Raw genomic sequence first — 56,950 nt, 5'->3', positions numbered from 1 at the left:
TGTGGGGCGGGCCCCGGGGTCCCCTTGGGGTGGGGGGATCGGGGAGAATGGGCGCGGATCAGCGGGTCGGAGCAGGGAGCGCGCAGTGACGGTGGCCGGCGGGAGCGGGCAGCGGAGGCGGCGTCGGGCGGGGAGTGCGCTGGGCGACGCGCTGGTGTTGCCGGTGGTGCTGGCGGGTGCGCTGGGGGCGGTCGGGCTGGCGTCGGCGGGCAGTGGCGGCTGGTGGGGCCGACGGGGTGCCGGGGACGGGGTGCGGGCGGAGGCGCGGGAGGCGCGGGCCGCGGCGCAGGAGGCGTTCTACGAGCTGGACGAGACCCAGCGGGAGCTGCAGTTGGCGGTGGAGACCGTGCGGGCGGCGGAGGACGCCGCGGCGGCGCAGCGGGTGCTGGCCGAGTTGCCGGCGATCTCCGGCCGGGTGGAGCAGGTCACGGTGAACTACCTGGCCGCCCTCGACGCCCATAACCTGGAGAACGAGGCGCTGGACGCCGGTGCGGCGGCCCAGGCCCGACGGCTGCTGACGGACGTGCAGGGCCAGCTCCGTTCGGCCCGCGCCGAGCTGACCGACTTCCTGCGCCGCCTCCAGCCTGCCCTGCAGCACGCCGAGCAGCAGCTGATGCGGGTCGCCCCGGCCGTGGAGCAGGCCAAGCGCGCGCTGCTGCGGGCGGCGACCACGCTGGACGAGGTGCGCGGCGCGGGCCTGCGGGCCGATGAACTGGCGGCCCGGCTGGCCGAGTTGGCGCCCGAGCTGGGGCGGCTGAACGAGGGCCCGGCGCGGCACGGGGTGGCGGCCACGCTGCAGCGTGCCGAAGACGTGCGGCGGCGTGCGGAGGCGATCACCGCCGATGCCGCGCAGCTGCCCGAGCGGGCGCGTGAGCTGGACCGGCGGGTGTCGAGCCTGCGGACCCGGATCCAGGCGCTGGAGACCAAGGCCGGGACGGTGGATCCGGCGCTGAGCGAGCTGCGCCGCCGCTTCAGCACCGCCTGCTGGCAGGACCTCCAGCGGGTGCCCGAGCAGGTCGCCGAGGCCGGTCGGGCCGCCGAGGCCAAGCTCGCGGAGGCGTCCCGGGCCCGGGACGAGCAGCGCTGGGCGGATGCGACGGCGGCGATCGGCACGGTCCGCGCGCTGCTGGACACCGCGGACGGCTCGGTGGTGGCGGTGAACGAGCGGCTGCGGCAGCTGAACGAGGTGCAGCACGATCCGAACCGGGAGGTCGAGCGCGCCCGCTTCGCGGTACGGGACGCCCAGCACCTGGCGATGGCGGGCCGCAGCGCGCCGGATCCGCGGCACGCCGCCCCGCTGGACGAGGCGGTGGCCCGGCTGGACCGCGCGGTGGCCACGCTGGAGGCGGCGGGCCGGCACCCCGACTACTGGTTCTTCCTGACCGAGCTGGCGGCGGTGCGGGACGCGGCGGCTCGGGTGATCGGCATGATCCGCGGGGACCTCGGCCACCGCTGACGACGAGGAAGGAGCGGATGAGGGAAGAGCACCGCCGAGGCTACGGACCGAGCACCGCTGGCACTACGGACCGAGCTCCCCTGACGGTGCGGGCGAAGCATCGGTACGCTGCGGGTATGCCACGCTACGACTTCCGCTGCCGCTCCTGCGGTGCCACCTTCGAGCTCCGCCGCCCGATGGCGCAGGCCAACGACCCCGCCGTCTGCCCGCAGGGCCACCCGGACACGGTGAAGCTGCTGTCCACCGTCGCCGTGACCGGCGCGGCCGGCGGCGCCCCGCAGCAGGCCCCGGGCGGGGGCGGGGGCTGCTGCGGCGGCGGGTGCTGCGGCTAGGACCGGTCCGGCGTCCCGCCGGTAGCGGTCGCCAGGAACCGACGGACGATCTCCTCCCCCGCCGCCACCCCCGTCTCGGCGAGGGCGGTGACGCCGGGGGCGGACCATCCGCTGTCGGCGAGTTCGCCGTGCCCGGGGCGCCATCCGGCATCGGCGGCGACCAGCAGGTCGGCATCGAGCAGGGAGTCCCCGGCCGCCAGGACGGTGCCCGCGCCGCTGCGCCGGACGGCCTCGGCGAGCGCGGCGCTCTTGGTGAGCGGCTGCGGTACGGCGTACACCTTGCGGCCCTGCAGCGAGACCCGCCAGCCGCGTTCGGCGCACCAGCCGGTCAGTTCGGCGAGCCAGCCGTCCGGCAGCCGGTCGCGTTCGACGACCAGGTAGGCGAACTGCTCGTCGGCCGTCCGCCGCTTGCGGGTCCACTCCGGGTCGGCGCGGAGCGCGAGCTGCTGGACCACTTCGGCGAGCGGTGCCGAGCCGGCCGCGATCCGGGTGGAGATCTCCCGGCGCCAGTCGTGGTCCGGTTCGCCGTCCACCAGCAGCTGTCCGCCGTTCGCGCAGATCGCGTAAGTCGGCTGCGGGCCGGGCAGGTTGACCCGCCGGTACTGCTCGACGGTCCGGGTGGTGGCGGGCACGAAGGCGGCTTCCCGGCCCAGGTCGGCCAGCAGCGCGGCGGCCCGCTCGGTCAGGAAGGACAGCGGGCGCCCGTCCAGCACCTCGACGCAGAGCAGCCGCGGCGCGCGGTGGTCCGGGGCGTCCAGTGCCAGGGCCCGCTCCGAGTAGATGAGTGTCCGGTCCAGATCGCTCGCCACCAGCACACCGGCCGGACCAGCCGCAGCGACCGTACCGGCTGAACCGGCCGGACCAGCCGCAGCGACCGTACCGGCCCCACCGGCTATCCCAGGCACCCCAACCATCCCTCCCCCACCCGCCATCAGGACTCCCGCCCCGTCACGGCCCGCCCGCTCGCCCCCGTCGCTCCCCGACTGTAGCGGGGGTGGATGAGGCCCACGCAGCTGTACGGCAGCCCGTCCACCTCCTCGACCGGAACGCCGCGCTGCGCGGCGAGCAGCCGCACGTGGTCGAGGTCGGCTCCGGCGCCGCGCCGGGCCAGCACCCGCCAGGGCACCCGGCGCAGCAGCACCCGGGTCGTCTCGCCGACGCCGGGCTTCACCAGGTTGACGTCGTCGATCCCGTACTCGGCGCTGATCCGCTCGACGGCGGCCCAGCCGGCCCAGTCGGGGGTGCGGTCCGGGTCGGCGGCCAGCCGTTCGGCCTCCGCGACGGCGCCGGCGCGGACGTCCTCGAAGCAGTCGGCGACCGTGGCCAGGAAGGCCTCTGACACGTCGCCGCCGGCGAGTTCGGCGTAGTGCTTGGCCCCGTGGAAGTCCCCGGGGCCGATCAGCCCGGCCCGCAGCACGGTGCGCGAAACCAGCCCGGACACCGTGGAGTTGAGGCAGGCGGAGGGGATCAGGAAGTCGTCCCGGGTGCCGTAGGTGCGCACGCAGCGGCCGGGGTCGGCGAGCACCGCGAGGTCCGGGGTGAAGGCGGTGCCGGCCAGCGCGTCGGCGAGTTCGCGGGTGATCGCGCCCTTGCCGGTCCAGCCGTCCACGAACACCACGTCCGCCGCCCGGTGGTGGGCCGCCAGATAGCGCAGGGCGACCTGGTCGACGCCCCGGCCGCGGACGATCGACACCGCGTAGTGCGGCACGTCCAGGCCGTGGGCGAAGGCCAGCCAGCGGCGGACCAGGATGCCGACCGGCGTCCCGGCCCGGGCCAGCGAGGCGAGCACCAGGCCGCGCCCGCGCTCGCGCAGCAGGGTCTCGGCGACGGTGCCGACGGCGAGCGCGATCCGGCGGGCCGAGCCGCGCAGCGCCTGGTGGAACAGCTCCTGGTACTCGGGGCTGGGCCGGTACTCGACCGGCAGCGACTCGGCGTAGTGCGCGCCGCCCTGCTGGACGGCCTCCTCGCGCTCCTCGGTGGGGGCTTCGAGCGGCACGTCGGAGAGGTCCTTGAGCAACCAGGCCACGTCCTCCGGCCGGTACGAGGAGAACTCCGGCCCGTACAGCGGGGTGGGCAGCGCCGGCCGGTGCGAGGGCAGTACGGCGAGGACCACCCGGTCGGTGACCTGCCGCAGCTGGCGCAGCAGCGCGTACTCCCCCTGGTGCAGGGCCGGGGTGTCGGCTACGTCGTCCACCACCAGCACCACCGCGTTGAAGCGGCGGGCGCCGTCGGTACCGGGGGCGACGTTGTAGACGTAGCGCTCGCGCGAGGCGCCATCCTGCGGGTCGTCGTGGGCCGGGAAGGCCAGCCTGGTCCGGATGGCGTAGCCGGGGTCGTCCACGGCGAGGACGGGCGAGCGGGTGGTGGTGGAGTAGCGGACGCGGTCGCCGCCGAGCCGCTGGGCGAGCGCCTCGGCCAGCCGCAGCGGGGCGTACATCAGCTCCTCGCAGCCGAGCACCAGCACCCGCTCGGCCACCCCGGACGCCGGCTCCGACTCCGACTCCGCGCCACCCACCGCCGCCGCCAACTGGCCCGCCAGCGCGGGCAGTACGGCGTGGAGCCGCTCCCGGTCGGGCGCGGTGAAGCCGTGCCGCCCGCCGTCCGGCAGCCCGGCGGGCCAGTCCAGCTCGACCCGGACCAGCGGCGCGGGCTCGACGGCCGGGGGCGGCGCGACCGGGGGCACCGAGGCGATCAGCCGCTCGGCCCGGGCCACGACGTCCTCGGGCAGGTCGAGGCCGCCGCTCGCAGTGGCCACCACGTCCAGCCGGACGCCGAGTTCGGCGGCGGCCCCGGCGAGCCGACGCCGGTCTTCGGCGGAGCGCAGGTCGACCAGGGCGACCACCACGTAGTGGTCACGCGGGTGCCGGCCGTGCAGTTCGCGGATGGTGTTGAGCACGGTACGGCCGGTCGAGAGTTCGTCGTCCACCAGCACCAGCGGCCCGTCACCGGCGAGCAGTCCGGGGTCGGCGGGGAGCAGCAGGTGCCCGGTGGCGTGGGAGTGCTCCTCCTCGAAGCCGCCGAGTGGGGTCACTCCGGGGACGGCGCGGCGGGTGGAGTGCAGGTAGGGCGCGTCGAGGCCGTCGGCGACGCTGTGGCCGAGGCCGGTGGCGGTCTCCGCGTAGCCGAGCACGACGGCTCGGGCGGCCGCCTCGGCACCGATCAACTCCCGCACCCGGCTGCCGAGTTCGAGCCCGGCGCCGTGCACGACGGCGGGCCGCTGCGGAACGTGCTTGCCGAGCACGCTGGAGACCAGCAGGTGGGCCCGCTTGGGGTTGCCGGACCGCAGGGCCAGGCCGACGAGTTCGGGCAGGCGCTCCGATCCGGTCAGCACGATGCCGGCCCGCTCGGCGACCCAGCGTCCGGTCCACACATCCGCCGGCACGCCTTCCGGCGCGCCACCCCGCGCCCCTAGCTCAGCCCCGCCTCGCTCAGCCCCGCCTCGCTCCGCCCCGTTCCGCCACTGTTCCGCTCTCGTCACTGCTGGTCCCGCCTTCGGTGGTGCTGGTCGGTCGGATCACACACGTCGGATCACACATTCCGGTCACGGCCCGGCCGGGCGTCAGCCGCACAGGCAGGCGGACAGCAGCTCCGCGAAGCTCACGTCCTCCCGGGCGACGCCGAACACCTCCGCCCGCAGTAGCACCCGCTCCGCCCAGGCTCGGTGCGGCCTGGCCTCGTTCATCTTGTTCGTGTACGCCGATCGGAGTACCCCGCCGCCGTCCTGCTCCTGCCGGAGGATGTCGCGGGCGTCGCAGTACTCCTCGTGAGTGACCACGGAGAGGGCGTGCACGGCGGGGACGTGACTGGGGTGGATGCAGGTCTTGCCCAACAGTCCGTTGGCACGGTCGAGTTCGACCTCGCGGATCAGCCCGTCCAGGTCGTGCTCGATGATCCGGCGGCGGACCTCCTCGCCGGTGGCCCGGGCGGTGCCGGCGGTCGCCGCGAACGGGGTGCGGCGCAACTGCGGCTTGAACATCCGCTCCTGCACCGGGAAGTACTCCCAGACCGGCCCGGTCACGGTGTACCCGGTGCCGTCGGCCCGGCCGAGCACGTTGACCACGTCCCCGATCACGGCCGCGACCAGCGCCACGTCGTACGCCGTGAGGTCGGGCGAGCGGCGCAGCCCGTAGGCGGAGCACAGGTCGGTGACGCCGAGCCGGACGGCGAGCACCCGTTCGCGGTGTCCGGCGAGCAGTTCGGCGATGCCGAAGAGCTGTTCGCGCCTGGTCTCCAGATGGGCGAGTTCGGGCGATTCCAGGACGGGCATGGCGAACAGCCGCCGCCCGGTGGCGGCCTCGGCGGCGGCCAGGGCGGCCAGGTAGGCGGGGCCGCTGCGCGCGGTGAACTTGGGCAGCACGAAGCCGCTCAGCAGCCCGACGGCCGGGCCGAGCCGTTCGGCCAGGTCGAGGATCTGCTCGGCAGTACGAACCCTGATGAAGAGGAGTGGATGATCCTGTGTGCAGTCGGTGAAATCATTGACCAGGCCCGTCAACTGTTCGATCAGGTTCCGCTCGCCCGCGCCCACCTCGTGGTCGGCGATGGCATCCTCCAGGCAGAGCACCATCGACACCACGCCGCGCGCCGCCTGCTTTCGGATGTCGGCGGCCAGTGCGGGCCTGGTGGCAGGGCTGTAGAGGGTGCCGCCGAGGGCGGTGGCGAGCACCGCCGGCTCGCTCCGCGCGGTGAACGTGCGCGGCTGCTCCAGGAACAGCCGGGCGCGGACGTCGTCGGCGAGGTGGCCGAAATGGCGCACGGTGCTCTCCTCGGGGATGGACGGCAGGACGGGCGGCGGGGTGGACGGCCTCCGGCCAGCGGTTTCACCTGGACGCACCGCCGGCGGACTCCCCTCCGTCGGCCCCCGGGGGCCCGTTCGAATGCCCATCGTACGGACGGATTCCGGCCGTTCCCGGCGCCGGGGCACTGAACTCGCGGAACATCCCGCCGTAGCCCGGCAACCCTCCCGCCGAAGTCCGGCCGACCTCCGGCCGAAGCCCTGCCGAAGCCCTGCCCGCCCGGACCTATCATCCGACAATCAGGGGAACGGCGCCCGCAAACCCCGATCCGACGCAAGTCTTGGCAAAGTCCGCCCCCACGCCGACGGTCCCGGTCACGTTGTCCGAAGGGGTGGCGAACAGGCAGGATGGTCGGCTATGACGCACGTGATGGCCAAGGGCGCCAACATCGCACTGCCGGCGGCGGCGGTCCGCGCCGTGCTGCGCTGGAGCGCCACGCCCGGTGCGCCGGACGTGGACGCGTCCGCGCTGCTGCTCGGCGCCACCGGCAGGGTCCGTTCGGACGCCGACTTCGTCTTCTACAACCAGCCGCGCCACCCCTCCGGGCTGGTGCGCCACCTGCCCAAGCAGCACACCTCCGGCGGCGCCGAGATCATCGACACCATCGAGGTCGAGCTCGCCAAGCTGCCCGCCGAGGTGGACCGGGTGGTGCTGGCCGGCTCCTCCGAGGGCGGCTCGTTCCGCGCCGTGCCCGGCCTGCGGCTGCTGCTGTTCGACGCCGCGAGCGGTGAAGGCGCCGTGCCGCTCGCCGAGTTCGCGATCGAGGACGCCGAGAACGTCTCCGCCCTCGTCGCGGGCGAGCTGTACCGGCGCAACGGCTCCTGGAAGTTCCGGGCGATCGGCCAGGGCTACACCTCGGGTCTGATCGGTCTGGCCACCGACTTCGGCATCACCGTGGACGACGAGGCCCAGGAGCAGGTGGCCCAGGACAGGGCTGCCCAGAGCCCGCCGCCCGCGCCCGCGTCCACCGCGACTCCCACCGGTGCGGTCGACCCGCGTGCCACCCCACTGCCCGACCCGCGCTCCGCGGCCACGCCCGAGCCCGGCACCTTCACCCTGACCCCGGCCGTTCCGCCGACCCAGCCCCCGAACCGGTCCCCGGCGCAGCCCACCCCCGCCCCGGCTCCGGCCACAGCGGCCGCGACCGGCCCGGCGACCCCGCCGCCGCCGTCCCGGCCCCCGGCACCGCCCGCGACCCCGCCGACCATGACGCCACCGCCGGCGGCCCCGCCCACCGTGCCCCCGAACGTCCCGCCTGCCCCGCCCGCGCCACCCCACCACCCGGGCGCCCAGCAGCCCGGCGGCTACGGCTACCCCCAGTCGCAGCCCCAGCCGCAGCCCGGCACGGGGTACGGCTACCCCCAGCAGCAGCCCGCGACCGGCTACGGCTACCCCCAGCCCAACCAGCCGTACCCGCAGCAGCAGCCGCCCGGCCGACCGGACACGGGGTACGGCTACCCCCAGCACCCCCAGGCCATCCCGACGCAGCAGCACGCCGGCAACTACGGCTACCCGCAACAGCAGCCCGGCACCGGCCAGCAGCCCCCCGTCCCGCCGCAGCCCCCGGCGCCGGCCGGCGAGGAGTTCGCACTGCCCCCACAGGGCCCTCAGTTCCAGCCCCACTGAGCCACCCCGGCGGGGCCGCCGCAACGACCGCCCGCGGCCCCGCCGGAGGAGCACCTCGCCCCACCGGCCGACCCCCGCGGCCCCGCCGACGCGACACCTCGCCGCCACCGGCCGACCCCCGCGGCCCCTGCCGGGGGCTCAGTCCCCGCCGCCCCCCGGCCGCTGCCCCTTGTACCCCCGTTGCCACTGCATCCCGAACCCGTACAGCCGGTCGATGTCCGCCTGGAACCCGTTGACGTAGCGCACCTCGCGGCGCACCGTCAGCTGGTTGTCCCCGGAGTTCTCGATCAGCACCACCGCGCAGGAGCGCGCCGCCCGGGCCCGTTCGTCCAGCTTGATCTCGATCCGCGGCCCGGTCTGCGGCACGATCGTTATCACCGCGTGGGTCTGCTCGAAGGCCGGGGTGCCGTCGTAGATGTAGACGAAGATCAGCAGCCGCTTGAACTTGTCCTTCTTCTCCAGGTTGACGTACATCGTCTCGCCGGACGGCGCCCCGTACTGGTCGTCGCCGCTGAGTTTGATGTACGGCGGTTCCCGCAGGTCGCCGAAGAGTTCACCGAGCGGTTGCACCACGCCCCTGGTGCCGTCGGAGAGTTCGTACATGCAGGCCAGGTCGAGGTCGACGTTCACCTGCTCGTTGCCCCCGGGCGAGTCCGGCTCCAGCGGGGAGAGGATCCGCGGGCTGAAGAGGCGCTTGACGGTGTCCCGGGTGCTCGGCCGGGAGGCGCCGGAGCGCATGGTCCAGTGCAGGTTGACGTAGAGGTAGCCGGTGGTGGCGGCGGAGCCGGTGATCGCGTGCTGCGGCGCCGACTTGGTGAGCGTGACCTTGTGCTGTGCGCCCGGGTTGTCGAAGGTGTAGCTCCTGTCCCCGCGCAGGTACTCCCAGATCGAGACCATCGAGTCCTCTCCCCCTGCCTCCGCCCGGCGATCCGACGATCGGGTCCGGCCATCTGACGATCCGCCGGTCCATGATCGGGCATCGACCCGGCCGACGGATACCCGGACTTCCCTTTCCCTATCCCGCTTTCCCTACCCCGCCCGGCCGTTCACGCCCACACCGGACGCGAACCGGCGGGTCGATTGGCCCGTGGAAGCCGCCCTCCCGTAACATGCCGCCCCTTCGGACGCGATATCGTCTAGCCGCACAGGTGTCCCGTCCGCCCCTGCGCGGGCGCGGTGGGCACGCCGTGCGGCGACGAACGAACCGTCAGACGGTGCCCGCGCCGCGGGACCTGACCGCCTGTGTCGCACCGTGAAACCCGTCCCCTGCGGAAACCCGAGGCCCGACCCGCAATGAACCTGACCTCCATACAGCTGGTCTGGACCGTCATCGGCGGCGCAGCCCTGCTGTTCGTCGCCATCCTGATGGCGACGCTGCGATTCAAGAGCTCGAAGAAGGACGAGTCCGGCGACTCCTGGGAGCGCAGCGAGGAGCGCCGCCGTCGCAAGGAGATGATCTACGGCATCTCCTCGTACACCCTGCTGTTCTGCTGCGCCGGCGTGGCCGCCGCACTGTCGTTCCACGGCCTGGTGGGCTTCGGCATCGAGAACCTGGGCCTGTCCAACGGCTGGGAGTACCTCGTCCCGTTCGGCCTGGACGGCGCCGCGATGTTCTGCTCGGTGCTCGCCGTCCGCGAGGCCAGCCACGGTGACGCCGCGCTCGGGTCCCGCCTGCTGGTCTGGGTGTTCGCGATCGCCTCGGCCTGGTTCAACTGGGTGCACGCCCCGCGCGGCCTGGGCCACGCCGGCGCCCCGCAGTTCTTCTCCGGCATGTCGATCTCGGCGGCGATCCTGTTCGACCGGGCGCTGAAGCAGACCCGCAAGGCCGCGCTGCGCGAGCAGGGCCTGGTGCCGCGTCCGCTGCCGCAGATCCGGATCGTCCGCTGGCTGCGCGCCCCGCGCGAGACCTACGCGGCCTGGTCGCTGATGCTGCTGGAGAACGTCCGCAGCCTGGACGAGGCGGTCGAGGAGGTGCGCGAGGAGCGCCAGGCCAAGCTGGACGCCAAGGTGCGCGCCCGTTCCGCCGACCGCCGCGAGCGGGCCGAGCTGAAGGCCATCTCCCGCCAGGGCGGCATGCTCGCCCGGGCCCGCGGCGGGCGTCAGGTGCCCGCGCTCACGGCGGCCGGCGACGGCCCGAGCGCTACGGAGCCTGCCCTAGCCCCCGAGAGCGACCACGCCACCTCGGCCGCGCACGACCCGTACACCTCGACCGGCTCGACCAGCACGCTGGAGCCGACCGCCCTGGACTCCGGCCGCCGGGCGCGTGCCGCCGTCGGCTCGTCCTACTCCTCCTCGTCCTACTCCTCCTCGTCCTCCTCGCTGAGCGGCTCCACGAGCAGCTCGCTGAGCGGTTCGACGAGCAGCTCGACCTCGTCCTACCGCAGCTCCACCATCGACCTGACGGCCGACGACGACACCCTGTCGATGCCGAAGCTGGACTCGCTGGAGCGCAAGCTGCGCGCGATCGAGCAGCAGCTGGGCTGACCCCGGCAGCACTCGGCCGACAACGGACCGACACCGCAGGAGCACAACGCGACGGCCGCCCCCGGATCCCCGGAGGCGGCCGTCGCGTGTTCGCCCGCCGGTCGGCGGGACCGGGCTACTGCCCGCTGCCCACCAGTTGCTTGTCGTCCTCCGCCGCCTCGCGCCGGTTGCGCAGCATCGAGGAGCCGAGGGCCAGCCCGATGAAGGCGACACCGATCAGGCCGGTGACGATCTCCGGGATGTGGTACTTGATCCCGACCAGCAGGATCACCGACAGCGCGCCGATCGCGTAGTGCGCGCCGTGCTCCAGGTAGACGTAGTCGTCCAGGGTGCCCTTGCGGACCAGGAAGACGGTCAGCGAGCGGATGTACATCGCGCCGATGCCGAGGCCCAGGGTGATCTGGAAGATGTCGTTGGAGATGGCGAAGGCGCCGACCACGCCGTCGAAGGAGAACGACGCGTCGAGCACCTCCAGGTAGAGGAACAGGAAGAACGCGGCCTTGCCGGCGACCTGGACGATCGACTTGCCGGACTTCTCGGCCTCCTCCTCGCGCTCGGCCTCCTCGTCCAGGCCCGATTCGAAGATCGAGGAGAGGCCGCTGACGGCGAGGTAGGTGATCAGGCCGAGCACGCCGGCCAGCAGAACGGTTTCAGCGTGCTCCGCGGCGAAGAAGCGCGAGGCGAGCACCAGCGCGACCAGGGCGACGACGCTGGAGAGGGCGTCCAGCCTGCCCACCTTCTCCAGCGGGCGCTCCAGCCAGCTCAGCCAGTTGTGCTCCTTCTCCTCGAACACGAAGTCCAGGAAGATCATGAGCAGGAAGACGCCGCCGAAGGCCGCGATGGCCGGGTTGGCGGCCTCCAGGTACTGGCCGTAGGTGAGGCCGTCGTGGGTCTTGTCGGTGTGGAGCGCGAGGTCGATCACCGTCGCCGGGTTGAGCTTCGCGGTGAGACCGACGACCAGCAGGGGGAAGACCAGACGCATCCCGAAGACGGCGATCAGCACACCGACCGTCAGGAAGATCTTCTGCCAGTACGGGTTCATCCGCTTCAGCACCGTGGCGTTGACCACCGCGTTGTCGAAGGAGAGGGAGATCTCCAGGATGGAGAGGATCAGCACGATGCCGAAGCCTTGGGCTCCCCAGAGCAGTCCGGCCGCGATCAGGCCCAGTGCGGTGATCGCGAACGACCAGCCGAATGTGCGGAGGAACACGGGAGTTGGCTACCTTTCGGGTTCTGGCCGTGCCGGGGCGGCCTGGTCCCGAGCTGCCTGACCGGGCCGGGCCCGATCAGGTCACCCCCGCACTGCCCTCTGTTCTCATGATCGTTCGATCATTCGATCGTTGATCGTGATCGTCGAATGGGTGTGATACGTCCGATTTACGCCCTCACTGTACGTTGACGCCGAAGTCGAGCGCGATTCCGCGCAGGCCGGAGGCGTAGCCCTGGCCCACCGCGCGGAACTTCCACTCGCCCGCGTACCGGTACAGCTCGCCGAAGATCATCGCAGTCTCACTGGACGCGTCCTCGGACAGGTCGTAACGCGCGATCTCCTGGCCGTCGACGGAGTTGACGACCCGGATGTAGGCGTTGCGCACCTGTCCGAAGTTCTGCAGCCGGGCCTCGGCCTCGTAGATCGAGACCGCGAAGACCACCTTGTCCACCTGGGCCGGGACCAGTTCCAGGTTGACCAGGATCAGCTCGTCGTCACCCGTGTCGTCGCCGCCCACGAGGTTGTCGCCCTGGTGCTCCACCGAGCCCTCGGGGCTCTTGAGGTTGTTGTAGAAGACGAAGTACTCGTCGCCGAGCACCCGTCCGCCACCGCAGAGCAGGGCGCTCGCGTCGAGGTCGAACGGTGCGCCCGTGGTCGAACGGGCGGACCAGCCGAGGCCGATCTGGACCTGCGTCAGGTTCGGCGCGGCCTTGGTGAGCGAGACGTTCCCGCCCTTGGCGAGCGTGACCACCATGGTGTTCTTCCTCCCTTGCTTCTCCCGGGGCGCCATACAGGTGTAGTCCCCCGCGGCCCCGGCCGGCCCGCTTCGGCCGGCTGAACTTCCTGAACTCACATCCTCGCAGCGCAGCGGGCCCCGACGAAGCCGGGGCGGCCCCGGACCCGCGAAGGGGTCCGGGGCCGCCCCGGGAACCGGGCGCAAGTCCCTTGCGCCGCAGGAGGGATCAGACGTTGACGCCGAAGTCCTGGGCGATGCCGCGCAGGCCGGAGGCGTAGCCCTGGCCGATGGCGCGGAACTTCCACTCGGCGCCACTGCGGTACAGCTCGCCGAAGACCATCGCGGTCTCGGTGGAGGCGTCCTCGGAGAGGTCGTAGCGGGCCAGCTCGACGTTGTTCTCCTGGTTCACCACCCGGATGAACGCGTTGCGCACCTGGCCGAAGTTCTGGCCGCGGTTCTCGGCGTCGTAGATCGACACCGGGAAGACGATCTTCTGCACGTCCGCCGGGACGCCGACCAGGTTGACCTTGATCGCCTCGTCGTCGCCCTCGCCCTCGCCGGTCCGGTTGTCGCCGGTGTGCTCGACCGAGCCGTCCGGGCTCTTGAGGTTGTTGAAGAAGACGAAGTTCCCGTCCGAACCGACCTTGCCCTGCTCGTTGCAGAGCAGCGCGCTGGCGTCCAGGTCGAAGTCCGTCCCGGTGGTGGTCCGGACGTCCCAGCCCAGGCCGACCAGGACGGCCTGGAGCCCGGGCGCCTCCTTGGTGAGCGAGACGTTGCCGCCCTTGCTGAGGCTGACTCCCACGTGTCCTCCAAGAATCGGGAGGCACGCCTGGTGCCCCCGGTGGTGCGGTTCGGGGCGTCGCCCGCCGAAACCGGACGTACGCCCCACTCCGCCAACGGCCCGAGCGTAGTACCGGGTTCCCGCACGCACGCCCGAACGGGCGGTGCCGGTGCGTCGCGGTGCGCCCCGCGGGACGGCGCCGGCCCGGCGGGGTTCGCGACGGCTCCGCAGGAGCGCCCCGGGGGCCTCAGAGGCCGGCCAGGACCTTCAGGTACTCCCGCTCGTCCCGGGCGTCCGGGAGGCCGTTGACGACGCTCCAGCGCACCGTGCCGGCCCGGTCGATCACGAACGTGCCGCGCAGCGGGCAGCCCTTCTCCTCGTCCAGGACGCCGTACGCGCGGGCGACCTCGCCGTGCGGCCAGAAGTCGGCCAGCAGCGGGAACTCAAGGCCCTCCCGGTCGGCGAGGACCCGCTGGGAGAACTGCGAGTCGCAGGAGACCCCGAGCACCTGGACGTCGCCGTTCTGCAGCCCGGCCAGTTCGCGCTGGATCGCGCCCAGCTCGCCGGTGCACACGCCGGTGAAGGCGAACGGGTAGAAGACCAGGACGACGTGCTTGCGGCCACGGAACTCGGCCAGCCGGACCGTCTCCCCGTGCTGGGTGCGGAGCTCGAAGTCCGGAGCCGGGGTGCCGACCTCGATGGCCATGTGCGGGACCTTCCTGACGCGGGCGGGCCGGGCGGCGCGCGGCCCGGCAGGCGACATCCTCGCATCCGTTGACCGGCGTTGAGCCGAACGGATGACCCGGCCCGTCGGGCGGGCCACGTCTTCCGCTCTGAGCGAACGCATCGGCGCTCCCGGACCCCGCACCCGACCGCCCGGCGAACCCGCACCAGACCGGCACCGGAACCCCACCGGAACCCCACTGGAAAGCCCCGGCCGCACCCCCGGAAGGCCCCCGGAAGGCCCCCCGCCCCACCCGCGAAAGCGCTTGGACCCGCCCACGAAAAGCGCCGGGCCCCGCCGGAGGGGAATCCCTCCGACGGGGCCCGGCAAGGGGCTCAGGGGCCCGTTCAGCGCTGCTTGGGCTGCTTCGCCGTGGACTTGGTGGCCAGGCGGGTGGCCGCCCAGTCCTTGGCGACCGCGATCGAGCTGGTCTGGGACAGACCGGCGGTGCGGGCCGCGTCCGCGATCTCGGAGGCCTCGATGTGCCCGTCCCGGCCGGTCTTGGGCGTCAGCAGCCAGATCAGACCGCCCTCGGCCAGGTACTCCAGGGCGTCGACGAGGGAGTCGGTGAGATCCCCGTCGTCGTCGCGGTGCCACAGCAGGACGGCGTCAGCGACGTCGTCGTAGTCCTCGTCGACGAGCTCCGTCCCGGTGATCTCCTCGATGCCCTCGCGGAGGTCCTGGTCAGTGTCTTCGTCGTACCCCAGCTCCTGGACGATCTGACCTTCCTCGAAGTTCAGACGGGTCGCCGGGTTGTTGGACTTGTCCGCGGGGTCCGCGGTCGCGCTCACGGGAATAACCTCCAGTATTCGGCCCGGCGTCCATGCCGAGGCTGTTGCCGTAGTCCACACGGGCGCGGCGGTTCGCGCAAGTACCCGACCGCCGATCCCCTCCAAAGGTTGACGTGCCACACCGGAACACGCCGTTCGACGTGTCGGGAATCACACCGATTTGCCCTTCTCTGCGTGGGACAAGGATGCTTCGGGTGGTCCCGGCCCACAGGCCGTACGCGTGCCCGAGATGCGAACGGCATTCGGGGTCCGCGCGTGCGCGGGCGTAGAGTCTCCTGTTGGCCCTCACCCCGGCCGCCCGCCATCGGGTGGACGGGACACCAGGTCGGACCACCTCTTTTCGTAACACCCGGGGGTGTTCGGAGCGGACGAAGAAGCCCGCGACGCGCGCCACCAGACCGTTCCGCCCACCAGGCGGAACGGTTACCGATCGGTAGAGATGACGGATCTCCGAGCGCGGTAGCACGATGGAGGCGGCGCGACACACCTCAGTTTCGACCGACAGTGAAGGAACAGCGTGGCTTCCGGATCCGATCGCAACCCGATCATCATTGGCGGCCTTCCGAGTCAGGTCCCGGACTTCGATCCCGAGGAGACCGCGGAATGGCTGGAGTCGCTCGATGCGGCTATCGACGAGCGGGGGCGTGAGCGTGCCCGTTACCTGATGCTGCGGCTGATCGAGCGCGCCCGCGAGAAGCGTGTCGCCGTGCCCGAGATGCGCAGCACGGACTACGTCAACACCATCGCGACCAAGGACGAGCCGTTCTTCCCCGGCAACGAGGAGATCGAGCGCAAGATCCTCAACGCGACCCGCTGGAACGCGGCCGTCATGGTCTCCCGGGCGCAGCGTCCGGGCATCGGCGTCGGTGGCCACATCGCCACCTTCGCCTCCTCCGCGTCGCTGTACGACGTCGGCTTCAACTACTTCTTCCGCGGCAAGGACGCCGAGGGCGAGTCGGGCGACCAGATCTTCTTCCAGGGTCACGCCTCCCCCGGCATCTACGCCCGCGCCTTCCTGCTGGACCGACTCAACGAGCAGCAGCTCGACGCGTTCCGCCAGGAGAAGTCGAAGGCCCCGTACGGCCTGTCCAGCTACCCGCACCCGCGGCTGATGCCGGACTTCTGGGAGTTCCCGACCGTCTCGATGGGCCTCGGCCCGCTCGGCGCGATCTACCAGGCGCGGATGAACCGCTACCTGGAGCACCGGGGCATCAAGGACACCTCGGACTCGCAGGTCTACGCCTTCCTCGGCGACGGCGAGATGGACGAGCCCGAGTCGCTCGGCCAGCTGTCGCTGGCCGCCCGTGAGGGCCTGGACAACCTGACCTTCGTGGTCAACTGCAACCTGCAGCGCCTGGACGGCCCGGTCCGCGGCAACGGCAAGATCATCCAGGAGCTGGAGTCCCAGTTCCGGGGTGCCGGCTGGAACGTGATCAAGCTCATCTGGGACCGCTCCTGGGACCCGCTGCTCGCGCAGGACCGCGACGGCGTCCTGGTGAACAAGATGAACACCACGCCGGACGGCCAGTTCCAGACCTACGCCACCGAGACCGGCGACTACATCCGCGAGCACTTCTTCGGCGGCGACCTGCGCCTGCGCGCCATGGTCGAGAACATGACCGACCAGCAGATCCAGCACCTGGGTCGCGGCGGCCACGACCACAAGAAGATCTACGCGGCGTTCAAGGCGGCCCGCGAGCACAAGGGCCAGCCGACGGTCATCCTGGCCCAGACGGTCAAGGGCTGGACGCTCGGCCCCAACTTCGAGGGCCGCAACGCCACCCACCAGATGAAGAAGCTGACGGTCGAGGACCTGAAGCGCTTCCGCGACCGGCTGCACCTGCCGATCACCGACAAGCAGCTGGACGAGGGCTACCCGCCCTACTACCACCCGGGCCGCGACTCGGAGGAGATCCAGTACATGCACGACCGCCGCCAGGGCCTCGGCGGCTTCGTGCCCACCCGCAAGGTGCGCCCGCGCCCGCTGGCGCTGCCCGGCGACGACGCGTACAAGGCGGTCAAGAAGGGTTCCGGCAACCAGACCATCGCCACCACCATGGCGTTCGTCCGGGTGCTCAAGGACCTCATGCGGGACAAGGGCATCGGCAACCGCTTCGTGCCGATCGCGCCGGACGAGTACCGCACCTTCGGCATGGACTCGCTGTTCCCGTCGGCGAAGATCTACAACCCGCTGGGCCAGACCTACGAGTCGGTCGACCGCGACCTGCTGCTGGCCTACAAGGAGTCGCCGACCGGCCAGATGCTGCACGACGGCATCTCCGAGGCCGGCTGCACCGCCTCGCTGATCGCCGCCGGTTCGTCCTACGCGACCCACGGCGAGCCGCTGATCCCGGTCTACGTCTTCTACTCGATGTTCGGGTTCCAGCGCACCGGCGACCAGTTCTGGCAGATGGCCGACCAGCTGGCCCGCGGCTTCGTGATCGGCGCCACCGCCGGTCGCACCACGCTGACCGGTGAGGGCCTGCAGCACGCCGACGGCCACTCGCACCTGCTGGCCTCGACCAACCCCGGCGTCGTCGCGTACGACCCGGCGTACGGCTTCGAGATCGCGCACATCGTCCAGGACGGTCTGCGGCGGATGTACGGCTCCAGCGCCGAGCACCCGCACGGCGAGGACGTGTTCTACTACATGACCGTCTACAACGAGCCGATCAAGATGCCGGCCGAGCCCGAGAACGTGGACGTCGAGGGCATCCTCAAGGGTCTGCACAAGTACGCACCGGGCACCGCCGGCCAGATCCCGGCCCAGATCCTCGCCTCCGGCGTGGCCGTGCCGTGGGCCCTGGAGGCCCAGCGCATCCTCGCCGAGGAGTGGAACGTCAAGGCCGACGTCTGGTCCGCGACCTCCTGGAACGAGCTGCGCCGCGACGCGGTGGAGGCCGAGGAGTTCAACCTGCTGCACCCCGAGGAGCAGCAGCGGGTGCCGTACGTCACCCAGAAGCTCCAGGGCGCCGAGGGCCCGATCGTCGCCGTGTCCGACTGGATGCGCGCCGTTCCGGACCAGATCGCCCGCTGGGTGCCGGGCCAGTACCAGTCGCTGGGCGCCGACGGCTTCGGCTTCGCCGACACCCGTGGCGCGGCCCGTCGCTTCTTCCACATCGACGCCCAGTCGGTCGTCCTTGGCGTGCTCACCGAGCTCGCCAAGCAGGGCAAGGTCGACCGTTCGGTGCTGAAGGACGCGATCGACCGCTACCAGCTGCTGGACGTGGCCGCGGCCGACCCGGGCGCCGCCGGCGGCGACGCCTGATCACCCGCTAACGCCTGAAGGGGCCGAACTCCGTGCGGAGTCCGGCCCCTTCGGCGTTCGGTGGTCCTGGCCTCCGACCGCGGCAGCAACACCGACCCGGTCCGGCACCGCGACCTGGTCGCCCACCCCGAGATCACCGTCGAGATCGGCACCGCCCGCCACCCGGCCCCGGCGGCCCCGGTCGACCCGGCCGGGCACGACGCGCTCCGGGCCCGCCAGGTCGCCGCCCAGCCGCAGTTCGCCGGCTACCGGACCGCGGCCCGGACGGTCCCGCTGGTGGCGCTCACCCGGGCCCGAGCGAGGAAGAGGCGGCCCCGGACTCCCCCACGGAGTCCGGGGCCGCCGGTCAGGGGCGGGCTCAGATGTGCACGGCCGGGCCCGCGTCGGTCTCGCCGCGGCGGGTCAGCAGGGCGAGCAGCGCGGCGCCGAAGGCCACCACGGCGGCCACCGCGAAGGCGAGCGACATGCCGCTGACGAAGGACTGGTGCACGGCGCCGGCCATCGCGTCCACCGCCTGCTGCGGGGTGCCGGGCGGGGCCGGCGGGGCGATGCCCAGCTGGGCGGCCTGCTTGAGGCCCTCGGCCTGCGGGCCCTCGACCGGCGGCAGGCCGGCCTTGGCCCAGTTGCCGGGCAGCACGTCGCCGACCTTGGCGGCCATCAGGGCGCCCAGCACGGCGGTGCCGAGGCTGCCGCCGACCTGCATCGCGGCCTGCTGGAGGCCGCCGGCCACGCCGGACAGCTCCAGCGGGGCGTTGCCGACGATGACCTCGGTGGCGCCGACGATGACCGGGCTGATGCCCAGGCCCATCAGGACGAACCAGAGCGACATCACGCCGGTGCCGGAGCCGGTGTCCAGGGTGGACATGCCGAACATCGCGGCGGTGGTGATCAGCATCCCGGCCGTGATCGGGACGCGCGGGCCTAGCTTGCCGATCGCGATGCCCGCCAGCGGCGAGCCGACGATCATCATGCCGGTCATCGGCAGCAGGTGGACGCCGGCGTCGACCGGCTTCATCCCGTGCACGTTCTGCAGGTAGAAGGTCACGAAGAAGATCGCGCCGAAGAACGCGAAGGCCATCAGCACCATCAGCAGCACGCCCGCCGACAGCGGCACCGAGCGGAACAGGCTGAGCGGGATCAACGGCTCCTCCGCCCGGCCCTGCCAGAGCGCGAAGAGCACCATCAGCAGCACCGCGCCGCCCAGGAGCAGCAGCGTCCGGGCGTCGCCCCAGCCCCACTCGGGGGCCTTGATGATGCCGAAGACCAGCGCGAACATTCCGACCGAGAGCAGCGCGATGCCCGGCACGTCGAAGGACTTGGCGGCGTTCTCGGCCCGCACGTCCTTGAGGATCCACAGGCCGAGGGCGACCGCGATCAGGCCGACCGGGATGTTGATGAAGAACACCGACTCCCAGCTGACGTGCTCCACCAGCAGGCCGCCGACGATGGGGCCGGCGGCGGTGGAGGCGCCGATCACCCCGCCCCAGATGCCGATCGCCATGTTGAGCTTCTCGGCCGGGAAGGCCCCGCGCAGCAGGCCAAGCGCGGCCGGCTGCAGCAGCGCGCCGAACAGGCCCTGGAGGACGCGGAAGGCGATCACGGTCTGGATGTTGCCGGCGAAGCCGATCGCGGCCGAGGTGGCGGCGAAACCGACCGCGCCGACCAGGAAGGTGGTCTTGTGGCCGAAGCGGTCACCGATCTTGCCGGCGGTGATCAGGAAGACCGCGAGCGCCAGCAGGTAGCCGCTGGTGACCCACTGGATCTCGGACGGCGCGGCCTTCAGCTTCTCCTGGATCACCGGGTTGGCGATGGCGACGATCGTGCCGTCCAGAGCGACCATCATCACGCCGACCGCGACGGTCAGCAGGGTCAGCCAGGGGTGTCCCTTGAGCCCTCCCCCCGACGGATTCGGCGGTGGCGGTGCGTCCGCCTCGGAGTTCTTGACGACGGACTGACTCATCTGGGCCCTCCGGGGGCGTGACAGAGATCGGAACGTGACGGTGGCGCTGCGCCGACCCACCCGTCCCCACGAGTGCCCGGCCGGCGAGCGCCACTCCGGCAGATTATGTCAGCCACTGACAATCGGCAAACAATGACTTCTGACCTGCACTGACATTTGTCAGGCCGCTAAGGTTGTGCTCCCACCCGCCACACCAGCGCCCGGAAGGCCCCGCCATGGCCGCTCGCACCCCCCGCCCCGCCGCTGCGGACGCCGACCGGGCACCCGGTCTGCGGGAGCGCAAGAAGCAGCAGACCCGGGACGCCCTGGTCCAGGCCGCCCACATGCTCTTCCTCAGCCAGGGCTTCGCCAAGACCACCGTCGACGAGATCGCCTCCGCCGTCGACGTCTCCCAGCGCACCTTCTTCCGCTACTTCGCCAACAAGGACGAGGTCGCCCTCGCCGTGATGGCCGACGCCGAGGACTACTTCATCGAGTGCCTGCGCCACCGCCCCGCCGAGGAGACCCCGCTCCAGGCCCTGCGCGCCTCGATCGTCAAGGCCTGGCGCGACCTCGGCAACGCCCGGACCTCCGGCCCCGGCTCGATCAGCAGCGCCCTGGAACTGCTGCGGATCATCGAGGAGACCCCGCCGCTGCTCGCCGCCCACCTGCGCCGGGTGACCGAGCAGGAGCGGCTGGTGGGCCAGGTGCTCGCCGAACGCGAAGGGATCGACCCGGCCCGGGACCTGCGCCCGGTCGTGCTCGCCGCCGTCTTCGGCAGCCTGCTGCGCTCCGCCCACCTGTCCTGGACCGCCGAACAGGAACCGGCCGGACCCGAGGGCATGGTCGCCGTGATCGAGCGCCACTTCGACCAGCTCGGCCCCGCGCTGGCCGGCCACTGGCAGCCGTAGCGCCTCCCCGCGCCTCCCCGCGCCTCCCCCCGCCTCCCGACAGCGGCACCCGCCCGCCCGGCGCCGCCGTCATACCCGGGTATCACCCCGTACCGCAGTAGCCCCCGGAAGTTCGCGCTCCAGTCCGACGCCCCGCGCGGGCCCGCCCTCCTAGGCTGGCCCGCGATGAAAACGCTCACCGAAGCCGACGCCCGCGGGTTCGCCCTCCGCCAGCTGCGCACCCTGCGGCACCACCTCACCACCCCCAGCGAGGACGACACCCCGCTGCTCGGGAACTCCCGCCGCCGCTGGGTGCGCCGGCTCCCGTACGCCGTCGTGATCATCCTCCAGGCCGCGCTGATCCCGACCGGGATCGCCAACCTGGTCGACTTCTACGGCTTGGTGCTGCCGGTGGCCGCCGCGCTCACCATCGCCCAGACCACGCCGCTGTTCCTCGCCGTCACCCGGCCGCTGGCCGCCTGGTGGATCAGCGCCGTCGCCCTGGTCACCACCGCCGTCATCACCGCCCACCAGCACCAGCTGGCGGGCAGTTGGCCTTGGACGGCGCCGATGATCCTGGCGTACCTCTTCCTGCTGCTCGCCCTCGGACTGCGGGAGAGCCGGGCCACCGTGATCGCGGTCTGGGTCGCCACCGTCCTGCTCACCATCCTCACCGCCACCCTCGGACTGCCCCGGGCCGGCGACGGCACCACCGTGCTGCTGATCGCGCTCAGCGGCGCCGTCCTGCTGCTCGGCTGGGCCGTCCGGGACCGCGCCGTCGCCCGCCGGCTGCTCACCGAGCAGGAGCAGATCAGCGAGGCGGAGCGCGAGCGGCGCACCCTGCTGGAGGAACGCACCCGGATCGCCCGGGAGTTGCACGACGTGGTGGCCCACCACATGTCGGTGATCGCGGTGCAGGCCGCCAGCGCGCCGTACCGGATCGAGGGCGTCCCGGCCGACGCCGCCGAGGAGTTCACCGCGATCGCCGGCACCGCGCGCGAGTCGCTGGCCGAGATGCGCCGGCTGCTCGGGGTGCTGCGCAGCGAGGACACCGGCGGGGAGACCGCCCCGCAGCCGGGAGTAGCCCAACTCGCCCAGCTGGTCGAGACGGTGGGGCGGGCCGGGGTGCCCGCCGAACTGACCGTGGACGAGGGGCTGGCCGACCGGGTGCCGCAGGCCGTCGGCCTCTCCGCCTACCGGATCGTGCAGGAGGCGCTGGCCAACGTGGTCCGGCACGCCCCCGGCGCCCGGGCCTGGGTGTCGCTCTCGGCGGACGGCTCGGAACTACGGCTCACCGTGGTCAACGCGCCCCCGCCGCAGCGCACCGAGTCGCTGGAGGCCGCGGTCGAGGGCACCGGTCACGGCCTGGTCGGAATGCGCGAACGCGTCCGGCTGGTCGATGGCAGGCTGGACACCGGCCCGCTGCCGGACGGCGGCTTCAAGGTGGCCGCCGTCCTGCCGATCGACCCACCCCAGGAGACACCCGCATGACCATCCGCGTGATCATCGTCGACGACCAGGCCATGGTGCGGGCCGGCTTCGCCGCCCTGCTCAACGCCCAGAGCGACATCGACGTGGTGGGGGACGCGGCGGACGGCGCCCAGGCCCTGGAGGTCACCGGCCGCACCCACCCCGACCTGGTGCTGATGGACGTCCGGATGCCCGTCATGGACGGCCTGGAGGCCGCCCGGCGACTGCTCGACCCCGCGGTCCCCGGCGCCCACCGGCCCAAGGTGCTGATGCTCACCACCTTCGACGTCGACGACTACGTGTACGAGGCGCTGCGCGCCGGGGCCAGCGGCTTCCTGCTCAAGGACGCCCCGCCGGCCGACCTGATCGCCGCCGTCCGGGTGGTCGCGGCCGGCGAGGCACTGCTCGCCCCCTCCGTCACCCGGCGGCTGATCGCCGACTTCGCCCGCAACCGGCCCGCCAAGCGCCGCGACCCCAAGCTGCGGCTCAACGGCCTGACCCCGCGCGAGACCGAGGTGCTGGAGCTGATCGCCCGCGGGCTGTCCAACCAGGAGATCGCCGCGCAGCTGGTGCTCGCCGAACAGACCGTCAAGACCCACATCGGGCGCATCCTCGGCAAGCTCGACCTGCGCGACCGCGCCCAGGCGGTGGTGCTGGCCTACGAGTCCGGTCTGGTGACGCCAGGTCAGTGACGTTCCGAGTACTACCTGGGTAGCACCCTGGAGTTGGCCCCGCGGAGTGACGTCCGCGGGGCCGTCGCATTCCTACCTTCCTCCTCGTCGGAAGCCGAACGGACGAGGGAGAACACGGACATGCGCAGGTTCCGGACCAAGCGGGCGCTCGCCGCCACCGCGGTGGCCCTGGCGGTGGTGCTCGGCGCGGGCGGCTGGGCCGCCGACACCCAGACCGCCCTCACCGGCCCGCCGCCGGACAGCGCCGGCTGGACCGCCGACACCGCACTCGGCCTCCGACCGCCCGACCCGGCCACCAGCACGCCCGCCCAGGTCGCCGCCTTCTTCGCCGATTTGACGCCGGCCCAGCAGGACGCGCTGGCCGCCCGGCACCCCCTGGTGGTCGGCAACCTGGACGGCGCCCCGGTCCAACTCCGCTACCGCGCCAACACCCTGGCCCTCACCGCCGAACGCGACCGGGAACTCGCCCGGGCCATCGACCCGGCCCTCACCCCCCAGGACCACCGGGCCGCCCGCACCCGCGCCGAGCGCTACCGCACCCTGCTGGACGGCGGCCGGCAGATCCTCGCCTTCGACCCGCGCGGCCGCGGCCAGGTCGCCGAGGTGTTCGGTGACCTGGCCACCGCCCCGCGCACCGCCGTGGTCGTCCCCGGCTCCGACATCGACCTGCTCACCTTCGACCGCGCCACCGAGCCGTACGGCACCCCCGCCGGCATGGCCCGCGCCCTCCACCAGGCCACCGACGGACGCACCGCCGTGATCGCCTGGGCCGGCTACACCACCCCGCTCGGCCTCGGCGTCGACGCCGCCACCGAGGACCTCGCCCGGGCCGGCGCCACCCGCCTCGACCGGCTGCTCGACGGACTCGCCGTCAGCACCCGCCCCGAGGCCCCGGCCACCGTGTTCTGCCACAGCTACGGCTCGGTGGTCTGCGGCCTGGCCCGCCCCACCCCCGCCCGGGCCTCCGGCCTGGTGGTGCTCGGCTCGCCCGGCATGGGCGTCGACTCGGCCGCGGACCTCGACCCGGGCGTCCCGCTCTGGGCCACCACCCGCAACGACTCGGACTGGATCGGCGACGTGCCCAACGTGCGGTTCCTCGGCCTCGGCCACGGCGCCGACCCGACCGCCCCCGGCTTCGGCGCCCGCCCGCTGCCCTCCACCGGATCCCACGGCCACACCGGCTACTTCGCCCCCGGCACCGCCTCGCTCGCCGCCTACGCCGCCATCGCGCTCGGCCGCTGAAGCCCCCTACTGGAAGGAGCACCGCCATGGCCCACCCGCTCACCACCCTGCGCCGCGCCGCCGAGAAGGTCGACGCGAAGACCCCCGAGAGCCGCGACCGCGCCCTGGACGGGCTGCGCGCCCTCGCCCTGCTGTCCGTCCCGATCGGCCACTGGATGCTCGGCGGCCTCACCCTCTCCCCCGACGGCGCCCTGCACAACGCCAGCCCGCTCTCCTCGCTCGGCTTCTTCGCCCCGGCCAGCTGGGTGCTGCAGATGCTCGGGGTGTTCTTCCTGGTCGGCGGCCACTCCTCGGTCCGCTCACTGGAGCGGGCCCGGGAGAAGGGCCTGTCGTACGGGAGTTGGCTGCGGACCCGGACGGTCCGGCTGCTGCGCCCGGTGCTCGGGGTGACGGCGGTGTGGGCGCTGCTGATCCCGCTGCTGCCCCGGCTCGGCGTGCCCGCGGACACCCTGCGCACCGGGGCGACGCTGGTGGTGCAGCCGCTCTGGTACATCGGGGTGTACCTGGCACTGACCGCGCTCACCCCGCTCTGCACGGCCTTCGGGCGGCGGCTCGGCGGCTGGTCGGCGGCCCTGCTGGTGACCTCGGTCGCGACCGTCGACCTGCTGCGGTACGGGCCGTGGGCCGACGCGATGCCCTCCTGGCTCGGCCTGCTGAACCTGCTGCCGGGCTGGATGTTCGGCTACCAGCTGGGTGTGCTGTGGGCGCAGGGCCGGCTCGGCCGGTCGGCGGCCCGGGTGCTGCTGCTCGGCGGCGGCGCGCTGTTCGCCGTCCTGCTGGTGGTGTTCCACTACCCGGCCAGCATGGTCGGGGTGCCGGGCGTCGAGCGGACCAACTCGCACCCGCCGTCCCTGCTGGTGCTCGCCCTGGCCGCGGCGCAGTGCGGCGCCGCGGTGCTGCTGCGGGAGCGGCTGGGCCGGCTGCTGAGCCGCCGTCCGCTGCTGTGGCTGCCGGTGGTGGTCGTCAACCTGTCGGCGATGACGATCTTCTGCTGGCACCAGAGCGCGATGCTCGCCGTGGCGGTGCCCGGCGCGGCCGGCCTGGGTGCCGTTCCCGGCCTGACCACCGCACCGGACTCGCTCGGCTGGGTGGTCGCCCGGCTGGCCCTGCTCCCGCTGTTCGGTGCCGCCCTGGTGGCGATCGGGTGGTTCACCCGGCGCTTCGACGGGCCCTGGACGTCCTTCTCCCGGGCCGGCAAGGCGCTGGCCGGCACGGCCGCGGCGCTGTTCGCCGCGTACGCGCTGGGAGTGGTGTGACGCACGCCGGGCGATCAGGGCACGACAGGGGCGCGGACCGACCGGTCCGCGCCCCTGCGGCCGTTCCGAGACGCCCCCGGAGCGGCGACCGCTCCAAGGGGTGCATCCGCATGCGAACCACCACGCACTGTGATGTCGTGTGACGGTCGGCGACCATCGCTGGACCGCGCCCGCCCACGGCCCGCCTGTCCGCATTCGCCGCCCCTCCCCGGAACACCCCCGCCCTAGGAGACCCATGTCCCCGTGCCCACCGCGCCCGCAGTCCCGGCCCCGGGCCGGCCGCCGGCTGCCGGCCACCGCCGTCGTCCTCGCCGTCGGCGCCGGCACCCTGCTGGGCGCCGCCGCCCCGGCGCTCGCCCACGGCGGGGACGACCTCGCCCCGCACGTCGACTCCCGCCGGATCGCCGAGGAAATGCGCCAGGACGAGGTCGCCGCCCTCGGTCAGGAGCACGCCGAGGAGCACGCCCGGATGCGCGCGGCCGTCCGCGGCATCGGCGACTACCCGCAGACCACCCGGACCAACCGGTACAACGCCCTGACGGCCTCCCAGGCCGACCACAACAAGGCCTTCGCACCGGAGACCTGGGGCGCGTTCAAGGAGTACTTCCCGTCCCCCGACTTCGGCGACCACGTCGCCCTGCTGCCCACCGGCAAGGTGCTGCTGTTCTCCTTCGAACGGATCGAGACCAACCCGGAGAAGGAGCCCGCCCCCACCCAGACCACCGGCAAGGAGAACGCCGGCCGGGCCTTTCTCTGGGATCCCGCCAAAGGCACCGGCAAGGACGCGTTCAAGCAGGTCAACCCGCCGGTCTCGGACATGCCGGACGGCCTGAACGAGCCCCGCCCGGTGCCGTTCTTCTGCTCCGGCCACTCCTTCCTGCCCAACGGCATGCTCGGCGTCTTCGGCGGCAACCTGGGCGGCAACGGCGGCACCGGCGCCAAGCTCTCGCTGGTCTTCGACCCGTGGACGGAGACCTGGACCCGCAACCCCGACATGTCGGTGGGCCGCTGGTACCCCTCGGTGGTGACCGGCGCCGACGGCCGGCAGCTGATCATGTCCGGCCAGTCCGAACTCGGCTACGGCACCCCGACCCCGGTGGTCGAGCGCTTCCCCGCCAAGGCCTTCCCGGTGCCGGTGAAGAAGACCGACACCCCCGCCAACACCCCGGTCGAACGGTTCAAGGTCGACGCGCCGTTCAGCTTCGACTACCCGCACCTGTTCTCGCTCAACGACGGCAACGTCTACGGCTTCGGCCGCGCGGCCAACGAGCAGTGGAAGTTCGACCCGGTCGCCGAGACCCGCACCGACCTCACCGCCCGCCCCGACGGCCGCAAGCGCAACTACGGCTCCGCCGTGATGCTGCCCGGCGGAGCCAACGGCCCGGACTCCGCACTGGTCCTCGGCGGCGACCGCGACAACCCGAGCACCCTGCGCTTCTCCAACGGCAGTTGGACCGCCGAGAAGTCCCGCGCCTTCGGCCGCACCCAGGACGACACCCTGCTGCTGCCCAACGGCCGGCTGATGACGGTCAACGGCGCCTACGACATCCGCGACTACGGCAACGGCCCGTACAACCCCAACGCCGACCTCAAGTACCGCCAGATCGAACTGCGCGACGACCAGGGCGACTGGCAGCTCGGCCCGGTCCAGCGGCTGCCGCGCGGCTACCACTCCAACGCGGTGGTGCTGCCGGACGGCCGGGTCATGGTGACCGGCGACGAGCTCCAGCAGATGGCCAACAACACGGACATCAACGGCACCGTCGACGGCGTCCCGGGCACCTCCGGCCCGATCACCATGAACGGCACCATCGAGATCTACGAACCGCCCTACCTGCACCAGGGCGACCGGCCCGCACTCGCCAACGCGCCCACCGCGCCGGTCGGTTACGACAGGAAGTTCACCGTCACCAGCACCACCCCGGCCCTCGCCGGCAGAGCCGTCCTCATGGCGCCGACCACCTCCACCCACTCGGTCAACACCAGCCAGCGCTACGTCGACCTACGGCTCACCAGCCGGGCCGGCAACCGGCTGGAGTTCCAGGCCCCGCCGGACGCCAAGGCCGCCCCGCCCGGCTGGTACCTGCTCTTCCTGCTCAGCGACAAGGGTGTGCCCAGCGTCGCCCAGTGGGTGCAGCTCGGCCCCTCCGCCTGATCCCCCCCAACCCCTGATCCCCCCTGCACCCCCGGAAGGAACCCCGAGAACGATGACCACGGATCTGAGCCTGCGCGAGAGCGAGGAGATCCAGGGCGACGTCCTGGCCGGCTTCAAGAAGGACAACGTCAGCGTCCTGTTCCTGAAGTTCGAGGACGCCGCCCGGGCCCGCGACTGGCTGCGCCGGCTGACCCCGCAGATCTCCACCACCCGCGAGGTCGCCGCGTTCAACGAACGGTTCAGCGAGGCCAAACAGGCCGCCGGCGGCGACGACCCCAAGTCGCTGAACGCCACCTGGCTGGGCGTCAGCTTCACCTACGAGGGCATGCGAATGCTGGCCGGCAGCGATCCGTTCCCCACGCCCCCACCGGTCGGCGGCGGCCTGGAGGCCTTCAAGGACGGCTCGGCCAAGCGGGCGGGCGCCCTCGGCGACACCGGCGACAACCGCCCGGAGACCTGGCTGTTCGGCAACGGCACGAACCAGCCGATCCACGCCGTGCTGAAGATCTCCGCGGACACCGAGCGGGACCTCCAGTCGGCGATCGAGGCCCAGCGGATCGCCGCCGCCGAGTGCCGGGTGCTGATCGTCTACCAGCAGAACGCCCAGACCCTGCTGGGCAGTCGGCGCGGCAAGGAGCACTTCGGCTTCAAGGACGGCATCAGCGAGCCCGGCATCCGGGGCTTCGACCAGCCGAACCCGAGCAAGCCGGACGAGGTGGACGGCCACCCGGGAACCCGGCTGATCCCGGCCGGCGAGTTCATCTGCGGGCTGCCCAACGACCAGTTCAGCGGCCCGCCGAGCCAGTACCCCGAGTGGGCCCGCAACGGTTCCTTCCAGGTGATCCGCCGGCTCGCCCAGGACGTGCCCGGCTGGTGGTCGCAGGTCGCGGTCAAGCTGGAGGAGCTGAGGAGCGCCAAGGCCGTCCCGGAGCACGCCACCACGGAGTGGCTGGCCGCCCGGCTGGTCGGCCGCTGGCGCTCCGGCGCACCGGTCTGCAAGCACCCGGACCGGGACGTGCCGAACAACCCGGACGCCGCCAAGGACAACGACTTCACCTTCCGGGACGACCCGGAGGGCCTGGTCACCCCGCTCTGGTCGCACCTGCGCAAGACCGAACCGCGCGCCGGCCTCCAGGAGGCCCCGGACAAGCCCCCGTTCGACGCCAAGGACCTCAACGGCCGGCGGATCATGCGCCGAGGCACCCCGTACGGCGCCCCGTTCGACCCGGCCTCCGAGGGCCCGGGCGGCCCCGACGACCCGCGCGGCCTGCTGTTCATCTGCTACCAGGCGGACATCCAGCGGCAGTTCGAGTTCATCCAGGTCGACTGGATGGACCAGCCGAACTTCCCGCCGAACCGGGACAGCCAAGGGAACACCCCGCCCGGGCACGCCAAACCCCGTCCGGTGCCGGGCCGTGACCCGGTCACCCAGAACTGCCTGGACCCGGACAGCCGCGAGATCACCCCGGTCGACTTCGAGAGCCGGGACGCGAGCGGCCTGGTCGAGCACACCCCGCTGAGCTTCGCGCAGTTCGTCCGGACCACCGGCTCGGTGTACGCCTTCATGCCGTCCCTGAGCATCCTGCGCGGGCTCTGCGAGGGGCGGCTCACCCCGGTCGGCCGGCAGAACGGCGGCCAGACCGGCACCCAGACCGGCACCCAGACCGGCGGCCGGCCCACGCCGCAACCGGTGAAGGCCTACCCCTGCGACGAGTTCGTCACCGTCCCGGACCAGTACCGCCGGAACGGCCAGAGCCAGTACTGGGCCTTCCACGGCGACCGCTGCCGGCTGATCTCGATCGCCGACGGCTCCGCCCACACCGACCGCAAGGTCGAGGACGACGCCTGGCTGACCAGATGGACCTGCCTCCAGGGCGTCGGCCGGGTCGACTGCGTGCTGCCCGTACCGGACCAGCAGGACCCCGGCGGCAAGAGCTGGTACTGGGTGTTCCACAGCACCATCGGCCGCCAGCAGTACCGGCTGGTCTCGATCACCTGCGCCAACGGCCGGTACACCACCGCCCTGGAGCGCTCGGACCGCGACCTCACCTACTGGGGCTCGCTCAGCGGCGTCGGCCAGGTCGACTGCTGGCTGCCGGTGCCGGACCAGCAGCGGGTCGGCGGCAAGAGCTGGTACTGGTGCTTCCACACCACCAGCGGCCGTCAGCAGTACCGGCTGATCTCGATCGCCGACGGCTCCGCCCACACCGACGTCCGCGAGCGCACCGACCGCGAGCTCTCCCAGTGGTCCTCGCTGAACGGCCTGAGCCGGGTGGACTGCTTCCTGCCCGTCCCGGACCGCCAACGGGTCGGCGGGAACAGCGAGTTCTGGGCGTTCTGCGGCCAGAGCTACCGCCGGATCTCGATCGCCGACGGCAGCGGCCACCCGGACCGGCTGGTCGACAGCGACCGCACCTGTGACAACTGGGCCTCGCTCGGCTGAGCCGGACCCACCCTCCGGACGCGCGCCCCCGGTGTGCCGACCCGCACGCCGGGGGCGCGCCGTCCGAGCCCTGGTCTACCCTGCGGCCATGGTGACGTTCGATGAGTTCCGCGCGATGGCCCTGGGTCTCCCCGAGGCCGCCCAGGAGCCGACCTGGGGCATCGAGACGCTGCGGGTGCGCGGCAAGGTCTTCGCGATGGGCTCGCCCGAGGGGGACAGCATCACCCTCAAGGCCTCCCGCGAGGACCAGGCCGAACTGATCGCGGCCGAGCCCGAGGTGTTCTCCTTCGCCCGGTACGTCGGCCGGCACGGCTGGGTGAGCGTCCGACTGGACCTGGTCGACCGGGAGGAGCTCGACGACCTGGTCACCGAGGCCTGGCGGCGCACGGCACCCAAGCGGGTGGTCGCCGGATTCGACGCCCGGCACTCCGGCTGACGCCGCACTACCAGCTACTCGGAGACGCTGGAAGGACACCCCCGGTTCATGTGATCCATCCCACAGTTTAGGCAGGTCCGTCACCCTCCCGTGACCTCTACGCTTGCCCAGGGAAAGTTCAGGGAAGTTCAGCAGTCCAATCGCACCCTCCGGGCACCGCCCGAGAAACGGTGACGGGCCCCAAGGGAGTTGGTGCGGTGCGCAACCGTCGACGCTGGAAGCGGGTACTGATCGGGGCGTTCGCGGGTTGTGCCGTGCTCGCCGACGCCGGTGCCTCGGCGGCCGCGGCCGCGGTCTCCTCGGAGCAGCTGGCGATCTCCACGCCCCCGGCCGGCAGCGCCGCCTGGATCCAGGACCACTCCTTCGGCCGCCTGCTGCCCGACCCGGCCACCACCAGCCCCGCCGACGCCGCCGCGTTCTTCGCCTCGCTCGCGCCCACCGAGCTGGACCGGCTGGTCAAGGCGTACCCGCTGGTCGTCGGCAACTACGACGGCGCCCCGCTGGACCTGCGCTACCGCGCCAACCGGATCGCCCTGGCCGACGAGCGCGACGCCGCCCGGGTCCGCGCGGCCGACAAGAAGCTCGACTCGGACACCCGAGCGCTGGCCGTCTCCCGCGCCAACGACGTCGAGCACCTGCTCTCCCCCGACCGGCAGGTCCTCGCCTTCGACCCGCGCGGCCGCGGCCTGGTCACCGAGGTCTGGGGCGACCTCGCCGACGCCGAGCGGATCTCCGTCCTCGTCCCCGGCTCGGACGCCGACCTCGGCCACTTCGACCAGACCGCCGAACCGCTGCGCTCCCCGGCCGGCATGGCCCGCGCCCTGTACACCGAGGAGCAGCGCCAGGCCCCGGGCACCCGGACCGCCGTGATCGCCTGGACCGGGTACGTCACCCCCTCCGGCCTCGGCCCGGACGCCGCCACCTCCCGGCTCGCCGACGTCGCCGCGCCCCGCCTGGAGCGGCTGCTGGCCGGCCTCAAGGAGACCACCCGGCCGGACGCGCCCCCGTCGCTGCTCTGCCACTCGTACGGCTCGGTGGTCTGCGGCACCGCCGCCCCGAGGATCCCGCGCGCGGCCGCCTCGCCCTCCGACACCTCCGGCATCACCGACATGATGGTGTTCGGCAGCCCCGGCATGGGCGTGCAGTCCGCCGGCGACCTGGGCCGCGGCGTGCACGTGTGGGCCACCCGCAACCCCAGCGACTGGATCGGCAACGTCCCGTTCCTGGAGGTCGGCAAGCTCGGCCACGGCGCCGACCCGACCGGCAGCGGCTTCGGCGCCGAGCAGATCTCCTCCGCCCGGGCCTCCGGCCACAACGGCTACTTCACCGACGGCACCGACAGCCTGCACAACTTCGCGGCGATCTCGCTCGGGGACTACCGCGACGTGGTCCGGCCCCAGTCCGACTCCTAGTCGGTCCGGCTCGGTCGGTCCGGGTCCCCGTCAGGTCGGCTGCTCCTGGTACAGCCGCAGGGCCTCCGCCGCCGCCCGCGCCAGCTCGCGCCGGGCGGCCGGCGGGCCCAGCACCTCGACCTCCGCGCCGAAGGCCAGCAGCGAGCGGACGGCCGCCGCGGCCGGGAAGGCCATCGCCAGCTCGACCCACTCCTCGGCCGGCCCGGTGCCCGCCTCCGGCGGCGCCGCGGTGACCCGGCCGCCGTGGATGCGCAGGAACATGTCCAGCCGTCCGCGCCGGACCCGCACCCGCACCGGCAGGTCCTTCGGCAGCCGCTCCACCTGCTCGCGCAGCGCCGCCCACACCTCGCCGAGCGCCACCCCGGCCCGGCGGCGCACCGCCTCCCCGGTGGTCTCGGCGTCCAGCACCCGGTCGACCCGGAACAGCCGCGGCTCGCCGCCCAGATCGGCCACCAGGTACCAGACCGCGGCCTTGCTCACCAGCCCGTACGGGTCGACGGTGTACTCGACCGGCGCGGGCGTGCCGCTGTGCCGGTAGCGCAGCCGCAGCCGCCGGTCGGCGAACACCGCGTACTGCAACTCGCCCAGGTCGGGCCCGCTCCCGGTGCCCGCCTGGGGGTTCTGCATCCAGCGCGCCGGGTCGACCAGGACGCGCTCGCTGATCCGCTCGGCGGCCGGGCGGTGCGGGGCGGGCAGCGCCGCCATCACCTTGCGCAGCGCCGAGCCGAGCGCGCCGTCCAGCCCGAGGTCGCTGTGGGCACCCTGGGCGGAGAGCACGAACAGCGCCCGGGCCTCGTCCGCGGTCAGCCCGGTGACGTCGGTGCGGTAGCCGGGCAGCAGCTTGATGCCGCCGTGCCGGCCGCGCTCGGTGAACACCGGCACCCCGGCGGCGGAGAGCGACTCCACGTCGCGGTAGATGGTGCGGACGGACACCTCCAGCCGTTCGGCCAGTTCGGTGGCGGGCACCCGGCCCCGGGTCTGGAGCAGCAGCAGGATCGAGAGCAGGCGTTCGGCCTTCATGGCACCAGAATCCCAACAATCCTGACGGCGCTTGTCAGGTTTTACTGGGAGATTGCGTTCCGAGCCCGAAAGACCGCACCGCGCAGCACACACCGCACCGCGCAACACCACACCGTACGAAGGAGCCGAACGCAGATGAGCGCCGTCCAGGACGCCCGCCCGCAGTACCTCACCGCCCTCGGCCAGCTGGCGCAGCTGTTCGCCGCCGTCACCCCCGCCGACCTCGACCGGCCCACCCCGTGCGAGGAGTTCACGCTGCGTCAGCTGCTGAACCACGTGGTCGGCGGCGTCCACCGGTTCGCCTACCTGGGCGAGGGCGGCCGGTCCCAGGACATCGTGCCGGCCATCGAGGACCCGTCCGACGAGGGCTGGCCGGCCGCGCTCGCCCGGGCCACCGCCCGCGCCACCGCCGCCTGGGCGGACGACGCCAAGCTGGGCCGCCCGACCTTCGCCCCCTGGGGCGAGGTGCCCGGCGGCATGGTGGTCGGCGGCTACGTGATGGAGACGGTCACCCACTCCTGGGACATCGCCACCGCCCTCGACAACGGCTTCGTCCTGGACGACGCCCTGGCGCACACCGCGCTGGCCGTCGCCGAGCTGGTCCTGCCGCCCGCGAGCCGGGTCGAGGGCGTCCCGTTCGGCGCGGTGCGGCCGGCCTCCGCGGACGCCGACGTGCACACCCGGCTGGCCGCCTGGATGGGCCGCAAGGCCTGAGCCCCCCGGGGCCCGAAGGCCCGGGGTCCGGGGTCCGGGGAGTCGCAGACTCCCCGGGCCCCGCGGGCGCTACTCCCGCCCGACCGAGGTGTTGCGCATGTCCGCGTAACGGTCCCCGGCGACCTGCCCGGCCAGCGGCTCCAGCAGCGCCAGCTCCTCCGCGCTCAGCCGCAGGGTGGCCGCGGCGGTGTTCTCGGCCAGCCGGCTGCGCTTGCGGGTGCCGGGGATCGGCACGACGGTCAGACCGTGCACCTCGGCCCGCTGGTGCACCCAGGCCAGCGCGACCTGGGCGAGCGTCGCGTCGTGGGCCTCGGCGATCTTCCGCAGCGGGGTGAGCAGTTCGCCGTTGGCGACGGCGTTCTCCCCGGTGTAGCGCGGGTGGGTGCGGCGGAAGTCGTCCGCCGCGAGGTTCGCGGCGTCCTGGAAGGCGCCGGTCAGGAAGCCGCGCCCGAGCGGCGAGTACGGCACGAAGGCGACACCCAGCTCGGCCGCGGCCGGCACCGCCGAGCGCTCGACGTCACGGGCGAACACCGACCACTCGGACTGCACCGCGGCGATCGGGTGGACGGCGTGCGCCTCGCGCAGCTCCGCCCCGGTCACCTCGGACAGGCCCAGCTGCCGGACCTTGCCGGCCTGCACCAACTCGGCCATGGCGCCGACCGATTCGGCCAGCGGCACCTCCGGGTTGCGGCGGTGCATGTAGTAGAGGTCGATCACGTCCACGCCGAGGCGGCGCAGCGAGCCCTCCACGGCACCGCGGATGTACGCGGGGTCGTTGCGGATGGCGCGCTTGGTCGGGTCGTTCTCGTCGCGCTCGATGGCGAACTTGGTGGCGAGCACCACCCGGTCGCGGTTGGCCCGGACGAAGGGGCCGATGAACTCCTCGTTGCGGCCGGAGCCGTACATGTCCGCGGTGTCGAACAGCGTGACACCGGCGTCCAGCGCGGCGTCCAGCGTGGCGAGCGCCTCGGCGGAGTCGGTCGGGCCGTAGAACTCGCTCATGCCCATGCAGCCGAGGCCCTGGACGCCCACCAGCGGGCCGTCGGTGCCGAGGGGGGCGGTGGGAAGGACGGGGTGAGTCATGCGCTCTGCTCTTCCTCTGGTCGTTGGTACTGGCATCGGACGGGGGTGCCGGCACTGTCGGCGACCTTCCCGGCATAGAGATCGATCTTGTGGTCGAGGACGGCCAGCGTCGCCTGGAGGTCGGTGATCCGCTGCCGGACCTCCTCGCGCTGCGCCTCCAGCAGCTCCCGCCGCTCGGGGTAGGTCTCCTCGCCGCGGCGGGCCATGTCCACGTACTTGAGCATGTCCGCCACCGACATCCCGGTCAGCCGCAGCCGGCTCAGGAAGGCCAGCCGGTGCAGGTCCGCGTCGCAGTAGCGGCGCTGGCCGCCGACCGCGCGGTCGACCGGGTCGAGCAGGCCGATCCGCTCGTACCAGCGCAGGGTGTGGGCGGTCAGCCCGCTGGCCGCGGCGACCTCGCTGATGGTGTGCCGCGGGGTGCGGTCCGGCTCGCCGGCCGGGCCCTGGTACACCTCGGCGCAGCTGCGCAGCCCGGCCCTGGCCCGTACGGGTGTGGCCATGATCGATTCCCCCTGTCCTGTAGACGGGAACGACGCTACCGAGTTGGAGTGCACTCCAAGCAAGCCGCTCAGCCGGGTGGCCCCACCACCCCGATCCGGGCCCGGCTAGAGTCGACCGCATGGAGAGCTTGCGGATGATCGACAACTGGCCCGTGCCCCACGCCGCCGCCGCGGTGGTCCGGGGGTCGGACGGCGCGGTGCTGGCCGCCCACGGTCCGCAGCAGCACCTCTTCCCGCTGGCCTCGGTGACCAAGCTGCTCACCTCCTACGCGGCCCTGGTCGCCCTGGAGGAGGGCGTGTTCGAGCTGGACGACCCGGCCGGCCCGCCCGGCTCCACCGTCCGCCACCTGCTGGCCCACACCTCCGGCCTCGGCTTCGACGAGGACCGGCTGTTCGCCGAGCCCGGCAACCGCCGGCTCTACTCCAACGCCGGTTTCGACGTGCTCGCCCGCACCCTGGCCGAGGCCGCCGGGATCGCGTTCCACCAGTACGTCGCCGAGGCGGTGTTCGAGCCGCTGGGCATGCACGACACCCTGATCAACACCGCGATCAAGTCCCCGGCCGGCGCCGGTGGCCTGTCCACGGTGGCCGACCTCACCCGGTTCGCCGCCGAGCTGCAGTCCCCCCGGTTGCTGGACCCGTCCACCGTCCGGCGGGCCACCCGCGAGGTCGCCTTCCCCGGCACCAGCGGCGTGCTGCCCGGCTACGGACACCGCCGCCCGAACGACTGGGGCCTGGGCTTCGAGATCCGCGACGGCAAGAGCCCGCACTGGACCGGCACCGCCAACTCCCCCGAGACCTTCGGCCACTTCGGCCAGTCCGGCACCTTCCTCTGGGTCGACCCGCAGGCCGGCGCGGCCTGCATCGCGCTCACCGACCGGGACTTCGGCCCCTGGGCCGTCGAGGCCTGGCCGCCGCTCTCCGACGCCGTCCTCACCGAACTGAAGAGCTGAAGAGCTGAAGAGCTGAAGGGCTGAAGGGCTGAAGGGCTCGCGGACGGGCCCACCTCAGCCGTACGAGACCGGCGAGTGCATCTCCCAGAGCAGCAGCTGGGCGCCGGTCTCGCCGGCCGCCGGGTCGGCGAAGGCCTCGCCGGTGATCCGCACGCTGTCGCCGGGCACCATCGACCGGCCGGCGCCCTTGGGCCCCGGGACGGTCCGGTAGCCCAGCGTGCCGGCCGTCAGGTGCGCGTACCGCCAGGGCGCCGCCGGCAGTTGCGGCAGCGGCTGCCACGGGCCGGCGGTGGCCAGCCAGAGCGCGGCGTCGCCGCGGCGCAGCCGCAGGGCGTCCGTCCCGGCGTCCCGCTCCAGCCCGGAGGCCAGCAGCGTCAACCCGCCGTCCGCCGGTTCCACCTTGCGCAGCCCGTACGCGGGGGCGGCGTCGAACTCGTCCGGCTGCAGCCACATCTGGACGAAGCGCACCGGGCCGGTGGCACCGCCGACGTTGCGCTCGGTGTGGGTGACCCCGGAGCCCGCGCTCAGGTGCTGGACCATGCCCGGGCGCACCACCCCGCTGTGGCCGTGCGAGTCCCGGTGGGCGAGTGCGCCCTCCAGCACCCAGGTGAGGATCTCGGTGTCCCGGTGCTTGTGCTCCTCGAACCCGGCGCCGGGGGCGAGGAGTTCCTCGTTGCAGGCGAGCAGCGCGCCGAAGTGGGTGTTCTTCGGGTCGTAGTGGCCGGCGAAGGAGAACGCGTGCCGGGTCTCGACGCCCTCGGCGGGGGTGGAGCGGTAGCGCTCGGCGGTGCGGCGCAGGTCGGCACGGGGGCGGGCGGCGGCGTCGGTCACGGGCCCCACCGTACTGTGCCGGGCGGCCCGTCCCCGGGCACGGGCACGCCCCGCGGCCCACGGGTGTGACCGGGACCACCGGGCCCCCGCGCCGGGGGGTGTGCACGAGCAGTCACCCGCGTGAGGCAGTCTTGTCCTTGTGCCAGCCGCTTCCGCGAACTCCAAGAGCGATCCCACTCCCGCAGCCGATCCCACCGGGAACAGTCCGGCTCCCCGGGGCGGCCGCGACCGCCCCGGCCGCCCCGCGCCCCGTCTGACGGCCCAGGAGCGCAGAAACGCCGCCGAGCGGGCCGAGCGCCGGGCCGCGACGCTCAAGCGGCTGGAGAAGTCCTCGGGCAAGCTGGCCACCGCCGCGATCGCGCGGATGGACGACCAACTCGGCTGGTACCGGCGGATGCCACCGGAGCACCGGTCCTGGATCGGCCTGGTCGCCCAGGCCGGCATCGCGGCCTTCACCGAGTGGTACCGCCACCCGGAGGCCGCCCGGGCGATCTCCACCGACGTCTTCGGCACCGCCCCGCGCGAGCTGACCCGGGCGATCACCCTGCGCCAGACCGTGGAGCTGATCCGCACCACGATCGAGGTGATGGAGGAGGCCATCGAGGAGGTGGCCGCCCCCGGCGACGAGGCGGACATGCGCGAGTCCGTGCTGGTCTACGCCCGGGAGATCGCCTTCGCCACCGCCCAGGTGTACGCCCAGGCGGCCGAGGCACGCGGCGCCTGGGACGCCCGGCTGGAGGCGCTGGTGGTGAACTCCCTGCTGTCCGGCGACGCCGACGAGGGGGTGCTCTCCCGCGCCGCCGCGCTGGGCTGGGGCCAGCCCAGCCAGGTCCGGGTGGTGATGGGCAGCGCCCCGGACGGGGACAGCGAGCTGGTGGTCGAGGCGATCCGCCGGGCCGCCCGGTACGCCAAGCTGAACGTGTTGACCGGGGTCCTGGGCAAGCGCCTGGTGGTGGTGGTCGGCGGTGAGAAGGAGCCGGTGCACGCCGCCCGGGCGCTGATCGGCCAGTTCGCGCCGGGCCCGGTGGTGATCGGCCCGACCGTGCCGGACCTGCTGTCGGCGACCCGCTCGGCGCACGCCGCCGCGGCCGGCCTGCGGGCCTGCGCCGCCTGGCCGGACGCCCCCCGTCCGGTGCTCGCGGACGACCTGCTGCCGGAGCGGGCACTGGCCGGGGACCAGGCCGCCCGCGCCCAGTTGGTGGAGGAGATCTACACACCGTTGGACGAGGCCGGCTCCGCCCTGCTGGAGACGCTGAGTGTCTACCTGGAGCAGGCGTCGTCCCTGGAGGGGGCGGCCCGGATGCTCTTCGTGCACCCCAACACGGTGCGCTACCGGCTACGACGTGTGACCGACGTCACGGGGTACGCCCCCTCCGACGTACGTTCGGCGTTCACTCTGCGGATCGCACTGGCCCTCGGCCGGCTCGCCGCCGCCGGGGAGCCCGGCTGAGCCGGAGTGTAGGGACCATACAATCCCGGATGGTTTTCTTCGTTACCGTCGCCTACCCGCCCCTGGGCGCCTGGCGAGAGAGGGTTGAACCGTGCTCGTAATCGTCGCCCCTGGACAGGGTGCCCAGTCCCCCGGTTTCCTCAGCCCCTGGCTGGAGCTCGACGGTGTCGCCGACCGCCTGCGCGGCTGGTCGGAGGTCGCCGGGCTCGACCTGGTGCACGCCGGGACCGAGGCGTCCGCCGAGGACATCAAGGACACCGCCGTCGCCCAGCCGCTGCTGGTCGCGGCCGGTCTGATGACCGCCCGTGAGCTGTTCCCGGACGAGGACGTCGCCCGCAAGCTGGTCGGCGCCGTCGCCGGTCACAGCGTCGGCGAGATCACCGCCGCGGCCGGCGCCGGGGTGCTCAGCGCCCATGACGCCCTGGCCTTCGTCCGCGAGCGCGGCCGGGCCATGGCCGAGGCCGCCACCGTCACCGAGACCGGCATGACCGCCGTGCTCGGCGGCGACCCGGAGGTCGTCGCGGCCAAGCTGGCCGAGCACGGCCTGACGGCGGCCAACAACAACGGCGGCGGCCAGATCGTCGCGGCCGGCACGCTGGCCCAGCTGGCGGACCTGAAGGCGGACCCGCCGGCCGGCGCCAAGCTGATCGCCCTCAAGGTGGCCGGCGCCTTCCACACCGAGCACATGGCCCCCGGCGTCGAGCGGCTGGCCGCGCTGGCCCCGAGCCTGACCGTGGCCGACCCGCAGGTCCGCTACGTGTCCAACAAGGACGGCGAGGTCGTCGGCTCCGGCGCCGAGGTGCTGGCCCGCCTGGTGTCGCAGGTCTCCAACCCGGTCCGCTGGGACCTCTGCATGGAGACCCTCGGGCAGCTGGGCGCGACCGCCGTCATCGAGCTGTCCCCCGCGGGCACGCTGACCGCCCTGTTCAAGCGCAACCTGAAGGGTGTGGCCACCCTCGCCCTGAAGACCCCCGCCGATCTGGACAAGGCCCGCGAGCTCATCGCGGAGCACGGCGGTCAGGAACAGCAGGACCAGGAGGACCAGGCATGACCAAGCCGCAGATCCGACCCACCACCGGCGCGCAGTACGCCCGCATCCACGGGGTCGGCGGCTACCGTCCGGTCCGGGTCATCCCCAACTCCGAGGTCCTGGAGTGGATCGACTCCTCCGACGAGTGGATCCGCACCCGCAGCGGGATCGCCGAGCGCCGCTGGGCGGGCCCGGAGGAGAGCGTCGCCGAGATGTCGCTGCAGGCCGCCGGCAAGGCGATCGCGCAGGCCGGCATCGCCCCCGAGCAGATCGGCGGCGTGATCGTCGCGACCGTCTCGCACCTCAAGCAGACCCCCGCGATCGCCACCGAGATCGCCGAGCGGCTCGGCTGCGGCACCGCCCCCGCCTTCGACATCTCGGCCGCCTGCGCCGGCTTCGGCTACGGCCTGGGCCTGGCCGACGGCATGATCCGCGGCGGCAACGCCGAGTACGTGCTGGTGATCGGCGTCGAGCGGCTCAGCGACCTGACCGACAAGTCGGACCGTTCGACCGCCTTCATCTTCGGCGACGGCGCCGGCGCCGCGATCGTCGGCCCGTCCGACACCCCGGGCATCGGCAAGCTGATCTGGGGCTCGGACGGCTCGCAGGCCGACGTCATCACCCAGACCCAGGCCTGGGACACCGCCTTCGCCAAGCCCGACGCGATCAACGGCCAGGCCGAGGACCCGGAGCAGGGCCGCACCTGGCCGGCCCTGCGGATGGACGGCCAGCCGGTGTTCCGCTGGGCGGTCTGGGAGATGGCCAAGGTGGCCCAGCAGGCGCTGGACGCCGCCGGGGTCACCGCCGACCAGCTCGGCGCCTTCATCCCGCACCAGGCCAACATGCGGATCACCGACGCGATGATCAAGGCGCTCAAGCTGCCCGCGTCGGTGCCGGTCGCCCGGGACATCGCCGAGACCGGCAACACCTCCGCCGCCTCCATCCCGCTGGCGATGGAGCGCATGCTGGAGTCCGGCGAGGCCCACAGCGGCGACCTCGCGCTGATCATCGGGTTCGGGGCGGGTCTCGTCTACGCTGCGGCGGTCGTTACGCTCCCCTAGGCGCGTTTCGCCCCATCCATCCACAAGCCCGTGTTCGGCTGACGGTCGGACACGTTCAACACCGAAGAGGAGCAGCCAGTATGGCTACCAAGGACGAGGTCCTGGAAGGTCTCGCCGAGATCGTCAACGAGATCGCCGGCATCCCGGCGGAGGACGTCCAGGAGGACAAGTCCTTCACCGACGACCTGGACGTCGACTCGCTGTCCATGGTCGAGGTCGTCGTGGCCGCCGAGGAGCGCTTCGACGTCAAGATCCCGGACGACGAGGTCAAGAACCTGAAGACCGTCGGCGACGCGGTGAACTACATCCTCACCAACGCCGACGCCTGATCAGCCGACTCGTACGAGTCGCCCAGTCCGTCCGGCGTGACGCACGCCTCGGACGGCTGACCCGTCGGCCCGGCTCCCCCGAGCCAGGCCGATCCGCCGGCCGGGACGCCCCACCCGGGCGCCCGGCCGGGCCCTTCCTCGGCTCGCCGCCGACCCCGCACGAACGTGAAAGAAGAGAGACCAGTGACCGCTGAGAACCGAACCGTGGTCGTCACGGGTATCGGCGCCTTCACGCCGCTGGGCGGCGACGCCGCCACGACCTGGGAGAACCTGGTCGCCGGGCGCTCCGGGGTGGCGGCCCTGACCGAGGAGTGGGCCGAGGACCTGCCGGTCCGGATCGCCGCGCGCACCGCGGTCGAGCCGGGCGAGATCCTGCCCCGGCCGCTGGCCCGGAAGCTGGACCGCTCGGCCCAGTTCGCGCTGATCGCCGCCCGCGAGGCCTGGGCCGACGCCGGCTTCGAGACCCCGGCAACCGACGACTCCTCCAAGCTCGCCCCCGAGCGCCTGGGCGCCGTGATCGCCTCCGGCATCGGCGGCGTGACCACCCTGCTCGACCAGTACGACGTGCTGAAGGAGAAGGGCGCCCGCAAGGTCTCCCCGCACACCGTCCCGATGCTGATGCCCAACTCTCCGGCGGCCAACGTCGGTCTGGAGGTCGGCGCCCGCGCGGGTGTGCACACCCCCGTCTCCGCCTGCGCCTCCGGCGCCGAGGCGATCGGCTACGCGATCGAGATGATCCGCAGCGGCCGCGCCGACGTCGTGGTGGCCGGCGGCACCGAGGCGGCGATCCACCCGCTGCCGATCGCCGCGTTCGCCAACATGATGGCGATGTCCAAGCAGAACGACGACCCCGAGCGCGCCTCGCGCCCGTACGACAAGGCCCGCGACGGCTTCGTGCTGGGCGAGGGTGCCGGTGTGGTCGTGCTGGAGTCGCTGGAGCACGCCGAGGCCCGCAACGCCCGGATCTACTGCGAGGCGGTCGGCCAGGGTCTGTCCTCGGACGCCCACCACATCGCCCAGCCCGAACCGACCGGCGCCGGCGTGGCCCGCGCGCTGGCCGACCTGTTCGACCGCAACGAGCTGGACAAGGCCGAGATCGTGCACGTCAACGCGCACGCCACCTCGACCCCGCAGGGCGACACCGCCGAGCTGAAGGCGCTGCGCAAGGAGCTGGGCGAGGACCTCGACCACATCCTGGTCTCGGCCACCAAGTCGATGACCGGTCACCTGCTGGGCGGCGCCGGCGGCATCGAGACCGTCGCCACCGTGCTGGCGCTGTACCACCGGATCGCCCCGCCGACCATCAACGTCGAGGAGCTGGACGACGAGGTGGACGCCAGGATCGTGACCGAGGCGACCCCGCTGCCCGAGGGCCGGATCGCCGCGCTGAACAACTCGTTCGGCTTCGGCGGCCACAACGTGGTGCTGGCCTTCCGCACCCGCTGACCCGGTCCGCACCCCGCGGCACCCAGCACGAAGGGGCCGGCGCTCTCCGCGAGCGCCGGCCCCTTCGTCGTGCGTACGGTCTCAGACCACCTGGTGCAGCCAGCGCACCGGCGCGCCCTCGCCCGCGTAGCGGAAGGGCTCCAGTTCGTCGTCCCAGGGCTTGCCGAGCAACCGGGAGATCTCGGCCTCCAGGTCGGCGCCCTCGCTGCGGGCCCGCAGCAGGACGGCCCGAAGCCGGTCCTCGGGGATCAGGATGTCTCCGTGGATGCCCGTGACGGCGTGGAAGATGCCGAGCGTGGGCGTGCTGCTGTACCGCTCCCCCTCCGCCGTGGCGCAGGGCTCGCTGGTCACCTCGTACCGCATCAGCTGCCAGCCGCGCAGCGCGGAGGCGACCTTGGAGGCGGTGCCGGGCTCCCCCTGCCAGGAGAGTTCGGCGCGCCAATGCCCGGGTGCGGCCGGCTGGCGGATCCAGTCCAGGCTCACCCGCACACCGAGCACCCCCGCGACGGCCCACTCGACGTGCGGGCACAGCGCGCGGGGCGCGGAGTGGATGTAGAGAACTCCACGTGTCGTCACCGGGACCTCCAGGCTGTGGACGAGGGTCGCCTTCCCCAGCTGCCTCGTGCCTGCAGTTGATCCACAGTTACCCACGTTAGCCGACATTAAGCTACTAAATTGAGCAAAACGGACAGGCTTTCGCTCAATGCTAGTCGAATCCTCAACGAGGTCTACCCCTCGGCCGGATCTCTCCCCCGAACGGCCCCATCGCCAGGCGGGAACACCGTACCGCGCGGCGGCGCAGGATGGATGACGCACTTTCGGATCCGGCCGGAATGCGGTAGTGCGGCCGGATCCCCTGCGCCGTGCACGCGAACCGCCCCGCGCGCCCGGTCCGGGGCGGCGGGGCGGTCGGCTCCCTGATGGGGCGTCAGCCGTCCAGGCGGACGACCATCTTGCCGGTGTTGGCGCCGCGCAGCAGGTCGATGAAGGCCTCTGCGGCGTTCTCGAAGCCGTCCACCACGGTCTCCTCGGTGCGCAGTTCGCCGGACTTCAGCCAGCCGCCCACCTCGGTGACGAACTGCGGCTGGAGGGCGGCGTGGTCGCCCACCAGCATGCCCTCCAGGCGCAGCCGCTTGCCGATCGCCATCGCCAGGTTGCGCGGGGCGGCGGGCGCGGTGGTGTCGTTGTACTGGGCGATCGCGCCGCAGAGCACCGCCCGGCCGTGCACGCCGAGGGCGCCGATCGCGGCCTCCAGGTGGTCGCCGCCGACGTTGTCGAAGTAGAGGTCGATGCCCTCCGGGGCGGCCTTGGCGAGCTGCTCGGCGACCGGTGCGTCCTTGTAGTTGAAGGCCGCGTCGAAGCCGTACTCGTCGACCAGCTTGGCGACCTTCTCCGCCGAGCCGGCCGAGCCGACCACCAGCGAGGCACCCTTGAGCCGGGCGATCTGGCCGACCAAGGAGCCGACGGCGCCGGCCGCGCCGGAGACGAAGACCTTGTCGCCCTCCTTGAGGCCGCCGACGGCGAGCAGCCCGGCGTAGGCGGTCAGGCCGGGCATGCCGAGCACGCCGAGGTAGGCGGAGAGCGGGGCGGCGGCCGGGTCGACCTTCACGGCGTGCTTCGCGTCCAGGGTGGCGTACTCGCGCCAGCCGAGCCCGTGCAGCACGGCGTCGCCGGGGGCGAAGCCCTCGGCCGCGGAGGCGACGACGTAGCCGACCGCGCCGCCGTCCATGGCCCGGCCGAGCTGGAACGGGGGCACGTACGACTTCACGTCGTTCATCCTGCCGCGCATGTACGGGTCCACCGAGAGGTGGGTGTTGCGGACCAGGATCTCGCCCGGGCCCGGGGTCCGGACCGGGGCCTCGACCAGGGCGAAGTCGGTGGGCACCGGCCAGCCCTGGGGGCGGGCGGCGAGGTGCCATTCACGGGCGGTGGCGGGGATGGCCTGCTCTGCCATGGAGATGCTCCTCGAAGGGTGGTGTCGGCAGGTGAAAGGTTGAGCAACTGAAGTAACGATGGACATGAAAGGTTCATGTTGTCAACTTTTCAGGTAGACTCTGAGGCATGGACACTCAGCTGACCGAGGCCGCCACGCCGCAGTCCGACGAGATCACCCGCGAGGTCGTCGACCTGATGGCCAACCTGGTCGCACTGTTCCACCGCGAGTACGAGGAGGCCGCCGCCGCCCGCTCGCTCACCGGTGCCCAGGCCAAGGTGCTGGCGCTGCTGCGACGCGGCCCGCTGCCCATGCGCCACATCGCCCAGACGCTAAGCTGCGAGCCCTCCAACATCACCGGTATCGTCGACCGGCTGGAGGCCCGCGGCTTCGTGACCCGCGAGGCCGACCGGCAGGACCGCCGGGTCAAGCTGGTCGCCGCCACCGAGACCGGCGCGGCCGCCTCCGAGGAACTGCGCGAGTCGCTCAACTTCGCCCGCGAGCCGCTCGCCGCGCTCGGCCCGGAGGAGCGGACGGTGCTACGGGACCTGCTCAGCCGGATGCTGACCGGCGCCGCCGGCCCCGGAGCGTGACGAGCGTCACGGCTCCGGCGGTCGATTCCGCTGCCCTCCGGGGGTAACCGAACAGCCTTCCGGAACGTCTAACGTTCGAACGCCGAACGCGAGACACCTGAAGACGGGGGGCACGGAGGATGAGCAGCAGCACGCGCCGGCGCCGGTACCTGCGGACCGCCATCGGCCTGGCCGCCGTTCTGGTGCTGTCGGTCGTGGGAGCCGGAGCCTGGTTCTACCACCGGCTGGACAGCAACATCACCACCTTCGACGCGGGCGGTGTCGCCACCGAGCGCCCGCCCGCCCCCGTCCCGGCCAGCCCCGGCGCCCAGGTCCCGGTCAACGTGCTGCTGCTCGGCTCGGACACCCGGGACGACGGCAACAACGCGCTGGGCGGCGGCGACGAGGGTGTCGGCAACTCGGACACCGCGATCCTGGTGCACGTCTACGCCGACCACAAGCACGCCGTCGGCGTCTCCATACCCCGCGACACCCTGGTCACCATCCCGTCCTGCAAGCTGGCGAACGGCACCTGGAGCAAGCCGCGCAACGACCAGATGTTCAACTCCGCGTTCAGCCTCGGCGAGCTGCCCAAGGGCAACCCGGCCTGCACCCAGAACACCGTGGAGGCGCTCACCGGGCTGCGGATCGACCACACCATCGTGGTCGACTTCAAGGGCGCCGCCGCCATGACCGACGCGCTCGGCGGCGTGGACGCCTGCGTGCCCAATGACGTCGACCAGTACGGCATCCACCTCAAGAAGGGGCTGCAGAAGCTCTCCGGCAAGACGGCGGTCGACTACCTGCGAGCCCGCCACGGCATCGGCGACAACTCCGACATCGGCCGGATGCGGCGCCAGCAGGCCTTCCTCTCCTCGATGATCAAGAAGGTCCAGGGCGAGGGCTTCTCACTGCCCACCCTGCTGCCGCTGGCCGACGCCGCCACCAAGTCGCTCACCGTGGACGAGGGCCTCGGCACCGCGATGAAGCTGGTTGACTTCGCCCGCTCGATGGAGGACATCAAGCTCTCCGACATCACCTTCGTCACCGCTCCCTGGCGCTTCGCCGGGGACCGGGTGCGGCTGGTCCAGCCGGACGCCGACACCCTGTGGAAGCTGCTGAAGGAGGACCGCACCCTGGACGGGCAGATCACCGCCGGCACCGGCGCCGTCGTCGCGTCCGCCTCTCCCTCCGCCGGCGCGAGCACGAGCCCCACCCCGAACGCCCCGCTCGCCGCCGACCAGGCCGCCGCCCCGATCACCGTCGTCAACGGCGTCGGCACCCCCGGGCTGGCCGGCTCCGGCGCCGAGACGCTCAAGGCCCGCGGCTTCCAGAACGTCACCCTCGGTGCCAACAACCCCGGCAAGCAGCGCACCGAGGTCTTCTACGACCCCGGTCTGAAGGCCGCCGCCGACCAGGTCGCCGCCCTGTTCCCCGGTGCCCGGGCGGTCGAGGAGGCGGGCTCGGGCGCGATCACCGTCACCCTCGGCGCGGACTACCAGGCGCCCGGCACCCGGCTCGACTCGGTCACCGCGCCCCCGGCCACGCCCACCCCCGGCAGCACCGCGCCCAGCGGGATCCCCACCGGCATAGCGGAGAACACCCGCGGCGCCGACACCGATCCCTGCGCCGATCTGACCTTCGGGTCCTGACTCCGGGGCCTGACCTCCGGGGCCTGACTCCGGCGCCTGGCGGGGCTACTCCGGATCCGGCAAACCGGTGACCACGGCCGTCAGGCGGGTGCCGCGTTCGAAGGCACCCGCCGCGGCCAGGTCGGCCAGCGCGGCGAGTAGCTTGGCGACGTACCGGCGCTCCACCGGGACGCCGTGGCGGCGCTCGAACTCCCCGGCGAATGAGGCCAGTTCGGCCGGGACCTTGCCGTAGCCGCCGCCGTGGTGGGCGTGGTCGATCCGCCAGTTGTCGAACTCGCGACCGAAGCCCGCCCGGTGCAGCCGGGCCACCTCCGCCTCCAGGTAGCCCTCGCCGCCGCGCAGCACGGCCACCCCGAGCGCCCGGGCGCCGGCCGGCAGCCCCGCCGCGATGCCGGCCAGGGTGCCGCCGGTGCCGACCGGGCAGCAGACCACGTCGCGCCCGTCCAGACCGGGCAGTTCGGCCGGGATCGCGGCCGCGCCGATCGCGGCCAGGGCGTTGGAGCCGCCCTCCGGGAGCACCAGGCAGGGGCCCCAGCGGCGCTGGAGTTCCGCGGCGTCCTCGGCACCGGCCCGGCCGGTGGCCTCCCGGTAGGCGGACCGGGTGAGGAATTCCAGTCGCATCCCGGCCCGTTCGGCGGCCCGCAGCGACCAGTTGCGCGGTCGGCCGGCCAGCTCCTCGCCGCGCACCAGTCCGACGCTCTCCAGCCCGAGCGCCCCGGCGGCGACCGCGACCGCCCGCAGATGGGTCGAGTAGGCCCCGCCGAAGGTCAGCAGCCGGGTGTGGCCCTGCTCGACGGCGGCGGCCAGATTGGGCGCGAGCTTGCGCCACTTGTTGCCGGGGACGCCCGGGTGCAGCAGGTCGTCCCGCTTCAGCCGCAGCTCCACCCCGGCCCGGACGAACACCTCGTCGGTGCAGTCCACCAGCGGGGTCGGCAGCAGGGCGGGTTCGAGCATCCGACCACCCTACGGGGCCGCGCACGGCCGGGAACCGTGCGGTCGGTTCAGCCGCCCGCCCCGCCGTCCGCGTGCTGGGCGCTGATGGCCCGGCGCAGGGCACGCGGGACGGGGCCGGCGGCAGGTGCCAGCTTGTCGATCCGGGTCCGGAACTCGCGCCGCTGGCGCCAGGTCAGGGCCGAACCCAGCCGGGCCGCGTCGACCAGGGCGACCAGCGCCGCGTCCGCCGGATCGACCCGGCTGAGCGGGCCGTTCAGCGCCGACGCGATGCTCGCTGTCAGCGCCTTGCGCACCCTGGACTGCGGCAGGATGACCCGGGCGACCGGGAAGAACCCGAGCACCCGTCGCACCTCGACCCGGATCCGGCCGGAGGCCACGAGCCCGTCGCGGACCACCCGCGCCGACCTCCGCTGGCGCCCGATCCAGCTCTTCCAGGTGCGCCGCCGCCCCTGGCGGATCTGCTCCAGCAGCGCGGCGGAGAGCGGGTCGAGCCCGCCGGTCGCACCGTCGACGGCGGCCGGGTGCCGACCGTCGTCACGGATCAGCCCGCGGCGGAGGAGCTCGGTGAGCGCCGCCGCCCGCAGGGCCAGGTCCAGGTTGGTCGTACGGAGCCGCCCGCGCTCGGGGTCGTAGGCGAGCAGGTAGAGCTTCTCGGGCAGGTTGTCGGGCAGGTCCATCTCGGCCTCCGAAGGATCTGGAAAGATCTGCGGGTCGCCCGGCCGCTGCGGTCAGTCCTCGGGGGGACCGCCGGCCTCCGGGCTCTCCTTGGGCGGTCGGCCGCGCCGGGGAAGCCGGGCCGCACCGCTGGGCATCCGGCCGGCCTCGGTGAGGGCACGGCGGAGGACGAACTCGATCTGCGCGTTGGTGCTGCGCAGTTCGTCCGCGGCCCACCTGGCCAGCGCGTCGTGAACCGAAGGATCCAGTCGCAGCAGGAGCTTCTTCCGTTCCGTCGCCAACGCCGCGCCCTTACTGGTAGAGGGAGCCCGTGTTCACGACGGGCTGGGTGCCCCGGTCGCCGCAGAGCACCACCAGGAGGTTGCTCACCATGGCAGCCTTGCGCTCCTCGTCCAACTCCACCACGTCGCGCTCGGCGAGCCGGTCCAGCGCCTCCTCGACCATACCGACGGCGCCCTCGACGATCAGCCGCCGGGCGGCCACCACGGCCCCGGCCTGCTGACGCTGGAGCATCACCTGGGCGACCTCGGGCGCGTAGGCGAGCCGGGTGATCCGGGACTCGATGACCCGCACACCGGCCGAGGCGACCCGGGCGGAGATCTCGGCGGACAGCTTGCGGGCGATCTCCTCCGCGCCGTCGCGCAGCGACAACTGCCCCTCGTGGTGGGCGTCGTACGGGTAGCTGGTGGCGATGTGCCGGACGGCCGTCTCGGTCTGGATGGCGACGAAGTCGACGTAGTCGTCCACCTCGAAGACCGCCATCGCGGTGTCCTCGACCTGCCAGACCACCACGGCGGCCATCTCGATCGGGTTGCCGTCCGCGTCGTTGACCTTGGTGGTCTCGGTCTCGTGGTTGCGGATCCGGGTGGAGATCCGGCGGCGGCTGGTGAACGGGTTCAGCCAGGTCAGACCCGCCGACCGGATGCTGCCGCGATAGCGGCCGAGCAGCTGCACCACCCGGGCCTCACCGGGCGAGACGACCGTCAGGCCGCACAGCGTCAGCAGCGAGCCGAACACCAGCAGCGGCCCGACGATCACCAGCGGAATGCCCACCCCCTTGCTGCCGCCGCTGATCTGGACCCCTCCGGTGATCAGCACCCCCAACCCGGCGAGCACGCCGAGCAGCGCGGCGCCGAGCACCGGCAGCCCGGCGGCTCCGGTGATGACCCGCTCGGTGATCTTCGGAGCCGGAAGGTCGATGACAGGGCCGTCCTCGACGGCGGTGTGCGGTGTGGTCACGGGACCGGATCCCCCCTGTGCGATGTGCGCCGCGCGAGTGCTCGCGTCGGCTGTCAAAGTGATATCACTTTTATCGCACGGTGCGCCAGGGCCGATCCGGCCCCGACCCGGCTGCCGGTCCGGACGGTTGGTGGAATGTTGGGGCGTTGTTGCGGGCCGCTGTCAGCCTCGTGCCGTCCCCGTGTGACCGATCCGCAGCGAAGCAAGGGCCGGGCGTGCGCACCCAACGCCAGAGGCAGGACATGTGCAACCCGTATTCCTCCGACTCAGCCGCATCAGGGCGGCCCCGACAGTCTTCGCCATGCTGCTGACCGGCCTGACGTTCTCCGTGGGGCAGGCGTCGGCGGTGTCGGACCCTGTCGCGTTCCAGATCCAGAACAAGGCGACCGGCCTGTGCCTCCAGGCGACGACCAGTTGGGATCCGTACCAGGTCGAGGTCAACCCCTGCGGCAGCAGCGACGACCAGTACTTCGATGTCATGAACCACAACTGGTTCGACGACGTCGCCGTCAGCGGCGGCGGCTCCTGCCTGGCGACCGACACGCACGCCAACGTCCTGTCCGTGGCCTGCGGTCAGAGTGGCTACACGTTCTCCTGGCCGGTCCCCGGCGTCGACGGCCGGTGGACACCCATCGCCAGCCCCGCCGGCTGCTACCTCAAGCTCATCAACAACAAGACCCCTGCCTGCGTGCCGGGCGGCTCCGGGGACGACAACGCCCAGTGGCGCATGATCAGGCGGCACATCAGCCACCACAACGGCACGGAGGCGGGCAACGGCCGGGTGAAGTGGGCGGACTTCTGGGGCAAGGGCAAGGACGACTGCATCACCATCGGCCCCACCGGCGCGGTCACGGTCTGGCCGAACAACGGCGGTGTCACCGGCGACGGTTGGGACAACTGGGGGCAGATCGCCTCCGGCCTGACGACCGACGTCAGCCGGGTGCGCCTCGCCGACTTCACCGGCGACGGCAAGGCCGACTTCATCACCACCAACCCGAACGGTTCGGTCGGCGTCCACCGCAACGACGGCGGCGACGGCCACGGCGGCTGGACCAACCTCGGTCAGGTCGCCACCGGCGCCTGACATCCGTGACCGACGCCGGACTCCCATCGCCGGCGTCATGTGGGGGCTTCGGTCCGTCAGCCGAAGCCCCCACCCAGGAACGACCACCACATCACGTCATGGCGGGAACTTTGAAACGCGTCCTGTTGGCCGGGCGCGTGCGCCTCGCGGACTTCGAGGGGGACGGCAGGGCCGACTACGCCGTGATCGACCCCAGCGGCGCCGTACGGGTCCGGCTGAACCGCGGCGGTGACACCGGCGGCGGCTGGGCGCCCCTGGGCCAGGTCGCCACCGGCCTGACGGACGACCAGAAGCGCGGCCGGTTCGCGGACTTCGACGGCGGCGGAAACGCGGACTACATCCGCACCGACCCGCCGTCCAACGCCGCCACCGTCTACACCTGGAACGGCGGCGACGGCCACGGGAGCTGGACCGGCCTCGGCAGGTGGCCACCGGGATACCCACCGGCTGATCCCGCTCGAAGTGCGCCGCCCGGGGGAACTCCCGGGCGGCGCCGACGTGTTCACCGTCGTACGTCGCGGAGACGTTCGAGCCCGTCGAGGCTCTGCCGCACGTAGGCGGGAATGTTGTGGTCCCGGCTGAGCCCGGCCGCCTGCTCGAAGCAGGCCCGAGCCTGCGGGAGTTCGCCGAAGTGGGCGTGGGTGCGGCCGCTGATGATCAGGGTGTCGGCGACGCCGCTCATGTCCCCGAGGCGCCGGCGGATCGCCAGGGACTCGTCGAGCGCCGCGAAGGCGTCCCCCTGCCGACCGAGTCCCCGCAGGCAGTCGCCGAGGTTGGCCAGCGCCACGGCGACGTGCGTCAGGTTGCCACGGGCCCGACAGAGTACGAGGACCGAGCGGAAGTGCGTGTGCGCGGCTTCGAAGTTCCCGCTCCGCAGGTACGCCTGGGCCAGGGCCGCGAGCACCCCGGGCGCGCCCTCGTCCCCTCCGGCTTCCCGGTGGAGCTTCCAGGCCTGTTGTGCGTACGCCAGGGCTTGCCCGTACCGGCCCCGCTGGCTGAGGGCCGTGGACAGGTTCCCGAGGACGGTGGCCTTGCACAGGTCGTCGTCGTGGTCGTCGAAGACGGCGAGTGCGGCTTCGAGTGCCTCGATCGCCTCGTCGTTGCGGTAGGCCATGCCGTGCGACGCGCCGATCCGCCGCAGCGTCCAGGCCTGGCCGAGCAGGTCGTCACGCTCCTGGGCGGTCTTGAGGGCCACGGTCAGACAGGCGTCCCACTCGCCGGTCCACCAGAAGGTGTGCGCGTACCCCATGAGCCAGATCGCGAGTCGCCAGGTGAGATCGGGACGGGAGGAGTCCGCGGCCCGGCGGATCACCTCCTTGATGATGGGCAGTTCCTGCCGGCACCAGTCCAGGGCGTGCTGGGGGTCGCTGAAGGCGGGCACCGGGGCGGCGGGGGGTTCGGCGAGGCGCGGAGCCCCTCCCGGGCCGATCACCGTCCCGGCCGTCTCCAGGCCGACCGTGTACCAGACGCCCAGCCGCAGGGCTGCTGCCTCGCGCAGCCCGGCCGGCTCCTCCAGGAGGGCGCGCTCCGCGGCGAACTCGCCCAGCAGGTCGTGGAAGCGGTACCGCCACTGCTCCGGTGTCTGCACCAGGTGGACGTCCGCCAGCAGTTCCAGCAGGTCGGCGGTGAACTCCCGCGGGCGGTCCAGCAGGGCGGCCGCGGCGTCGACCCCCAGAGTGTGGCCCGCCCACAGGCCCAGCAGGCGGAAGGCCCGCGCGGCCTCGCGCTCCACGGGATCGTCGCTGTCGCGGATCGCCAGGTAGCTGGTGGTGAAGGTGGTGTCGACGGCCAGTCGCCCCACGGACAGGGCCCGTAGCCGTCCCCGGCTGTCGTTCAGGCGTTCGGCCAGGGCACCCAGCGACCAGGCCGGACGGGACGAGAGCCGGGCACCAGTGATCCGCAGCGCGAGCGGCAGCCCCGCGCAGGCGGCCAGCAGGCGGAACGCACCGTCGGGGTCCTGCCGGATCCGTTCGGGGCCGCAGAGCCTGGAGAGGAAGGCGCGCTGCTCCTCGACGTCATACGGGGCCAGGGACAGCCGGAGGCTCACCGGCAGGTCGGTGAGGGTGTTGCGGGTGGTGACGACGACCGCGCTCCGGCAGCCACCCGGCAGCAGCGGCGACACCTGGGCGGCGTCCCGGGCGTTGTCCAGCACCAGCAGGACCCGGCGGTCCGCCAGCACGGTGCGCAGCAAGGCCGCCCGGTCGTCGACGTGTTCGGGCAGCGGTCGAGCCGCTCCGCCCTGCTCGGCCGACCGGTCGTCCAGGGCTGCCAGGAGGACTCCGATCAGCTCGTGCGGGTCTCGGGCGGGCCCGGCCCCGAAGCCCCGCAGGTCCGCGTACAGCTGGCCGTCCGGGAAGAGGTGCTTCACGGCGTGGGCGGCTTGGACGGCGAGGGCGGTCTTGCCGATGCCGCCCATGCCCGAGACGACGGCCACCCGGGGCACGTCGTCGGCGGGTGAGGTGGCCAGCAGCTCGGTCAGAGCTCGTAGTTCGGCTCGACGGCCAGTGAAGTCGGCCAGCCCGGCGGGGAGTTGCGCCTGCACGCGGATCGCGGACGCGGGCGGCGCGATCGCCCCGGCCTCCTCGGGCTCGTCGGTCCCCCCGGCCCCCTCGGCCCCCTCGGTCTCGTCCGGCTCGTCGGCCTCGTCGCGCAGGACGCGCTCGTGGACCTTCCGGACGCCCGACCCGGGCTCGATGCCGAGTTCCTCGACCAGCGCACGACGCAGCCGCTGGTAGGCCGCCAGGGCCTCGGACCGCTGCCCGAGCCGGTGCAGGGCCAGCATCAGCTGGGCGTGGAAGGACTCGTGCAGCGGATGTTCACCCGTCAGCCTGGTCAACTCGGGCACCAGACCGCTGACCCGGCCGAGGCGCAGCTCCGCCTCGATCCGCCATTCCAGCGCTTGCAGCCGGGCCTCCTCCCACTGCCGGCGCGGCGCCTGCGCCTGCGGCAGGTCCGGCAGCTCGGCCAGCGGCACACCGCGCCACAGCGCGAGCGCCGCGACCGACTCCCGGCGTACCGAAGCCCAGTCCTCGCGCAGCAGCGCGTCACGGGCGCGCTGGACGCCCAGGTCGAAGAGGTGGGTGTCCAACTCGCCCTCGGCGACCTCCAGCAGGTAGCCCAACGGCGTCGAGCGCAGGCGGTCGCCGCGCCCGTCGTCGAGCTGAGTCCGCAGGCGGGCCAGCATGTTGTGCAGCGAGGCGTTCGCCGAGGCGGGCGGATGATCGCCCCAGAGGGCGGTCCTGAGGCGGTCCGGCGGGACGGGCCGGTTGGCCTCCAGCAGCAGGACGGCGAGCAGAGTACGCACCTTGACGCCGCCGACCGCCCGCTCCTGTCGGTCGATGCGGACGAGGAGCGATCCGAGCAGGCTGAAGTGCATGGCTGTTCCCCCGGTCCGATACACCGCGCTGCTTGTTCGAGCGCGGTGATCACGGCCAGCGTAGGGGAAGGGCGCTGCGGGCATTCAAGGATTTTCACCCGGGCCGCCGGGCCGCTCCAGGGGCCTCGCCCGGTCCCGGAAGGCCATGGCTCGGCGCCGAGCTCCGGGGGTTCCCCAACGCGGGTGAACCTTGGCGCGTCATCGCCACGAAGGGTGCTTGCGCGCGTACAATCAGTTCTCGACCGCGCCACAGAGGCCCGCCGGCCGACGGGCCGCACGGGGGTGGGAGAAGTGGGGCGGGTGGGACTCGAACCCACGACCAAGGGATTATGAGTCCCCTGCTCTAACCGGCTGAGCTACCGCCCCGGTTCGCCGCGCGCGCCGGTCGTCGACCCACGGCAGCAGCAGACGGCCCCGCGAGGCCGTCTCGGGCAGCATAGCCGGTCGATCACCCGTGGTGCGCGCCGGGGGCGCAGCCGGGTGCGCGAGGGCGTGCGCCGCCCCGGGCAGCGGAGCCCGGGTGGCGGCGGTGGGCCCCAGCAGGGCAGCCTGGGCTGATGACGAAGCGTGGGACGGCGGCGGCGGGGGCACTGGTGCTGGCGCTCGCGGCGGCGGGGTGCACCACCGCGGCACGTCCCGGCAGTGTCACCCCGACGGTCACCTCCGCACCGCCCACCAACACCACCGCGAACGCCCACGGCTGGAACAGGCAGCGCTTCAAGGGGGCGATCGGCAGGCACACCGGGGTGACCCGCACCGCCAAGCCCACCGTGCTGAACGGCCTGGTCGGCGCGGTGTTCACGCGCAACGCGGACGGCGACCACTTCTGCACCGCCAGCGTGGTGGACAGCGCCGGCCTCAATCTGATCGTCACCGCCGCGCACTGCGTCTGGGACCCGAAGATCGGCCAGCGCAGCGACCTGGTCTTCGTCCCCGGCTACCGCAACGGCGACACCCCGAGCGGCGTCTGGCCGCTGCTGGCCGTCACCGTGGACGACGGCTGGAAGGACCACGCCGACCCGGACATGGACGTCGCCTTCGCCGTCGTCCAGGCGCAGAACGGGCAACAGGTCCAACAGGTGCTCGGCGCCAACGAACTGGGCGTCAACCGCGGCTACCGGGTCCCGGTGCGGGTCACCGGCTACCCGGGCAGCAGCGACGTGCCGATCACCTGCTCCAACACCACCTCCGAGCAGAGCGCCACCCAACTGCGGATCGACTGCCCCGACTACACCGGCGGCACCAGCGGCAGCCCCTGGGTCACCGACTTCGACCCGGCCACTCGCACCGGCACCGTGGTCGGCGTGATCGGCGGCTACCAGGAGGGCGGGAACAGCCCGGACACCTCGTACAGCAGCTACTTCGGCGACCGGGTCCAGGCGCTCTACGACCGGGCCACCGGCTGAGCGGGCCGGGAGCGGGCGGGAGCGGGCGGGAGCGGGCCCGGAATCGAACACCGGCATTGGCGCCGCCGGGCACGGCCTGGTAGATCTTCCTCTCGAACGGCGGAACGCACGGCCCTGATGCCCGCCCCGAGGAAACGAGACGGAGCCCCGATGGCCCCCGGCCCGGTACCGCCCGCGCGCACGGCCGGAGCGACCGCACTGGCCGCCCTGCTGCTGGCCGCCGGCACCGCGTGCGGCGGTGGGCCGGGCGAGCCGCCGAGCGCCGAGATCGCCCAGCAGAGCGCGGCCCGCGACCGGATCGGCACCCTGTCCATCCACAACGCCCAGGGACCCCGCTCCTGCACCGCGAGCGTGGTGCACAGCCCCGGGCGCAACCTGCTGGTCACCGCCGCGCACTGCGTGCAGAACCAGCGGGTCGGGCTGCTGGACGGCCTGGTGTTCACCCCCGGCTACCGCAACGGGTACTCCCCGTACGGGACTTGGCAGGTGGAGTCGATCACCGTCGACCCGCGCTGGGCCTCCGACGACGACCCGGACTACGACGTGGCCTTCGTCACCCTCCACCCGGCCGACGGCCGGCAGGTCGAGGACGCGGTCGGCGGCAACCCGCTCGGCACCGGCAAGGGCGTCGGGCTGGCGGTCTCGGTGACCGGCTACCCCAACCAGAGCGACGAGCCGATCACCTGCTCGGTCCGGACCAGCGCGCAGAGCGCCACCCAGGAGCGCTTCGACTGCGGCGGCTACACCGACGGCACCAGCGGCAGCCCGTGGGTGACCGGCGACGGCACGGTGGTCGGTGTGATCGGCGGCTACCAGGAGGGCGGGGACACCCCGGGCACCTCGTACAGCGTCGCCTTCGACCAGCGGGTCGCCGACCTCTACCGGCGGGCGACCACCTGACCGCGGCCCCGGCCGGGGAGGGGAGTGACGCACCCGACACCGGCGCGGGCAACACGAAGGCCCCCCGGTCGTCCGAGGGGCCTTCGCTCTGAGCAGTCACCGAGCGGACCCGGTGCAGCTCCCCCAATTGGACTCGAACCAATAACCTGCCGATTAACAGTCGGCTGCTCTGCCAATTGAGCTATGGGGGATCGCTGTGCTGAACTTCCTTACCTGACACGGAAGTCGGGCTCCTAGGAGCACTCCTTCCGAGCTCCCCCAATTGGACTCGAACCAATAACCTGCCGATTAACAGTCGGCTGCTCTGCCAATTGAGCTATGGGGGATCGGCTTCCGCTTCGGCTCCCGTTCCCCGGGCTCCTCGGCGCTCGCTGCGGGACATACATTAGCGCACTCGGGGGGGTGGTCCGCCAATCGCTTTCCCCCGGCCGCCCCGGACCGCCGGTCCGGCGTGCCCCGCGCGCGCCGCCGGCGGCGCCCGGGGATGCTGGGGAGCGGGGGGCGGGTGCACCGCCCCCCCCACCCGGTTGGGGGGGGTGTTATTAAAAAAAAACATCCCCCCCCAACGTTGCGAAAAAGGGTTTACGTGGTTGTGGTGGAGGATGG

The 56,950-nt window shown here is 72.8% G+C and carries 48 protein-coding genes and 3 tRNA genes; 27 read left to right on the top strand and 24 right to left on the bottom strand.

All coding sequences use genetic code 11. From position 1 onward, the window contains the following. The first annotated feature begins 85 nt into the window (after positions 1-85). Both ACFWIS_RS01155 and ACFWIS_RS01150 read left to right on the top strand, forming a co-directional pair. Positions 86-1,456: a hypothetical protein gene (locus ACFWIS_RS01155; RefSeq protein WP_380455369.1), complete on the top strand. Its 1,371-nt coding sequence runs from the start codon at positions 86-88 to the stop codon at positions 1,454-1,456. Between the two features lie 116 nt (positions 1,457-1,572). After that, positions 1,573-1,788 carry a zinc ribbon domain-containing protein gene (locus ACFWIS_RS01150; RefSeq protein WP_380455371.1) on the top strand — a complete coding sequence of 72 codons (216 nt, stop codon included), beginning with the start codon at positions 1,573-1,575 and terminating at the stop codon, positions 1,786-1,788. Here ACFWIS_RS01150 and ACFWIS_RS01145 read toward each other — a convergent pair. The 3 genes from ACFWIS_RS01145 to ACFWIS_RS01135 all read right to left on the bottom strand — a co-directional run bounded on the left by ACFWIS_RS01145 (position 1,785) and on the right by ACFWIS_RS01135 (position 6,541). Further along, complete coding sequence (locus ACFWIS_RS01145; RefSeq protein WP_380455393.1) at positions 1,785-2,600, bottom strand: HAD family hydrolase; 816 nt, start codon at positions 2,598-2,600, stop codon at positions 1,785-1,787. The two genes, ACFWIS_RS01150 and ACFWIS_RS01145, sit on opposite strands and share 4 nt — an antisense overlap. 119 nt (positions 2,601-2,719) lie before the next feature. Continuing rightward, complete coding sequence (locus ACFWIS_RS01140) at positions 2,720-5,158, bottom strand: phosphoribosyltransferase (RefSeq protein WP_380455373.1); 2,439 nt, start codon at positions 5,156-5,158, stop codon at positions 2,720-2,722. 189 nt (positions 5,159-5,347) lie between these two features. Next, entirely contained in the window at positions 5,348-6,541 is a 1,194-nt protein-coding gene (locus tag ACFWIS_RS01135) for an HpcH/HpaI aldolase/citrate lyase family protein (protein ID WP_380455375.1), read from the bottom strand. A 397-nt stretch (positions 6,542-6,938) separates the two neighbouring features. Here ACFWIS_RS01135 and ACFWIS_RS01130 point away from each other — a divergent pair, with 397 nt between their 5' ends. Then, complete coding sequence (locus tag ACFWIS_RS01130; protein ID WP_380455377.1) at positions 6,939-8,207, top strand: TerD family protein; 1,269 nt, start codon at positions 6,939-6,941, stop codon at positions 8,205-8,207. A 138-nt stretch (positions 8,208-8,345) separates the two neighbouring features. On the opposite strand, the gene ACFWIS_RS01125 is transcribed toward ACFWIS_RS01130, so the two are convergent. Continuing rightward, positions 8,346-9,104 carry a Tellurium resistance gene (locus ACFWIS_RS01125; RefSeq protein WP_380455379.1) on the bottom strand — a complete coding sequence of 253 codons (759 nt, stop codon included), beginning with the start codon at positions 9,102-9,104 and terminating at the stop codon, positions 8,346-8,348. A gap of 396 nt (positions 9,105-9,500) precedes the next feature. On the opposite strand from ACFWIS_RS01125, the gene ACFWIS_RS01120 reads away from it, so the two are divergent. Continuing rightward, positions 9,501-10,691, top strand: coding sequence for a DUF2637 domain-containing protein (locus tag ACFWIS_RS01120; protein ID WP_380455381.1), 1,191 nt, complete (start codon positions 9,501-9,503; stop codon positions 10,689-10,691). Between the two features lie 115 nt (positions 10,692-10,806). Here the strand turns inward: ACFWIS_RS01120 and ACFWIS_RS01115 are convergent, their stop codons facing one another. The 5 genes from ACFWIS_RS01115 to ACFWIS_RS01095 form a co-directional block, all read right to left on the bottom strand. Continuing rightward, on the bottom strand, positions 10,807-11,901 hold the full coding sequence (locus ACFWIS_RS01115) for a DUF475 domain-containing protein (RefSeq protein ID WP_380455383.1): 1,095 nt from the start codon (positions 11,899-11,901) through the stop codon (positions 10,807-10,809). Positions 11,902-12,076: 175 nt separating this feature from the next. Further along, positions 12,077-12,655, bottom strand: coding sequence for a TerD family protein (locus ACFWIS_RS01110; RefSeq protein WP_380455385.1), 579 nt, complete (start codon positions 12,653-12,655; stop codon positions 12,077-12,079). Positions 12,656-12,863: 208 nt separating this feature from the next. Next, positions 12,864-13,439, bottom strand: a complete 576-nt coding sequence (locus ACFWIS_RS01105; protein ID WP_380463923.1) for a TerD family protein — start codon at positions 13,437-13,439, stop codon at positions 12,864-12,866. A 226-nt stretch (positions 13,440-13,665) separates the two neighbouring features. After that, positions 13,666-14,124: a peroxiredoxin gene (locus tag ACFWIS_RS01100; RefSeq protein ID WP_380463921.1), complete on the bottom strand. Its 459-nt coding sequence runs from the start codon at positions 14,122-14,124 to the stop codon at positions 13,666-13,668. 365 nt (positions 14,125-14,489) lie between these two features. Further along, positions 14,490-14,933, bottom strand: a complete 444-nt coding sequence (locus ACFWIS_RS01095; protein ID WP_380463919.1) for a DUF3052 domain-containing protein — start codon at positions 14,931-14,933, stop codon at positions 14,490-14,492. A 517-nt stretch (positions 14,934-15,450) separates the two neighbouring features. On the opposite strand from ACFWIS_RS01095, the gene aceE reads away from it, so the two are divergent. Both aceE and ACFWIS_RS01085 read left to right on the top strand, forming a co-directional pair. Next, a complete protein-coding gene (gene aceE, locus ACFWIS_RS01090) occupies positions 15,451-18,201 on the top strand; it encodes a pyruvate dehydrogenase (acetyl-transferring), homodimeric type (RefSeq protein WP_380463917.1) in 2,751 nt (916 codons plus the stop codon). A 60-nt stretch (positions 18,202-18,261) separates the two neighbouring features. Next, complete coding sequence (locus ACFWIS_RS01085) at positions 18,262-18,675, top strand: nitroreductase/quinone reductase family protein (protein WP_380523438.1); 414 nt, start codon at positions 18,262-18,264, stop codon at positions 18,673-18,675. Here the strand turns inward: ACFWIS_RS01085 and ACFWIS_RS01080 are convergent. After that, on the bottom strand, positions 18,560-20,161 hold the full coding sequence (locus ACFWIS_RS01080) for an MFS transporter (RefSeq protein ID WP_380460562.1): 1,602 nt from the start codon (positions 20,159-20,161) through the stop codon (positions 18,560-18,562). The two genes, ACFWIS_RS01085 and ACFWIS_RS01080, sit on opposite strands and share 116 nt — an antisense overlap. A 215-nt stretch (positions 20,162-20,376) precedes the next feature. Here ACFWIS_RS01080 and ACFWIS_RS01075 point away from each other — a divergent pair, with 215 nt between their 5' ends. From ACFWIS_RS01075 to ACFWIS_RS01035, 9 genes are all read left to right on the top strand, one after another. Then, positions 20,377-21,051: a TetR/AcrR family transcriptional regulator gene (locus ACFWIS_RS01075; RefSeq protein ID WP_380460564.1), complete on the top strand. Its 675-nt coding sequence runs from the start codon at positions 20,377-20,379 to the stop codon at positions 21,049-21,051. A gap of 165 nt (positions 21,052-21,216) precedes the next feature. Further along, a complete protein-coding gene (locus ACFWIS_RS01070; RefSeq protein WP_380460566.1) occupies positions 21,217-22,521 on the top strand; it encodes a sensor histidine kinase in 1,305 nt (434 codons plus the stop codon). Further along, on the top strand, positions 22,518-23,192 hold the full coding sequence (locus tag ACFWIS_RS01065) for a response regulator (protein ID WP_380460568.1): 675 nt from the start codon (positions 22,518-22,520) through the stop codon (positions 23,190-23,192). The genes ACFWIS_RS01070 and ACFWIS_RS01065 overlap by 4 nt, the downstream gene beginning before the upstream one ends. 120 nt (positions 23,193-23,312) lie before the next feature. Then, on the top strand, positions 23,313-24,434 hold the full coding sequence (locus tag ACFWIS_RS01060) for an alpha/beta hydrolase (RefSeq protein WP_380460570.1): 1,122 nt from the start codon (positions 23,313-23,315) through the stop codon (positions 24,432-24,434). Between the two features lie 26 nt (positions 24,435-24,460). Beyond that, positions 24,461-25,690 (top strand): acyltransferase, encoded by a 1,230-nt coding sequence (locus tag ACFWIS_RS01055; protein ID WP_380460572.1) that lies wholly within the window; start codon positions 24,461-24,463, stop codon positions 25,688-25,690. 235 nt (positions 25,691-25,925) lie between these two features. Next, complete coding sequence (locus tag ACFWIS_RS01050; RefSeq protein WP_380460574.1) at positions 25,926-27,845, top strand: galactose oxidase-like domain-containing protein; 1,920 nt, start codon at positions 25,926-25,928, stop codon at positions 27,843-27,845. Between the two features lie 52 nt (positions 27,846-27,897). Continuing rightward, a complete protein-coding gene (locus ACFWIS_RS01045) occupies positions 27,898-30,288 on the top strand; it encodes a Dyp-type peroxidase (RefSeq protein ID WP_380460576.1) in 2,391 nt (796 codons plus the stop codon). Positions 30,289-30,376: 88 nt separating this feature from the next. Beyond that, positions 30,377-30,724, top strand: coding sequence for an MmcQ/YjbR family DNA-binding protein (locus ACFWIS_RS01040; protein WP_380460578.1), 348 nt, complete (start codon positions 30,377-30,379; stop codon positions 30,722-30,724). 197 nt (positions 30,725-30,921) lie between these two features. Continuing rightward, positions 30,922-32,136, top strand: a complete 1,215-nt coding sequence (locus ACFWIS_RS01035) for an alpha/beta hydrolase (RefSeq protein ID WP_380460580.1) — start codon at positions 30,922-30,924, stop codon at positions 32,134-32,136. A gap of 30 nt (positions 32,137-32,166) precedes the next feature. Here ACFWIS_RS01035 and ACFWIS_RS01030 read toward each other — a convergent pair whose 3' ends face one another. Then, the gene (locus ACFWIS_RS01030; RefSeq protein ID WP_380460582.1) at positions 32,167-33,156 is read right to left on the bottom strand and encodes a helix-turn-helix transcriptional regulator; all 990 of its coding nucleotides are present in this window, start codon (positions 33,154-33,156) and stop codon (positions 32,167-32,169) included. A 135-nt stretch (positions 33,157-33,291) separates the two neighbouring features. Here ACFWIS_RS01030 and ACFWIS_RS01025 point away from each other — a divergent pair, with 135 nt between their 5' ends. After that, positions 33,292-33,870 carry a TIGR03086 family metal-binding protein gene (locus ACFWIS_RS01025; protein ID WP_380460584.1) on the top strand — a complete coding sequence of 193 codons (579 nt, stop codon included), beginning with the start codon at positions 33,292-33,294 and terminating at the stop codon, positions 33,868-33,870. A gap of 69 nt (positions 33,871-33,939) precedes the next feature. Here ACFWIS_RS01025 and ACFWIS_RS01020 read toward each other — a convergent pair whose 3' ends face one another. After that, positions 33,940-34,953, bottom strand: a complete 1,014-nt coding sequence (locus ACFWIS_RS01020; protein ID WP_380460586.1) for an aldo/keto reductase — start codon at positions 34,951-34,953, stop codon at positions 33,940-33,942. Then, a complete protein-coding gene (locus ACFWIS_RS01015; RefSeq protein ID WP_380460588.1) occupies positions 34,950-35,453 on the bottom strand; it encodes a MerR family transcriptional regulator in 504 nt (167 codons plus the stop codon). The genes ACFWIS_RS01020 and ACFWIS_RS01015 overlap by 4 nt, the downstream gene beginning before the upstream one ends. 119 nt (positions 35,454-35,572) lie before the next feature. On the opposite strand from ACFWIS_RS01015, the gene ACFWIS_RS01010 reads away from it, so the two are divergent. Beyond that, a complete protein-coding gene (locus ACFWIS_RS01010) occupies positions 35,573-36,406 on the top strand; it encodes a serine hydrolase domain-containing protein (RefSeq protein WP_380460590.1) in 834 nt (277 codons plus the stop codon). A gap of 54 nt (positions 36,407-36,460) precedes the next feature. On the opposite strand, the gene ACFWIS_RS01005 is transcribed toward ACFWIS_RS01010, so the two are convergent. Continuing rightward, positions 36,461-37,237, bottom strand: coding sequence for a pirin family protein (locus tag ACFWIS_RS01005; RefSeq protein WP_380460592.1), 777 nt, complete (start codon positions 37,235-37,237; stop codon positions 36,461-36,463). A gap of 253 nt (positions 37,238-37,490) precedes the next feature. Between ACFWIS_RS01005 and ACFWIS_RS01000 the strand changes: the two genes are divergently transcribed. The 5 genes from ACFWIS_RS01000 to fabF all read left to right on the top strand — a co-directional run bounded on the left by ACFWIS_RS01000 (position 37,491) and on the right by fabF (position 42,553). Then, positions 37,491-38,687, top strand: a complete 1,197-nt coding sequence (locus tag ACFWIS_RS01000; protein ID WP_380460627.1) for a PucR family transcriptional regulator — start codon at positions 37,491-37,493, stop codon at positions 38,685-38,687. Between the two features lie 91 nt (positions 38,688-38,778). Beyond that, positions 38,779-39,738, top strand: coding sequence for an ACP S-malonyltransferase (locus tag ACFWIS_RS00995; RefSeq protein ID WP_380460593.1), 960 nt, complete (start codon positions 38,779-38,781; stop codon positions 39,736-39,738). Next, positions 39,735-40,778, top strand: coding sequence for a beta-ketoacyl-ACP synthase III (locus ACFWIS_RS00990; protein ID WP_380460595.1), 1,044 nt, complete (start codon positions 39,735-39,737; stop codon positions 40,776-40,778). The genes ACFWIS_RS00995 and ACFWIS_RS00990 overlap by 4 nt, the downstream gene beginning before the upstream one ends. An 80-nt stretch (positions 40,779-40,858) precedes the next feature. After that, a complete protein-coding gene (locus ACFWIS_RS00985) occupies positions 40,859-41,107 on the top strand; it encodes an acyl carrier protein (protein ID WP_380460597.1) in 249 nt (82 codons plus the stop codon). Between the two features lie 183 nt (positions 41,108-41,290). Continuing rightward, positions 41,291-42,553 (top strand): beta-ketoacyl-ACP synthase II, encoded by a 1,263-nt coding sequence (fabF, locus tag ACFWIS_RS00980; protein ID WP_380460599.1) that lies wholly within the window; start codon positions 41,291-41,293, stop codon positions 42,551-42,553. A gap of 81 nt (positions 42,554-42,634) precedes the next feature. Here fabF and ACFWIS_RS00975 read toward each other — a convergent pair whose 3' ends face one another. Together ACFWIS_RS00975 and ACFWIS_RS00970 are read right to left on the bottom strand one after the other, a co-directional pair. Beyond that, positions 42,635-43,129 carry a DUF3145 domain-containing protein gene (locus tag ACFWIS_RS00975; protein WP_188304317.1) on the bottom strand — a complete coding sequence of 165 codons (495 nt, stop codon included), beginning with the start codon at positions 43,127-43,129 and terminating at the stop codon, positions 42,635-42,637. A gap of 352 nt (positions 43,130-43,481) precedes the next feature. Then, entirely contained in the window at positions 43,482-44,507 is a 1,026-nt protein-coding gene (locus ACFWIS_RS00970; RefSeq protein ID WP_380460601.1) for an NADP-dependent oxidoreductase, read from the bottom strand. 107 nt (positions 44,508-44,614) lie between these two features. Here ACFWIS_RS00970 and ACFWIS_RS00965 point away from each other — a divergent pair, with 107 nt between their 5' ends. After that, positions 44,615-45,079 (top strand): MarR family winged helix-turn-helix transcriptional regulator, encoded by a 465-nt coding sequence (locus ACFWIS_RS00965; protein ID WP_380460603.1) that lies wholly within the window; start codon positions 44,615-44,617, stop codon positions 45,077-45,079. 119 nt (positions 45,080-45,198) lie between these two features. Then, on the top strand, positions 45,199-46,710 hold the full coding sequence (locus ACFWIS_RS00960) for an LCP family protein (protein ID WP_380460605.1): 1,512 nt from the start codon (positions 45,199-45,201) through the stop codon (positions 46,708-46,710). A gap of 45 nt (positions 46,711-46,755) precedes the next feature. On the opposite strand, the gene ACFWIS_RS00955 is transcribed toward ACFWIS_RS00960, so the two are convergent. From ACFWIS_RS00955 to ACFWIS_RS00940, 4 genes are read right to left on the bottom strand one after another with little or no spacing between them, the layout of a single operon-like run. Next, on the bottom strand, positions 46,756-47,664 hold the full coding sequence (locus tag ACFWIS_RS00955; RefSeq protein WP_380460607.1) for a 1-aminocyclopropane-1-carboxylate deaminase/D-cysteine desulfhydrase: 909 nt from the start codon (positions 47,662-47,664) through the stop codon (positions 46,756-46,758). Between the two features lie 47 nt (positions 47,665-47,711). Then, a complete protein-coding gene (locus ACFWIS_RS00950; RefSeq protein ID WP_380460609.1) occupies positions 47,712-48,341 on the bottom strand; it encodes a GPP34 family phosphoprotein in 630 nt (209 codons plus the stop codon). Between the two features lie 51 nt (positions 48,342-48,392). After that, complete coding sequence (locus tag ACFWIS_RS00945; RefSeq protein WP_380460611.1) at positions 48,393-48,620, bottom strand: hypothetical protein; 228 nt, start codon at positions 48,618-48,620, stop codon at positions 48,393-48,395. Between the two features lie 10 nt (positions 48,621-48,630). Then, entirely contained in the window at positions 48,631-49,578 is a 948-nt protein-coding gene (locus ACFWIS_RS00940) for an SPFH domain-containing protein (RefSeq protein WP_380460613.1), read from the bottom strand. A 301-nt stretch (positions 49,579-49,879) separates the two neighbouring features. Between ACFWIS_RS00940 and ACFWIS_RS00935 the strand changes: the two genes are divergently transcribed. Continuing rightward, positions 49,880-50,662: an FG-GAP-like repeat-containing protein gene (locus tag ACFWIS_RS00935; RefSeq protein ID WP_380460615.1), complete on the top strand. Its 783-nt coding sequence runs from the start codon at positions 49,880-49,882 to the stop codon at positions 50,660-50,662. 502 nt (positions 50,663-51,164) lie between these two features. On the opposite strand, the gene ACFWIS_RS00930 is transcribed toward ACFWIS_RS00935, so the two are convergent. Next, positions 51,165-54,038 (bottom strand): BTAD domain-containing putative transcriptional regulator, encoded by a 2,874-nt coding sequence (locus ACFWIS_RS00930; RefSeq protein ID WP_380460617.1) that lies wholly within the window; start codon positions 54,036-54,038, stop codon positions 51,165-51,167. A gap of 292 nt (positions 54,039-54,330) precedes the next feature. Next, positions 54,331-54,404 (bottom strand) — tRNA-Ile (locus ACFWIS_RS00925). 191 nt (positions 54,405-54,595) lie between these two features. Between ACFWIS_RS00925 and ACFWIS_RS00920 the strand changes: the two genes are divergently transcribed. Then, positions 54,596-55,444, top strand: coding sequence for a trypsin-like serine peptidase (locus tag ACFWIS_RS00920; RefSeq protein ID WP_380460619.1), 849 nt, complete (start codon positions 54,596-54,598; stop codon positions 55,442-55,444). A 150-nt stretch (positions 55,445-55,594) separates the two neighbouring features. Continuing rightward, positions 55,595-56,344, top strand: coding sequence for a trypsin-like serine peptidase (locus ACFWIS_RS00915; protein WP_380460621.1), 750 nt, complete (start codon positions 55,595-55,597; stop codon positions 56,342-56,344). A 118-nt stretch (positions 56,345-56,462) separates the two neighbouring features. On the opposite strand, the gene ACFWIS_RS00910 is transcribed toward ACFWIS_RS00915, so the two are convergent. Then, positions 56,463-56,535 (bottom strand) — tRNA-Asn (locus tag ACFWIS_RS00910). Between the two features lie 62 nt (positions 56,536-56,597). Beyond that, a tRNA-Asn gene (locus ACFWIS_RS00905) sits at positions 56,598-56,670 on the bottom strand. Positions 56,671-56,950 lie beyond the last annotated feature (280 nt).

Source organism: Kitasatospora sp. NPDC127060, from assembly GCF_042724935.1.
Taxonomy (GTDB): domain Bacteria; phylum Actinomycetota; class Actinomycetes; order Streptomycetales; family Streptomycetaceae; genus Kitasatospora.
Note: the sequence above shows the minus strand (reverse complement) of the source record. Positions and strands in the feature narration are given on the sequence as shown.

Bases quoted from the DNA above. Each gene is read 5' to 3' on its own strand.
- ACFWIS_RS01080 (WP_380460562.1), bottom strand. From the start codon at position 20,161: ATGAGTCAGTCCGTCGTCAAGAACTCCGAGGCGGACGCACCGCCACCG.
- ACFWIS_RS01065 (WP_380460568.1), top strand. From the start codon at position 22,518: ATGACCATCCGCGTGATCATCGTCGACGACCAGGCCATGGTGCGGGCC.
- ACFWIS_RS00985 (WP_380460597.1), top strand. From the start codon at position 40,859: ATGGCTACCAAGGACGAGGTCCTGGAAGGTCTCGCCGAGATCGTCAAC.
- ACFWIS_RS00950 (WP_380460609.1), bottom strand. From the start codon at position 48,341: ATGGACCTGCCCGACAACCTGCCCGAGAAGCTCTACCTGCTCGCCTAC.
- ACFWIS_RS01060 (WP_380460570.1), top strand. From the start codon at position 23,313: ATGCGCAGGTTCCGGACCAAGCGGGCGCTCGCCGCCACCGCGGTGGCC.
- ACFWIS_RS00990 (WP_380460595.1), top strand. From the start codon at position 39,735: ATGACCAAGCCGCAGATCCGACCCACCACCGGCGCGCAGTACGCCCGC.
- ACFWIS_RS01010 (WP_380460590.1), top strand. From the start codon at position 35,573: ATGGAGAGCTTGCGGATGATCGACAACTGGCCCGTGCCCCACGCCGCC.
- ACFWIS_RS00920 (WP_380460619.1), top strand. From the start codon at position 54,596: ATGACGAAGCGTGGGACGGCGGCGGCGGGGGCACTGGTGCTGGCGCTC.
- ACFWIS_RS01110 (WP_380455385.1), bottom strand. From the start codon at position 12,655: ATGGTGGTCACGCTCGCCAAGGGCGGGAACGTCTCGCTCACCAAGGCC.
- ACFWIS_RS01120 (WP_380455381.1), top strand. From the start codon at position 9,501: ATGAACCTGACCTCCATACAGCTGGTCTGGACCGTCATCGGCGGCGCA.
- ACFWIS_RS00915 (WP_380460621.1), top strand. From the start codon at position 55,595: ATGGCCCCCGGCCCGGTACCGCCCGCGCGCACGGCCGGAGCGACCGCA.
- ACFWIS_RS01150 (WP_380455371.1), top strand. From the start codon at position 1,573: ATGCCACGCTACGACTTCCGCTGCCGCTCCTGCGGTGCCACCTTCGAG.
- ACFWIS_RS00955 (WP_380460607.1), bottom strand. From the start codon at position 47,664: ATGCTCGAACCCGCCCTGCTGCCGACCCCGCTGGTGGACTGCACCGAC.
- ACFWIS_RS00935 (WP_380460615.1), top strand. From the start codon at position 49,880: ATGCTGCTGACCGGCCTGACGTTCTCCGTGGGGCAGGCGTCGGCGGTG.
- ACFWIS_RS01050 (WP_380460574.1), top strand. From the start codon at position 25,926: ATGTCCCCGTGCCCACCGCGCCCGCAGTCCCGGCCCCGGGCCGGCCGC.
- ACFWIS_RS00930 (WP_380460617.1), bottom strand. From the start codon at position 54,038: ATGCACTTCAGCCTGCTCGGATCGCTCCTCGTCCGCATCGACCGACAG.
- ACFWIS_RS00965 (WP_380460603.1), top strand. From the start codon at position 44,615: ATGGACACTCAGCTGACCGAGGCCGCCACGCCGCAGTCCGACGAGATC.
- ACFWIS_RS01015 (WP_380460588.1), bottom strand. From the start codon at position 35,453: ATGGCCACACCCGTACGGGCCAGGGCCGGGCTGCGCAGCTGCGCCGAG.
- ACFWIS_RS01075 (WP_380460564.1), top strand. From the start codon at position 20,377: ATGGCCGCTCGCACCCCCCGCCCCGCCGCTGCGGACGCCGACCGGGCA.
- ACFWIS_RS01100 (WP_380463921.1), bottom strand. From the start codon at position 14,124: ATGGCCATCGAGGTCGGCACCCCGGCTCCGGACTTCGAGCTCCGCACC.
- ACFWIS_RS01025 (WP_380460584.1), top strand. From the start codon at position 33,292: ATGAGCGCCGTCCAGGACGCCCGCCCGCAGTACCTCACCGCCCTCGGC.
- ACFWIS_RS01030 (WP_380460582.1), bottom strand. From the start codon at position 33,156: ATGAAGGCCGAACGCCTGCTCTCGATCCTGCTGCTGCTCCAGACCCGG.
- ACFWIS_RS01125 (WP_380455379.1), bottom strand. From the start codon at position 9,104: ATGGTCTCGATCTGGGAGTACCTGCGCGGGGACAGGAGCTACACCTTC.
- ACFWIS_RS01040 (WP_380460578.1), top strand. From the start codon at position 30,377: ATGGTGACGTTCGATGAGTTCCGCGCGATGGCCCTGGGTCTCCCCGAG.
- ACFWIS_RS01130 (WP_380455377.1), top strand. From the start codon at position 6,939: ATGACGCACGTGATGGCCAAGGGCGCCAACATCGCACTGCCGGCGGCG.
- ACFWIS_RS01020 (WP_380460586.1), bottom strand. From the start codon at position 34,953: ATGACTCACCCCGTCCTTCCCACCGCCCCCCTCGGCACCGACGGCCCG.
- ACFWIS_RS00970 (WP_380460601.1), bottom strand. From the start codon at position 44,507: ATGGCAGAGCAGGCCATCCCCGCCACCGCCCGTGAATGGCACCTCGCC.
- ACFWIS_RS00960 (WP_380460605.1), top strand. From the start codon at position 45,199: ATGAGCAGCAGCACGCGCCGGCGCCGGTACCTGCGGACCGCCATCGGC.
- ACFWIS_RS01045 (WP_380460576.1), top strand. From the start codon at position 27,898: ATGACCACGGATCTGAGCCTGCGCGAGAGCGAGGAGATCCAGGGCGAC.
- ACFWIS_RS01055 (WP_380460572.1), top strand. From the start codon at position 24,461: ATGGCCCACCCGCTCACCACCCTGCGCCGCGCCGCCGAGAAGGTCGAC.
- ACFWIS_RS01070 (WP_380460566.1), top strand. From the start codon at position 21,217: ATGAAAACGCTCACCGAAGCCGACGCCCGCGGGTTCGCCCTCCGCCAG.